The organism is Hymenobacter algoricola (genome assembly GCF_039539525.1).
Taxonomy (GTDB): Bacteria; Bacteroidota; Bacteroidia; order Cytophagales; family Hymenobacteraceae; genus Hymenobacter; species Hymenobacter algoricola.
In genome coordinates this window covers 57672-104305 of sequence record NZ_BAABDH010000110.1, presented here as the reverse complement: position 1 = coordinate 104305, position 46634 = coordinate 57672, and the positions used below count along the sequence as shown (strand labels likewise).

Annotated in this window: 43 protein-coding genes; 19 read left to right on the top strand and 24 right to left on the bottom strand. The window is 59.9% G+C overall.

The window, feature by feature from the left end; translation table 11 throughout:
* Positions 1-420 precede the first annotated feature (420 nt).
* The 14 genes from ABD842_RS18975 to ABD842_RS18910 form a co-directional block, all read right to left on the bottom strand.
* A complete protein-coding gene (locus tag ABD842_RS18975) occupies positions 421-894 on the bottom strand; it encodes a hypothetical protein (protein WP_345117361.1) in 474 nt (157 codons plus the stop codon).
* Positions 887-1099: a hypothetical protein gene (locus ABD842_RS18970; RefSeq protein ID WP_345117359.1), complete on the bottom strand. Its 213-nt coding sequence runs from the start codon at positions 1097-1099 to the stop codon at positions 887-889. The genes ABD842_RS18975 and ABD842_RS18970 overlap by 8 nt, the downstream gene beginning before the upstream one ends.
* A 106-nt stretch (positions 1100-1205) precedes the next feature.
* Complete coding sequence (locus tag ABD842_RS18965; RefSeq protein WP_345117357.1) at positions 1206-1724, bottom strand: NADH-quinone oxidoreductase subunit J family protein; 519 nt, start codon at positions 1722-1724, stop codon at positions 1206-1208.
* A gap of 132 nt (positions 1725-1856) precedes the next feature.
* Positions 1857-2399, bottom strand: coding sequence for a NuoI/complex I 23 kDa subunit family protein (locus ABD842_RS18960; protein ID WP_210114422.1), 543 nt, complete (start codon positions 2397-2399; stop codon positions 1857-1859).
* Positions 2400-2452: 53 nt separating this feature from the next.
* Positions 2453-3535 carry an NADH-quinone oxidoreductase subunit NuoH gene (gene nuoH / locus ABD842_RS18955; RefSeq protein ID WP_135497248.1) on the bottom strand — a complete coding sequence of 361 codons (1083 nt, stop codon included), beginning with the start codon at positions 3533-3535 and terminating at the stop codon, positions 2453-2455.
* A gap of 91 nt (positions 3536-3626) precedes the next feature.
* A complete protein-coding gene (locus tag ABD842_RS18950) occupies positions 3627-4634 on the bottom strand; it encodes an NADH-quinone oxidoreductase subunit G (protein ID WP_135497247.1) in 1008 nt (335 codons plus the stop codon).
* A 128-nt stretch (positions 4635-4762) separates the two neighbouring features.
* Positions 4763-6103, bottom strand: coding sequence for an NADH-quinone oxidoreductase subunit NuoF (gene nuoF / locus ABD842_RS18945; RefSeq protein ID WP_345117354.1), 1341 nt, complete (start codon positions 6101-6103; stop codon positions 4763-4765).
* A gap of 27 nt (positions 6104-6130) precedes the next feature.
* Complete coding sequence (locus ABD842_RS18940; RefSeq protein ID WP_345117352.1) at positions 6131-6709, bottom strand: NADH-quinone oxidoreductase subunit NuoE family protein; 579 nt, start codon at positions 6707-6709, stop codon at positions 6131-6133.
* Entirely contained in the window at positions 6709-7062 is a 354-nt protein-coding gene (locus tag ABD842_RS18935) for a HepT-like ribonuclease domain-containing protein (protein ID WP_345117350.1), read from the bottom strand. Before ABD842_RS18935 ends, ABD842_RS18940 begins: the two co-directional genes overlap by 1 nt.
* The gene (locus ABD842_RS18930; protein ID WP_345117348.1) at positions 7043-7342 is read right to left on the bottom strand and encodes a nucleotidyltransferase family protein; all 300 of its coding nucleotides are present in this window, start codon (positions 7340-7342) and stop codon (positions 7043-7045) included. Before ABD842_RS18930 ends, ABD842_RS18935 begins: the two co-directional genes overlap by 20 nt.
* Positions 7343-7355: 13 nt before the next feature.
* Positions 7356-8621: an NADH dehydrogenase (quinone) subunit D gene (gene nuoD, locus ABD842_RS18925; RefSeq protein ID WP_345117346.1), complete on the bottom strand. Its 1266-nt coding sequence runs from the start codon at positions 8619-8621 to the stop codon at positions 7356-7358.
* Between the two features lie 102 nt (positions 8622-8723).
* Complete coding sequence (locus ABD842_RS18920; RefSeq protein ID WP_345117344.1) at positions 8724-9290, bottom strand: NADH-quinone oxidoreductase subunit C; 567 nt, start codon at positions 9288-9290, stop codon at positions 8724-8726.
* 79 nt (positions 9291-9369) lie between these two features.
* On the bottom strand, positions 9370-9927 hold the full coding sequence (locus tag ABD842_RS18915; protein ID WP_135497240.1) for an NADH-quinone oxidoreductase subunit B: 558 nt from the start codon (positions 9925-9927) through the stop codon (positions 9370-9372).
* 78 nt (positions 9928-10005) lie between these two features.
* A complete protein-coding gene (locus ABD842_RS18910; protein WP_135497239.1) occupies positions 10006-10401 on the bottom strand; it encodes an NADH-quinone oxidoreductase subunit A in 396 nt (131 codons plus the stop codon).
* A gap of 244 nt (positions 10402-10645) precedes the next feature.
* Here ABD842_RS18910 and ABD842_RS18905 point away from each other — a divergent pair, with 244 nt between their 5' ends.
* Positions 10646-13051, top strand: a complete 2406-nt coding sequence (locus ABD842_RS18905) for a glycoside hydrolase family 3 N-terminal domain-containing protein (protein WP_345117340.1) — start codon at positions 10646-10648, stop codon at positions 13049-13051.
* 274 nt (positions 13052-13325) lie between these two features.
* On the opposite strand, the gene pruA is transcribed toward ABD842_RS18905, so the two are convergent.
* Positions 13326-14990, bottom strand: a complete 1665-nt coding sequence (gene pruA / locus ABD842_RS18900; protein WP_345117338.1) for an L-glutamate gamma-semialdehyde dehydrogenase — start codon at positions 14988-14990, stop codon at positions 13326-13328.
* A gap of 349 nt (positions 14991-15339) precedes the next feature.
* On the opposite strand from pruA, the gene ABD842_RS18895 reads away from it, so the two are divergent.
* Positions 15340-17424, top strand: coding sequence for a T9SS type A sorting domain-containing protein (locus tag ABD842_RS18895; protein ID WP_345117336.1), 2085 nt, complete (start codon positions 15340-15342; stop codon positions 17422-17424).
* A gap of 73 nt (positions 17425-17497) precedes the next feature.
* On the opposite strand, the gene ABD842_RS18890 is transcribed toward ABD842_RS18895, so the two are convergent.
* Complete coding sequence (locus ABD842_RS18890) at positions 17498-18052, bottom strand: nucleoside/nucleotide kinase family protein (protein WP_345117334.1); 555 nt, start codon at positions 18050-18052, stop codon at positions 17498-17500.
* 576 nt (positions 18053-18628) lie between these two features.
* Between ABD842_RS18890 and ABD842_RS18885 the strand changes: the two genes are divergently transcribed.
* The 14 genes from ABD842_RS18885 (at position 18629) to ABD842_RS18820 (ending at position 35999) form a co-directional block, all read left to right on the top strand.
* Positions 18629-21052, top strand: coding sequence for a TonB-dependent receptor (locus ABD842_RS18885; RefSeq protein WP_345117332.1), 2424 nt, complete (start codon positions 18629-18631; stop codon positions 21050-21052).
* A gap of 538 nt (positions 21053-21590) precedes the next feature.
* The gene (locus tag ABD842_RS18880) at positions 21591-21782 is read left to right on the top strand and encodes a class I lanthipeptide (protein WP_345117330.1); all 192 of its coding nucleotides are present in this window, start codon (positions 21591-21593) and stop codon (positions 21780-21782) included.
* A 73-nt stretch (positions 21783-21855) separates the two neighbouring features.
* Complete coding sequence (locus ABD842_RS18875) at positions 21856-22041, top strand: class I lanthipeptide (RefSeq protein ID WP_345117328.1); 186 nt, start codon at positions 21856-21858, stop codon at positions 22039-22041.
* A gap of 81 nt (positions 22042-22122) precedes the next feature.
* Complete coding sequence (locus ABD842_RS18870; RefSeq protein WP_345117326.1) at positions 22123-22320, top strand: class I lanthipeptide; 198 nt, start codon at positions 22123-22125, stop codon at positions 22318-22320.
* 295 nt (positions 22321-22615) lie between these two features.
* A complete protein-coding gene (locus ABD842_RS18865) occupies positions 22616-22801 on the top strand; it encodes a class I lanthipeptide (RefSeq protein ID WP_345117324.1) in 186 nt (61 codons plus the stop codon).
* Between the two features lie 73 nt (positions 22802-22874).
* The gene (locus ABD842_RS18860; protein WP_345117320.1) at positions 22875-23069 is read left to right on the top strand and encodes a class I lanthipeptide; all 195 of its coding nucleotides are present in this window, start codon (positions 22875-22877) and stop codon (positions 23067-23069) included.
* Positions 23070-23095: 26 nt separating this feature from the next.
* Entirely contained in the window at positions 23096-23284 is a 189-nt protein-coding gene (locus tag ABD842_RS18855) for a class I lanthipeptide (protein ID WP_345117322.1), read from the top strand.
* A 66-nt stretch (positions 23285-23350) separates the two neighbouring features.
* Entirely contained in the window at positions 23351-23545 is a 195-nt protein-coding gene (locus tag ABD842_RS18850) for a class I lanthipeptide (RefSeq protein WP_345117320.1), read from the top strand.
* Between the two features lie 234 nt (positions 23546-23779).
* A complete protein-coding gene (locus ABD842_RS18845) occupies positions 23780-23977 on the top strand; it encodes a class I lanthipeptide (RefSeq protein WP_345117318.1) in 198 nt (65 codons plus the stop codon).
* Positions 23978-24216: 239 nt separating this feature from the next.
* On the top strand, positions 24217-25404 hold the full coding sequence (locus tag ABD842_RS18840) for a lanthionine synthetase C family protein (protein ID WP_345117316.1): 1188 nt from the start codon (positions 24217-24219) through the stop codon (positions 25402-25404).
* 185 nt (positions 25405-25589) lie between these two features.
* On the top strand, positions 25590-28742 hold the full coding sequence (locus ABD842_RS18835) for a lantibiotic dehydratase (RefSeq protein WP_345117314.1): 3153 nt from the start codon (positions 25590-25592) through the stop codon (positions 28740-28742).
* Between the two features lie 39 nt (positions 28743-28781).
* Positions 28782-30965 carry a peptidase domain-containing ABC transporter gene (locus tag ABD842_RS18830; protein ID WP_345117312.1) on the top strand — a complete coding sequence of 728 codons (2184 nt, stop codon included), beginning with the start codon at positions 28782-28784 and terminating at the stop codon, positions 30963-30965.
* Between the two features lie 78 nt (positions 30966-31043).
* Positions 31044-31751, top strand: coding sequence for a biotin/lipoyl-containing protein (locus ABD842_RS18825; RefSeq protein WP_345117310.1), 708 nt, complete (start codon positions 31044-31046; stop codon positions 31749-31751).
* A 1158-nt stretch (positions 31752-32909) separates the two neighbouring features.
* A complete protein-coding gene (locus ABD842_RS18820; RefSeq protein WP_345117308.1) occupies positions 32910-35999 on the top strand; it encodes a lantibiotic dehydratase in 3090 nt (1029 codons plus the stop codon).
* Between the two features lies 1 nt (position 36000).
* Here ABD842_RS18820 and ABD842_RS18815 read toward each other — a convergent pair whose 3' ends face one another.
* Together ABD842_RS18815 and ABD842_RS18810 are read right to left on the bottom strand one after the other, a co-directional pair.
* Positions 36001-36732 carry a LytR/AlgR family response regulator transcription factor gene (locus tag ABD842_RS18815; protein ID WP_345117306.1) on the bottom strand — a complete coding sequence of 244 codons (732 nt, stop codon included), beginning with the start codon at positions 36730-36732 and terminating at the stop codon, positions 36001-36003.
* A 4-nt stretch (positions 36733-36736) separates the two neighbouring features.
* The gene (locus tag ABD842_RS18810; protein WP_345117304.1) at positions 36737-37417 is read right to left on the bottom strand and encodes a sensor histidine kinase; all 681 of its coding nucleotides are present in this window, start codon (positions 37415-37417) and stop codon (positions 36737-36739) included.
* Between the two features lie 1109 nt (positions 37418-38526).
* Here ABD842_RS18810 and ABD842_RS18805 point away from each other — a divergent pair.
* Positions 38527-39783 (top strand): lanthionine synthetase LanC family protein, encoded by a 1257-nt coding sequence (locus ABD842_RS18805; protein WP_345117302.1) that lies wholly within the window; start codon positions 38527-38529, stop codon positions 39781-39783.
* Between the two features lie 29 nt (positions 39784-39812).
* Here ABD842_RS18805 and ABD842_RS18800 read toward each other — a convergent pair whose 3' ends face one another.
* From ABD842_RS18800 to ABD842_RS18790, 3 genes are all read right to left on the bottom strand, one after another.
* Complete coding sequence (locus ABD842_RS18800; RefSeq protein WP_345117300.1) at positions 39813-40508, bottom strand: YjjG family noncanonical pyrimidine nucleotidase; 696 nt, start codon at positions 40506-40508, stop codon at positions 39813-39815.
* Between the two features lie 76 nt (positions 40509-40584).
* Entirely contained in the window at positions 40585-40905 is a 321-nt protein-coding gene (locus ABD842_RS18795; protein ID WP_345117298.1) for a (2Fe-2S) ferredoxin domain-containing protein, read from the bottom strand.
* Positions 40906-40981: 76 nt separating this feature from the next.
* On the bottom strand, positions 40982-41374 hold the full coding sequence (locus ABD842_RS18790) for an ArsR/SmtB family transcription factor (protein WP_345117296.1): 393 nt from the start codon (positions 41372-41374) through the stop codon (positions 40982-40984).
* A 112-nt stretch (positions 41375-41486) separates the two neighbouring features.
* On the opposite strand from ABD842_RS18790, the gene ABD842_RS18785 reads away from it, so the two are divergent.
* Together ABD842_RS18785 and ABD842_RS18780 are read left to right on the top strand one after the other, a co-directional pair.
* Positions 41487-42179, top strand: coding sequence for a carboxypeptidase-like regulatory domain-containing protein (locus tag ABD842_RS18785; RefSeq protein WP_345117294.1), 693 nt, complete (start codon positions 41487-41489; stop codon positions 42177-42179).
* 166 nt (positions 42180-42345) lie between these two features.
* Positions 42346-43725 (top strand): NAD(P)/FAD-dependent oxidoreductase, encoded by a 1380-nt coding sequence (locus tag ABD842_RS18780; RefSeq protein ID WP_345117292.1) that lies wholly within the window; start codon positions 42346-42348, stop codon positions 43723-43725.
* 272 nt (positions 43726-43997) lie between these two features.
* Here the strand turns inward: ABD842_RS18780 and ABD842_RS18775 are convergent, their stop codons facing one another.
* From ABD842_RS18775 to ABD842_RS18765, 3 genes are all read right to left on the bottom strand, one after another.
* The gene (locus ABD842_RS18775) at positions 43998-44372 is read right to left on the bottom strand and encodes a PH domain-containing protein (RefSeq protein WP_345117290.1); all 375 of its coding nucleotides are present in this window, start codon (positions 44370-44372) and stop codon (positions 43998-44000) included.
* Positions 44373-44608: 236 nt separating this feature from the next.
* A complete protein-coding gene (locus tag ABD842_RS18770) occupies positions 44609-45850 on the bottom strand; it encodes a serine hydrolase domain-containing protein (protein WP_345117288.1) in 1242 nt (413 codons plus the stop codon).
* 227 nt (positions 45851-46077) lie between these two features.
* Entirely contained in the window at positions 46078-46509 is a 432-nt protein-coding gene (locus ABD842_RS18765; protein WP_345117286.1) for a hypothetical protein, read from the bottom strand.
* Positions 46510-46634 lie beyond the last annotated feature (125 nt).

Sequence of the window (46634 nt, the reverse complement as noted above, 5' to 3'; positions counted from 1 at the left end):
TGCTGGAAGCCATTCACGCGGCCGTGCAATGGATTACCAGCACCGATGCCAAAGCTTGGTTCAACCACTGTGGCTATCATGTACAGCGGTCATGAATCTGCTCTAGCATAGATAGCTCAGCGTACTAACTACAAAAAAAATAGCCCAACTGATCCATATAATAGCCGTTTCTTGCTTGAATGGGCGCTTTATGAAATAGCCTATCAGGCGTATAATCCCAAGCGTGATAATCGGAAGAAGTAAAAAGGCAATAGCTCGGCCAACAAGTGCGCTTATGAGCGATACTGCATCATCGCCTCCAACAATGGAAGGATGAAAAACAATTTGAATCACAATATTAATGACCACAGATAGCCAGAACATAATGAAAATTGTTTTTTTGGTAGGGCTTATTTTGGTAGGGTTTATCATCATGATGCTTCAGCCGCCGCTTTCGTTTGCCTGCGTGAGTTGGTCGAGGTCGTTCTGGTCGCGGGGGCGGCCGGCGGCGCGCTTAGCCCGGAGCAGATCCTGGTAATGGATCAGGCGCACGGTGAGGCCGTCTACTTCCGTGTCGAGGGCGTGCGGGTAGGCCGTGGCGAAGTCCAGACCTTTTAGGCGGGTAATGATGTCGATGGCGACGGGCGGGCGGCCGAAGGTGAAAACGTCCAGGGCCGGATTGTGCAGAAAGTTGTGTGCCGTCATATCGAACATGGGCATTCCAAAAACCTGGAACGCCTGCGCCAGCCGCGCGTAATTGTCGGCCGACTGCTCTACCCACAGATCCAGGTCGCCGGTGGTGCGGCTGTAGCCGTGCAGAATGACCGAGTAGCCGCCCACCAGCACGTAGCGCACATGCTGCTGGTGCAGGGCCAGGAGAAAGTCACGGAAATCGGCGTTGAACAGATTACTCATGGCTAGCCGGATGCGGGCGGCAGGCAAAGGCCGTGCGGTCAAGGCGGGGCGGTTGGTCGGGGTCGTAGCCGAAAGCTACGCTGTTCAGGTAAGCTGCCGCCCGCAGCCGCTCACTGGCTGTGGTGGGCTGGTGCGTAGCGTGGTACTGGGCGTTCTGCTCGTGAGAGCCGGCATGGAAGGCGGTGCGGTCGAGGCGGAAAGGCATAGAGTAAAGATATGGTAAGCAAAAATGGGAGTCTGCTTTCAAGCAACAAAAAGCGGCGCCTGATGCTTCAGGCGCCGCTTTTTGTTGCTTAAGAAGCTGCCGAATCCTAGAAATTCCGCTCCCCGGTTTCGCGCTTGCCCAGCATCACGGCCCCGACCATGGCGGCCAGGAACAGCACCGAGGCCAGCTCGAAGGGCAGCAGGTACTTCGTGTAGAGAACCAGGCCCAGCTGGCTGACCATGCCGATCTGCGAGTCGAAGGTGGCGGCGTTGTAGGTCGTGCCGGGCTGCACATCGCGCAGGGCGGCTACCAGCACCAGCAGCAACGAGCCCCCGGCCACGGCCGCGGCTACCTTGGCCAGCAGGGGCTTGTGGGGCTCGGTGTCGGCGTTCAGGTTTAGGAACATAATCACAAACAGGAACAGCACCATGATAGCCCCGGCGTACACGATGATGTTGACAGCGGCCAGAAACTGCGCGTTCAGAATCAGGTAGTGCCCCGAGAGTGAGAAGAACGTCAGGATCAGGAACAGCACGCTGTGCACCGGATTTTTGGCCAGCACCACGCCCAGTGCCGCAAACAGCGCCACGAACGACAGGAAGAAAAACAGGGAGGAAGAGGCCATTGGCGGAAAGTAGCGCGAACGTGAGAGGTAAAAATCGTCTGTCATCCTGAGCCTGCGAAGGATCTTATGCCAGTTGAACAACTCGTTCTAACGTGATAAGGTCCTTCGCAGGCTCAGGATGACAGGTGTGGTTTAGGCTGACTGGGCCATGCGCTGAGCCAGGGCGGCGGCCTGCTCGGGGGTGAGCTGGATGCCGCGGGCAGAGCGGGCGTCGGGGGCGGTGGGCTCCACGAGGCGGTCCTTGCCGTAGATGAACTCGTCGCGCTCGAAGCGGGGCGGGGCCATCTTGTCGGCCTGCAGGTAGACGGCGGCTTTCGGGCAGGCTTCCTCGCAGAGGCCGCAGAAGATGCAGCGCAGCATGTTGATTTCGTAGCTGACGGCGTACTTCTCCTCGCGGTAGAGGCCTTCCTCGCCCTTTTTCCGCTCGCCGGCGACCATCGTAATGGCTTCGGCGGGGCAGGCCACGGCGCAGAGGCCGCAGGCCGTGCACCGCTCCCGGCCGGCTTCGTCGCGCTTGAGCACGTGCAGGCCGCGGAAGATGGGGGAGAAGGGCCGCTGCTCCTCGGGGTAGCGGATGGTAATCTGCTTTTTGGTAGCTGCCCGGAAAAAGTGGCGCATCGTGATGCTCAGGCCCTGGAAGATAGCCGGCAGGTAGGCCCGCTCGGCCAGGGTCATCGGTTTCACCTCCAGCTTTTTCGCTCTATTGCTTAAGGACTGCATAGGTTCGATTACTTAATGATACCGCCCAGAATCAGGCCGCCGGTGAGCAGGATGTTGAAGATGGCCAGCGGAATCAGGATGGTCCAGCCCAGGCGCATCAGCTGGTCGTAGCGGAAGCGGGGCAGGGTCCAGCGGATCCACATGAAGAAGAAGATGAAGGCGAAGATCTTCCCGAACAGGCCCAGCAGGCCCACCACGGAAATCAGGTTCTGCGCCGACGTCAGGGCCCAACCCTGGCTGTTCACGAACCAGTCGCGCAGCTCGTACTGGAAGGGGAAGTTGAAGCCGCCGAAGTACAGCACGCTCATCACGGCTGAGGCCACGAACACGTTTACGTACTCCGAAAACAGGTACAGACCCATTTTCATGGAGCTGTACTCGGTGTGGTAGCCGCCCACCAGCTCGGTTTCGCACTCGGGCAAATCGAACGGCGTACGGTTGGTTTCAGCGAAGGCGCAGACCAGGAAGATGATAAAGCCTAAAGGCTGTTTCACGATGTTCCAGAAGTGCCACTCGCCGGCTACCGACTGCTGCAGCGTGATGTCGCGCAGGCTCAGGGTGCCCGAAATCATCAGCACGGCGATGAGCGACATGCCCATAGCCAGCTCGTAGCTGATGTTCTGGGAGCCGGCGCGGATGGCACCGAGCAGGGAGAACTTGTTGTTGGAAGCCCAGCCGCCAATCATCACGCCATACACGCCCAACGACACGATGCCGAAAATCCACAGCATGCCGATGTTGACTTCGATGCCCTGCAGGTTGAAGACGTTGTTGCCGAACTGAATTACGTTGCCGAACGGAATAACCGCCGACGACATCAGCGCCGTAATCATGGCCAGGCAGGGGCCCATAATGAACAGCGCCCGGTTGGCTCCGGCGGGGAAGAATTCTTCCTTGGTAAACAGCTTCACGGCATCAGCCAGCGGCTGCAGCAGGCCAAGCGGACCCGCGCGGTCCGGGCCCACGCGGTCCTGCAGGAAAGCGGCAATGACACGCTCCGCGTAAGTGCAATAGGTCGCAATCAGCAGCGAAACGGCGAAGACGACGAAGATAACAATGGATTGCCAGCCGAGGGTTGGTAGTTCGATCATGGTTGGTTTTTGGTTTCTGGTTTTTGGTTTTTGGCCTCTGGACTGGCGGATGTCGGAACAAAGCCAAAAACCAAAAACCAACAACTAAAAACTAATTCCCGAGGCGCATGGGAGGATTCTGTTCCAGGTCGCGGACGGAGCTTTCGGGCAGGTCGGCAATAACCTGGGCATTGAGCACGGGCAGCTCGTAGTGGTTGGCCGAGATGACCGAGGAACGGTCAATGCGGGCGGGGCCTTCGATGGTCCAGTCGGCAGTTTCCTTCTTGTCGAAGCGGCAGGTGTTGCAGATCCACTCCTTCACCTCGCCGTACTGGTCCTTGCGGGCCGTCACGCGCATCACGTCCTTGCCCTTGTACCAGAGCACCACCTTGCCGCAGCACTTCGGGTTTTCGCACCCGCGGTGGGCGTTTACGGGCTTCGTAAACCACACGCGCTGCTTGAAGCGGAAGGTTTTATCGGTCAGCGCGCCCACCGGACACACGTCGATGACGTTGCCGCTGAACTCGTTGTCGAGGATGTTCTCGATGTAGGTGCCGATTTCGGCGGCGTCGCCGCGGCCCAGCACGCCGTGTATGCGGCCCTCGGTGAGCTGGTCGGCGGTGTACACGCAGCGGTAGCACAGGATGCAGCGCGTCATGTGCAGCTGAATCAGCGGCCCGATGTCGATTTTCTCGAAGGTACGGCGCTCCTCCTCGTAGCGGGTGGTGCTCACGCCGTGCTCGAAGGCGAAGTTCTGTAAGTCACACTCCCCGGCCTGGTCGCACACGGGGCAGTCGAGCGGGTGGTTGATGAGCAGCATCTCCACGATGCCCTTGCGCACGTCGAGCACCTGCTCGGAAGTCGTATTCTCGACCACCATACCATCCTGCACCGGCGTCACGCAGGAGGCGACGAGCTTGGGCATGGGGCGCGGGTCTTTGGCCGAGCCGGCCGCCACGCGCACGAGGCAGGCGCGGCACTTGCCGCCCGAGCCTTTCAGCGGCGTGTAGTAGCACATGGCCGGGGGCACAATGCCCCCGCCGATGGTGCGGGCCGCGTTGAGGATGGTGGTTCCGTCCGGAACTTCCACCTCGATGCCGTCGAAGGTTATTTTAGCCATTGGTTCAGAGTCCAGAAATCGGCCCTTTTGAAGTTGTTCAACGTCGGTTCCCGCAGAGGTGCGCAGAGGAAACGCTGAGGTTCGCAGAGGTCGATTCTTAATTTTTAATTCTCAATTCTTAATTGCCGCTAGGCCAGCACTGCTTTGCCGGGAAACACGGCGCCGGGGCGGGTGGCTTCCTGGGGGTGGCGGATGTGCCACTCGAACTCGTCGCGGAAGTGGCGGATGGCGGCTGACACCGGCCAGGCCGCTGCTTCGCCCAAGGGGCAAATCGTGTTGCCTTCGATCTGCTTGGCCACGCTGGCCAGCACGTCGATGTCGCGCTCAGTGCCGTGGCCGTGCTCGATGCGGTGCAGGATTTTCTCCAGCCAGCCCGTACCCTCGCGGCAGGGCGAGCACTGCCCGCACGACTCGTGGTGGTAGAAGCGGCTGAAGTTCCAGGTATTGCGCACGATACAGGTGGTTTCGTCCATGGCAATGAAGCCGCCGGAACCCAGCATGGTGCCCGTCACGAATCCACCATCCGACAACGACTCGTAGGTCATCAGGCGGGGCTCGCCGGCGGCGGTTTTCAGAATCAGCTCTTTGGGCAGAATCGGCACCGACGAGCCACCTGCTACTACGGCCTTCAGCTCCCGGCCTTTCCAGATGCCGCCGCAGTACTCATCGGAGTAGATGAATTCCTCGACCGGCACGCCCATCTCGATTTCGTAGATGCCGGGCTTATTCAGGTGGCCGCAGGCCGAAATCAGCTTGGTGCCGGTGCTTTTGCCAATGCCGATTTTGGCGTACTCGTCGCCGCCCTCGTTCACGATAACCGGCACGGCGGCAATCGACTCGACGTTGTTGACCACCGTGGGGCGGGCGTAAAGGCCCGACACGGCGGGAAACGGCGGTTTGTTGCGCGGGTTGCCGCGCTTGCCTTCCAGGCTTTCCAGCAAAGCCGTTTCCTCGCCGCAGATGTAGGCGCCGCCGCCGGGGTGCACATACAGATCCAGGTCGTAGCCCGAGCCCAGGATGTTCTTGCCCAGAAAACCGGCCGCGTAGGCTTCGGCAATGGCCTTTTCCAGAATGCGCAGCACGTAGAGCAGCTCGCCGCGGATGTAGATGTATGAGGTATTGGCGCCCAGGGCGTAGGAGCTCGTAATCATGCCCTCGATGAGCAGGTGGGGCAGTTTCGACATCAGCTGCCGGTCCTTGAAGGTGCCCGGCTCCGACTCGTCGGCGTTGCAGACCAGGTAGCGCGGCACGCCCTCGGGCTTGGCCAGGAAGCTCCACTTCAGGCCCGTGGGGAAGCCGGCGCCGCCGCGGCCCCGCAGGCCCGACTTCTTCACCTCTTCCACCACCTCGTCGGGGGTCATGGTTTTGATGGCCTTCTCCACCGAGCGGTAGCCGCCGTGCTTGCGGTATACCTCAATGGTGTCGATGCCTTCAACGTTGATATGTTCGGTCAGCAGTTTGCGTCCCATAGTGTCTGAGCGGTTAGCTGGTGGCGGTTAATTGTTGGTTACGGCGTTGGGCAGGCCGGTTTCCTCCCAGGGCAGGGCGGGGCGGTGCACCATCGTGCGCAGCTCGCTCAGCATGGCGTCTACCGACTCCTCGGTGTCGAGCTGCTCGTAGTATTTCTCGCGCACCTGCACCACGGGGGCAAAGCCGCAGGCGGCCAGGCATTCCACCTCTTTCAGGGTAAACAGCCCGTCGGCCGAAGGCCCTTCACCGACTTTGGCGCCGGTGATGCGCTCCAGCTCCAGGGTCAGCTCGTCGGAGCCGCGCAGCTGGCAGGGGCCCGTGCGGCAGATTTCCAGCACGTGCTTGCCCACCGGCTTGAGGTTGAACATGGTGTAGAAGGTCGAAACCTCGTACACCTCGATGGGCTTCACGCCCAGCACCTCGGCCACCAGATCCTGCACCTCGGGCGCTACCCAGCCGCCGAATTCGGACTGGGCAATGTGCAGCACCGGCAGCATGGCCGACTTGCGCCGGTCGGCGGGGTACTGCTGGCAGATACGGTCTATTTCAGCCTGGGCCGCCGCGGAGAACCGGGGCTTAACGGGCGCGTTTGTTGTTGATTCCATTAGACAGAAAGTGCTTGTAACACTCGTTCAAGTTGAGGCTTTAACACCGGCATGTGGTCGTGGATAACGAGCCACAAGGCCTCATTATCAATGGCGAAGTATTGATGAACTACAAAGTTGCGCAAGTCCACAATGCCACGCCAATTGATTTCCGGATACTGCGCTTTAATTTCATCGGCTACGTGTCGGGCGGCTTCGCCCAAAATTTCAACTCCCCGCACGCAGGCAAAAAGCGTCCGGTGGTCAAGGTCAAATTCGGCCCGGCTTACGCCCGCTACAAACCCCTGAACCTCCGCTATAGCTTCCAGCATGTGCAAGAGACGCTGCCGACTATCAATTCGGCCCTCTTTCATACACCAATCGTTTATCGGCTTCAATGAAAGGGCGGTACAGGTGATGCAGGCCCCGGGAGGAAACGATGTCTACTTTCTTATTCAGAATCCGGGCTAAATCGGCATACATGCTAAAAAAGCTCAGACTGAATTTGCTGTAATCGATGTCCACCAGCAGGTCCACGTCGCTTTCGGCATTCGCCTCCCCGCGGGCGTAGGAACCAAACAGATACGCCTTCAGCACGGGCTGCGTGCGGAAAAACGTCCGGATGGTTTCTAGCTGCTGTTCGGTGAGGTGCATGATTAAAGACGGATTACGCGTCCAGCTCGCCGGCAATGACGTTCATCGACGACAGGGTCACGATGGCGTCGGAGAGGCTGCTGCCCACCACCATTTCGGGGTAAGCCTGGTAATAGATGAAGCAGGGGCGGCGGAAGTGCAGGCGGTAGGGCGTGCGGCCGCCGTCCGAGACGAGGTAGAAGCCCAGCTCGCCGTTGCCGCCTTCCACGGAGTGATACACCTCACCCACCGGCGCTTCAATCTCCCCCATGATGATTTTGAAGTGGTAGATCAGGGCCTCCATGTTCTGGTACACGGCCTGCTTGGGGGGCAGGTAGTAGTGCGGAGCATCGGCGTGGAAGGGGCCTTCGGGCAGGTTTTCCAGGGCCTGGGTGATGATGCGCAGGCTCTGCCAGATTTCCTCGTTGCGCACCATGAACCGGTCGTAGGTATCGCCCTTGGTGCCGATAGGAATTTCGAAGTCGAAGTCCTCGTAGCTGGAGTAAGGGTTCATGGCCCGCACGTCGTAGTCGACGCCGGCGGCCCGCAGGTTGGGGCCGGTGAAGCCGTAGTTCAGGGCTTTTTCCGCCGTAATCGGGCCCACGTTCACCACGCGGTCCATGAAGATGCGGTTGCGGTTGAACATGGTTTCAAACTCCTTCATCACCGCCGGGAAGGTCTTCAGCCAGTCGCGCAGCTTCTGGATGGCCACATCGGAGAAGTCGCGCTCCATGCCGCCCACCCGGCCCATGTTGGTGGTGAGGCGGGCGCCGCAGATTTCCTCGTAAATCTCGTACACCTTCTCCCGCTCCTGAAACACGTACAGGAAGCCGGTGAAAGCGCCGGTGTCCACGCCCAGAATCGAGTTGCAGATCAGATGGTCGGTGATGCGGGCCAGCTCCATGGCAATGACGCGCATGTACTGGGCGCGCTTGGGCACCGTCACGCCGAGCAGCTTCTCCACCGTCATGTGCCAGCCCATGTTGTTGATGGGCGACGAACAGTAGTTCATCCGGTCGGTGAGGGGCGTAATCTGGTAGAAGGGCCGGCGCTCGGCAATCTTCTCAAAGGCCCGGTGGATGTAGCCGATGGTGGGCACGCCCGAAATAATCCTTTCCCCATCCATTTGCAGGATGTTCTGGAAAATGCCGTGCGTGGCCGGGTGCGTCGGGCCCAGGTTTAGAGTCGTCAGCTCCTGGCTGAAGTCGTTGAGCGTCGGAATCAGGCCGCTGTTGTGCTGCTGCTCCTGCGCCGATTCGACTATTTTGCGGGTGCCTTCCAGCGTGTCGTTTACTGCCATTCTAGTAGTGAGTAGGAAGTATTGAGTAGTGAGTAAGGACGAAAAGTTGAAAATCAGTTCGGAGTACTAAGTACTCAATACTCGCTACTCTGTACTAAAAGGTTAGCGTCCGAAGAAAAGGTCGGTTTTGTCTTCGCGGGTGCCATCCTCCAGCGCGTATTCGCGGCGCATGGGGTAGTAGTCCATATCCTCCACATTCAGGATGCGGATCAGGTTGGGGTGGCCCGTGAAGATGATGCCGTAGAAGTCGTAGGCTTCGCGCTCCATCCAGTTGGCCGCAGCGTAAAGGTCGGTGAGCGTGGGCACCGTCGGGTCGGCAATGGGGAAGTAGATCTTAAGGCGCAGGCGCAGGTTGTTCACCAGGCTGTGCACGTGGTAGACCATGCCCAGCTCCTTGCCCTCGTTCTCGGGGTAATGGATGCCGCACATCGTGGTCAGGAAGTGGAGCTGCAACTCCTGGTCCTGCTGCAGGCCGGCTATGATTTCATGAATCCGCTCCCGGGTCGTGGTAGCCGTCAGCATGCCGTAGGGTTCCTCCACGTCGGTAAACGCGTCGGCGCCAAACAGGCGGTGCAGCAGCGCGAGCAGCTGGGCGTTCTTAGCCGCCTGCGGGTCCTGGATGGCGGCCGTTTCCTGCGCGGCAGCCGATTCTTCGGTGTTTTCAGCCATGTCTAGTATTGAGTATTTGGTACTGAGTATTGAGATACTGACTGTTTAGTCTGACTACTCAATACCCAATACTCATTACTTACTTAATGTTGTAAGAAGCCAGCAGCGCCTGGTACTCGGGGGCGTTGCGGCGGCGGATGGATTCGGTGCGGGCCAGATCCTGGACGCGCATCAGGCCGTCGATGACCTGCTCGGGGCGGGGCGGACAGCCGGGCACGTACACGTCGACGGGGATGATCCGGTCGATGCCCTGGAGCACGGAGTAGGAATCGAAGATGCCACCCGAGCAGGCGCAGGCGCCCATGGCCAGCACCCAGCGGGGCTCGGCCATCTGCTCGTACACCTGCTTCACGATGGGCGCCATCTTCTTGGCAATGGTGCCCATCACCATCAGCAGGTCGGCCTGCCGGGGCGAGAAGGAGGGACGCTCCGAGCCGAAGCGCGAAATGTCGTAGTGGGAGCCCATGGTGGCCATGAACTCGATGCCGCAGCAGGAAGTGGCAAACGGCAGCGGCCACAGCGAGTTGGCCCGGGCCATGCCCACCACCGACTCCAGCGACGTGGCGAAGAAGCCTGCGCCCTCCACCCCGTCGGGAGCCTCAGCTATTTTTATCTCAGGAACACGAATATCACTCATCGGACTTGTCGTTTTGGAAGGGAGTATTTCCCTGTTTCCGAACACCGGCGGGCCGGTAAAGGTTTGGTCAAATTGGACTTAGGCGTGGGTGCCGGTCCACTTCAGAACGCCCTTTTTGATGACGTAGGCGAAGCCCGCCATCAGCAGCGTCAGGAACACAATCATCTGCACGAAGCCGTCCCAGCCCAGGGTGCGGAAGTTCACGGCCCAGGGATACATGAAGATAACCTCCACGTCGAAGAGCACGAACAGGATGGCGGTGAGGAAGTATTTGATCGAAATCGGGGTGCGGGCGTTGCCCACCGACTCGATGCCGCACTCGAAAGACGAGTCCTTTACCGTGCTCTGGCGCTTGGGACCCACGAGGTGGGACACAATCATGGCGAAGGCGACGAAGGCAATGGCGAGGCCGAATTGCACCACAATGGGCAGAAAATCAACCGGCTGGTAATTAGTGGTTACGGCGAGCAGCATACGATTCGGCGGTTAAAGGCCCGGATAAACGGGCATTGGAGGGCAAAGGTAGCGCCTGTGGGGTTGGGAACAAAGGTTATGCCCGCAAGGGCCCGCAAACGCCTTCCCGGCCAAACTTCCCGGAGAAGTTCTAAACAAACCGGTGTAAACGTTTGCGCAAATAAAGGCGCCGGGCCGGGGGGTATTGCCCGGCAAAAGGCGACACTTTCACGGCTCGTTCCGCCATTTCCCGCCCGCTTTGCCGATGACCCGAAACATAATCCTGCTGGCGCTGCTCTGCCTGAGTGCCACTCCGCTGCACGCCCAGAAAAGCCTCTACCACAAGGGCTGGGTGGACTTCAACAAGAACGGCCGCCGCGACACTTACGAAGACCCCGCCCGCCCGCTCGACCAGCGCCTGGATGATTTGCTGGGCCAGATGACGCTGGAGGAGAAGTCGTGCCAGCTGGCTACGCTCTACGGCTACGGGCGGGTGCTGAAGGACGAGCTGCCGACGGCGGGCTGGAAAACCGAAATCTGGAAGGACGGCATTGCCAACATCGATGAGGAGCTCAACAGCCTGCGCAATACGCCCAAGGCCCAGAGTCAGTTCTCCTACCCGTTCAGCAAACACGCCAAGGCCATTAACACCATCCAGCACTGGTTTGTGGAGGAAACCCGGCTGGGCATTCCCGTCGACTTCACCAACGAAGGTATCCACGGCCTCTGCCACGACCGGGCCACGCCGCTGCCCGCGCCCATCGGCATCGGCAGCACTTGGAACAAAGGCCTCGTGCGCCAGGCCGGCGAAACCGTGGGCCGCGAAGCCAAAGCCCTGGGCTATACCAACGTGTACGTGCCCATCCTCGACCCGGCCCGGGACCCGCGCTGGGGCCGGGTGGTGGAGTGCTACGGTGAGGACCCGTTCCTGATTGCCGAGCTGGGCAAGCAGATGACCCTGGGCGTGCAGAGCCAGGGTGTGGCGTCCACGCTCAAGCACTTCGCCGTGTACAGCGTGCCCAAGGGCGGCCGCGACGGCAACGCCCGCACCGACCCGCATGTGGCGCCCCGCGAAATGCACCAAGTATACCTCTACCCGTTTCGGCGCGTGATTCAGGAAGCCCACCCGCTGGGCGTAATGAGCAGCTACAACGACTGGGACGGCCAGCCCATCAGTGGCAGCCGCTACTTCCTGACCGAGCTACTGCGCCAGCAGTTCGGCTTCGACGGCTACGTGGTGTCCGACAGCCGGGCCGTGGAGTTCCTGTTCGAGAAGCACCACGTGGCCACCGACTTCCCCGACGCCACCCGGATGGCCATGGAAGCCGGCCTGAACGTGTGGACCAACTTCTACAGCCCCGCCGCCTACATTACCAACGTGCGGGAGCTGGTACGCGGCGGCCGGGTTTCGCCGGCCACGCTCGACGCGCGGGTGCGGGAAGTGCTGAGCGTGAAGTTCCGCCTCGGCCTGTTTGACCAGCCCTACGTGGCCGACCCCGGGCAGGCCGACAAGCTGGTGCACACCGCCGCCGCCGAAGCCCTGGCCCTGCAGCTCAACCGGGAGTCGCTGGTGCTGCTCAAAAACGAGAAGCAGATGCTGCCGCTGCAGAAGGAGAAGCTGAAAAATATCCTGGTAGTGGGGCCGCTGGCCGATGCTACCAGCCATGCCATCAGCCGCTACGGCCCCCCCAACAACCCGGTCACGTCGGTGCTGGCGGGGCTGCGGGCCTACGCCGGGCCGGGCCTGCAAGTGCAGTATGAGAAAGGCTGCGACGTGGTGCACGCCGGCTGGCCCGATACCGAGCTGGTGCCTTCGCCGCTGACGGCCGCCGAGCAGGCCGGCATTGCCCGGGCCGTAGCCCAGGCCCAGCAAGCCGACGTCATTGTGGCGGTGCTGGGCGAGGACGACAAGACGGTAGGGGAGAGCCTCTCGCGCACGTCATTGGAGCTGCCGGGGCGGCAGCAGCAGCTGCTGGAAGCGTTGCAGGCCACGGGCAAGCCTCTGGTGCTGGTGCTCATCAACGGACAGCCGCTCACCATCAACTTCGCCGACCGCAGCGTGCCGGCCATTCTGGAAGCCTGGTTTCCGGGGCCCACCGGCGGCCGGGCGGTGGCCGAAGCGCTGTTTGGCGACTACAACCCCGGCGGCAAGCTCCCTATGACCTTCCCCAAAACCACCGGCCAGCTGGAGCTCAACTTCCCCTTCAAGCCCGGCTCCCACGCCGGCCAGCCCACCTCCGGCCCCAACGGCGCCGGCAATACCAGCGTGAATGGCGCTTTGTACTCCTTCGGCCACGGCCTGAGCTACACTACCTTCGCCTACTCCAATCTGCAGATAACGCCCAGGGAAGCCGCGCCCCAGGGCCTGATCGAGGTGGCCGTGGACGTGGCCAACACTGGCCCGGTAGCCGGCGACGAAGTAGTGCAGCTCTACCTGCGCGACAAGCTCAGCAGCGTGGTCACCTACGACAGCCAGCTGCGCGGCTTCGAGCGGGTGCCCTTGCGGCCCGGTGAGAAAAAAACCGTGCGCTTCACCCTGCGCCCCGACGACCTGGCCCTGCTCGACAGCAACATGAACTTCGTGGTGGAGCCGGGCCAGTTCGAGGTCCTCATGGGCAGCTCGTCCACGGATATCCGGGTCAAGGATACGTTTGAGAGCAAGGGGAAGTGAGAAAGTCATTCCGGGCCTGCCGAGGAATCTCGCGTGGCGTCGTTGTTGGGAAAAGCACGAAACGAAAGCAGAACGTCATGCTTGATCTGGCGTCCGCTTGCCAAAGCATCTTTGCCGCTTCGTTGGGTTGATTGAAGTACCGCTGCGGTAGAGATGCTTCGGCTCCGCTTTGCTGCACTCAGCATGACGTTCTTTATATGAGGTTTTAAGCACTAAAAAGGCCGCTCCGGAATTCCGGAGCGGCCTTTTTAGTGCTTAAAACCTCAACTATGGCTTACAGCCCCTTGTCCCGGTTCAGATCTTCGGCCGGAGCCGCGCCCAGGAACGGGTAGCGGTAGTCGGTAACCGGCACGAAGGTTTCCTTGATGGCGCGCGGCGACACCCAGCGCAGCAGGTTCAGCATCGAGCCGGCCTTGTCGTTGGTGCCGGAGGCGCGGGCGCCGCCGAAGGGCTGCTGGCCGACTACCGCGCCGGTGGGCTTGTCGTTGATGTAGAAGTTGCCGGCCGCGTGGATCAGCTTCTTCGAGGCCAGGTCGATGGCGTAGCGGTCCTGGGCGAAGATGGCGCCGGTCAGGGCATAGGGCGAAGTGGAGTCGACCAGTTCCAGGGTTTCCTCAAACTTATCGGCGTCGTAGATGTGCACCGTGAGCACGGGGCCGAACAGCTCCTCGCACATGGTCACGTACTTCGGGTCCTTGGTCACGATAACCGTGGGCTCGATGAAGTAGCCCTTGGACTTGTCGTAGCCGCCGCCGGCCACAATCTCGGCGTTCGGGTCAGCCTTGGCGCCGTCGATGTACTTGGCCAGCTTATCGAAGGACGCTTCGCTAATCACGGCGTTGATGAAGTTCGAGAAGTCCTCCACGTCGCCCATCTTGAACGAGGCCAGGTCTTCCTTCACGTAGCCCAGGATTTCGTCGGCCAGGTTCGAGGGCAGGTACACCCGCGAAGCCGCCGAGCACTTCTGGCCCTGGTACTCAAACGCGCCCCGGCTCATGCCTACGGCCACGGCCTTGGCGTGGGCCGAGGGGTGAGCCAGGATAAAGTCCTTGCCGCCGGTTTCGCCCACGATGCGCGGGTAGCTCTTGTAGGAGGCAATGTTCTGGCCGATGGTCTTCCAGATGTTCTGGAACACGCCCGTGGAGCCGGTGAAGTGGATGCCGGCAAAGTCGCGGTGCTTGAAAATAACGTCGCCGGCGGTGGGGCCGTCGACATACACCAGGTTGATAACGCCGTCGGGCACGCCGGCTTCCTTGAAGAGCTCCATCAGCACCTGGGCCGAGTAGATCTGGGTGTTGGCGGGCTTCCACACCACCACGTTGCCCATCATGGCCACCGAGGCGGGCAGGTTGGCGGCAATGGAGGTGAAGTTGAAGGGCGTGAGGGCAAACACGAAGCCTTCGAGGGGGCGGTGCTCCATGCGGTTCCACATCCCGGGCAGGCTCTCGGGCTGCTGCTGGTAGATCTGCTGCATGAAGTGCACGTTGAACCGGAAAAAGTCGATCAGCTCGCAGGCCGCGTCGATTTCGGCCTGGAAGCAGTTCTTGCTCTGGGCCAGCATGGTGGCTGCGTTGATGCGGGCGCGGTAGGGGCCGGCCAGCAGGTCGGCGGCTTTCAGGAAAATGGCGGCGCGGTGCTCCCAGGGCATTTCGGCCCAGAGCGGGCGGGCGGCCAGGGCGGCATCAATAGCTTGGCTGACGTGGGTTTTGTCGCCTTCGTGGAACTGGCCCAGCACGAACTTATGGTCGTGGGGCGGGGTGATGTTCTTGGTTTTGCCGGTGCGCACTTCCTGGCCGCCGATGTGCATTGGGATGTCGCGCTCCTGCTGCTTGAACTCCTTCAGGGTCTTGAGCAGCTCCACCCGCTCGGGCGAGTTGGGCGCGTAGCCCTTCACGGGCTCGTTGATCGGGGTCGGAACGTTGAAAAAGCCGTTAGCCATGGGGTGGTTTTTCGTTTTTGGTTTTTGGTTTTTGGGGAGGGAGCGAGGCAAAGGTAAGCGCCGGCGGCTTTAAAAGCCGCCGGCTTGCGGGGACCTGGCAAACGGTAGTGCGCCGGCTCTTGATTCAGCCGGCCCCTGCCGTGTTGGTCAGAACAACCCGCAAGTGGGCGTTGGTCCTCCCCAACCCGGAGTTGGTGTAACGAAAGCGGGAAGGCGAAGCGGATCAGGCACTTTCGACAATCGGAAGCTGGGGTAGCGCCTTGCTGACTGGCGCGGGCAACGCAGTACCGGCGCCCTTCCGCCAACTCCGGACTTTCTACTCTTTTCCACCTTCCATTTGCTGCATCCCATGAAAAAACTGTTATCTGTCGGCTTGTTTATGAGCCTATGGCTGGCGCAATTGCCAGCTTCCGCCCACAAGGAATGGGTGCATCAGCACATGGTCAAGGAAGCCTACCTGTATCTGGAGCAGCAGATTGGCGCCATCCCAACCTTGCGCAATGCCATTGGGTTCGGCTTTCACGGCAGGGGCAACGATGCTCAGCCGTTCAATACCAGCTACCCAATCGGTGTTGGGGCCTGGCGGGAGGACGTCGAAGACCCGGTGTATGGCTATACGCTGGGCCTCAATACGCTGACTCCGTCCATCACGCACTTCTGGGACGCTGACCGGGCCGATGAAAACTACGAGTCGGTACCGCTGAATGCCAATGGCTCCTCAATGGCTCCTAATGCCTGGGAAAAAGCCCGGGTTTACTTGTTTTGCCAGGACCGCAACGGGATGCATGATGTTACCATTCCTTACATAATGCCCGGGGTGGGCTACCTGCGCAACTACATTATCACCTACACGTCGTTGCCCGAACTCTACAAGGGGAACTACTTCCTGGAAGGCATCAGCAACCCGGATGGCAGCGGGCGCAGCAACTACTACCACCAGCCCCAGTTTAATCCGGGCTTTGGGCAGCCCGTGGCACTCCAACTGCTGGGCCGCGTAGCCCACCTGCTCGGCGACATGAGTGTGCCGGCCCATTCCCATTCCCATTTGCATCCCTGCCCGCTGAACCTGCCCGACCATTACGAAAACGACATGGGCAACACGTATTACTACAACAATGACTTAAATGAGTGCGAGAATGATCCGGGAGGATACTACAACGCCAACGCCTGGTCGGCGGCTACGGCTGCCCAGCAAGGGGGACTGTTATCCGATATCTACTGCCTGAGCAGTAGCAGAGACCGGGCGAAGTATCTGTTCTATACCGTCAATCAGCTGGCTGACTTCTTTCCGAGCGGGGTCAATCCGAGCGATATGGGAGCTTATAGCGCCGGGGGGCTACAGTATTTTAAAAACGGAGATACCAATTTGTCGCAGGGGTCGAATTCCTACATTACCAGCATCTATAACTCCTTCGGCTGGACCTCACCCAACAGCATTAATACGGCTCAGATTGCCAACGTCAACTTCAACTTCAGCATCCGGGCCGTGGCCACGCTGTTCCAATGGTTTGCCTTCGAGGCCGGGATCACCGAAGACATAAAGAACCAGAAGGTCAGCAGCGCGAATACCCAGCTGTGCGAAAACTCGACGATGGCCTTTGCGGTCCAGACGAATGCCTCGGTGAACTGGTCGATAGTGCCCGAGTGGGCCGCTACGGGCGCTGCCGTCAACTCTGCCACGTATAATGTGACGTCCGGGGCCGGCTACAGTGGAGTCGCCACCGTTAAGGCCAGCTACTACAATGCGGATGGCTGCTTCTCCGGTCCTCGTACCCTGACCCGGCAGATCTGGGTGGGCGGACCGCGGGCGGACTTTAAAAAGCAGCCCGCAACGGACTTGGTCTGCTCAGGAATCACGATGTACTTTGAAGCCGGCGTGGACCGGCCCGACCTGCAACCCTCCGTATCCTACCGGTGGTCCAGTTCGGCGCCCGGCTTCCGTAGTCCCGGAGATTCCCCCCGGTGCTCAATTATTGCCCCGAACGGGTACGACCTACCCGTGACCGTGACGTGCATAGTCACGGACAATACCTGTGGCTTGTCGACGACTATCTACCGCGAGTACACCACGGCCAACCCCAATGCCATGTTGCGCATACCCTGCGATAATGATAACCCGAATGGCCCGTACGGCGGCACTGGTCCCACGGGAGTGTACCGGAGCGGCGACCAGCTGGAAATATTCCCTAATCCCAGCAATACGGGCTTCGAGCTGATCGTGGCCCCCAGAGCGCTGCTGAAAAAAGAGCTCCCCGGCCAGCCCCTGCCGATTGTCTATACCCTGCGCGACAACCTGGGGCGCATCGTAGCCCAGGGCAACAGTGCGGCAACCCGCATGCACATCGATACGGAGAAGTTGCCGGCGGGCGTGTATACGCTGTCCTGCACGGCCAATGGCCAGAGCTTCCACAAACGGCTGGAAGTGCTCCACTAGGCAACCCTCCACAGGCATAAGAAGGGCTCCCTGTCACAACAGGGAGCTTTTTTTATGCCTCGGGGAGACTCCTTCACGAATCAAGCCCCGCCAGCAGCTGCTTCACCTGCTGCTCCAGCTCGGCGCGGGAGCCGGTATTGTGCAGCACGGCCGCGAACTGGTCGTAGGTGTCCATCACCGTTTCGCTGGGGTGCGCGTCGTCGCGGGTACCGTCGCCCTGCTGGGTTAGCGGGTCGCCTTCCACGCGCAGCATCAGTCCGCCGCGGTCCAGGATGGGCTGGGCCTCGTTGGGAAAGCGCACGTCGGGCACAATCACGAAGGTGTTGGCGGGCAGCCGGGCGAAAAAGGCCTGCACCCAGATTTCGTAGTTCCAGGCCCGCAGCGCGCCGCCCACCTGCTGCAGCATCTCGCCCCGGGTGCGGCCGAAGGCGGGCAGCAGCTCGGTTTTGCCCGTCTGGGTGTAGTAGGGCGCCACATCTTCGCCGGCCAGCGTGGCGCATACGGCCTTGATGGCGTCGCCGAAGGACAGGATCTGCCAGTGGCGCTCGGGCTGCAGCTGCTGAATGAGGCGGGCCACGGTGTCTTTGCCGCTGCCGCGCTTGCCGGAAATGCCCAGGAGGTGAATCATATAAGGAAGATGACCGGCTTGGACAGCGGATTAGCCGCAAAGGGAAGCAGCCGACCTGCGAAAGGAAGATGAGGGCCGCAAGTTCGCCAATAAAGTTAGTTGGATCCGCACCGCTGAGCGGCCGCTGCAGTACCGGGAATAGTGGGGCGCGCTCCAGCTGTGACCAACGCCCCATGGGGCCATCTAACCTCATCCCTACCTGTCGTTGCCATTGGAGGCAAGTTCCTGCGGTCTGCTTGCAGATCCAAACCCGCTTCTTCCCCCTTCTTCGCCGTCTTAACGGGCGGCGTATCCGCTGCGCCAGCCGGCCCCGGAACCAGGGGCACATCCCCCTTTTTACTCCCTTTGGTCCTTAGATACCTGAGGTTGGTGTAACAGTTTTGGGACGCCCAAACACCCTCGCTAGGTTTGTGTCATCAGGTCGGAAGAAGAGCGTCGTAAATCGCTTAATATACTGTCTTGCTGAAGGTTAGAGCAGGATTATGGTTCGTCCCGACAAAAGGGGAATTGGTGTAAAAAAATATTTTTCGCCTATCTGCTCTGACATATTTACGTCACCAACTAACCGCTGCCATCATGAAATATCCACTTACCCTAACGCTCCTGGTAGCTGCCGTTCAGTTGAGCGGACATACCGCCACCGCGCAGGTTGCCAGCAGCCTCTCGGGCACCATTACCGACAGTCTGACGCACCAGGCTCTGCCCTACGTAACTGTGCTGGTCCGGCCTTACGGTAGCTCCAACGTGTTGTTCAACACGCTGACCAACGACAAGGGGGCCTTTACCTTTGAGGGCCTGCCCGCTGGCCAGTACTCGCTGGCAGGAAAGTATCTGGGCTACAAAGACTTCTTAACCGAGCCCGTGGTAGCGGGGCCTGGTGCTCCGGCCGGTCCGGCCTTGGTAGTGGCACTGGCCCCCGAGCGCAAGCTGCTGAAGGGAGTGACGGTGGTCGGTACCAAGCCCTTCATCGAGCAGCAGGCCGGCAAAATCGTGCTCAATGTAGCGAGCAGTCCCATTGCAGCCGGCAGCACTGCCGATGAGGTGCTCAGCCGGGCCCCCGGGGTGCTCGAATCGGGCGGCGGCTACACGGTGCGGGGCCGGCAGGCCACAGTACTGCTCGATGGCAAGTACACAAACCTAAGCGGCGCCGACCTCAAAGCCATGCTGGCCGCCATGCCCAGCAACACGGTCGACAAGGTGGAAGTATTCACCAACCCCTCCGCCAAGTATGATGCTCAGGGAGGATCCATCATCAATATTACCACCACCAAAAACCGCGGGTTCGGCACCAACGGCAGCCTTAGCGAGGGCATCGGCGCGGGCCGCTACGCCCGCTACAACACCGGCCTGTCCTTGAACTACCGCCAGAACAAGCTCAACCTCTACGGCGGCTACGACTACCTGCGCAACAAGCAGTTCATCCGCTCCCAGAGCCAGCGCTCCATCAGCAGCGAGGCCCAGCTAAACGAGCAAAGCAACACGGTAAACGAACGCCGGAGCCACTCTGCCAAGTTAGGCTTTGACTACGACCTCAATAAAACAAGCTCAGTGGGCGTGCTGGTCAAGACCCTGGTCAACCTGCGCGACGGAGTGGGCGGCACTACCTCCATCCTGGCTAGCCCGGCCGGGGGCCTGCCGCGACTCTCCACCGTGCAGTCAACGGCACAGACGCGCTTTCTGATGCCCAGCGTGAATGCCTACTACCGCTCCACGGCCGGTAAACCCGGCACCGAGCTGCGGCTGAGCGCCGACTACTTCGGCTACAACCGGGCCGTGCACGGCGACATTGGCACCAACTTCCTGGATGACAGCGGCACGCCCTATGCTCCACCCAGCTACCTGCGCAACAACTCGCCGGCCGACAACTCAGTCAAGTCGGTGGCCGTGGACTATACCCGGCCCCTGGAAAGCTCCACCCTGGAGCTGGGAGCCAAAACGACTTTCACCCGCACCGACAACGATATTCGCTGGGAGCAGCTGGCCGCCGGCAGCAGCTGGCAAACGGACCCGGGCAAGACCAACCACTTTGTGTACCGCGAAAATATCAACGCGCTGTATGCCAATCTGAGCAAGAAGGTGGAACAGGTGAGCATCGTGGCCGGGCTGCGGGCCGAGCAAACCAATACCACCGGCACGTCGCTGACCACGGGCCAGGTTACGGAGCGCAACTACCTGAACCTGTTTCCGAGCCTGTCGCTGGATTACGCCCTATCCGAAAAGCAGCAGCTCAACCTGGCCTACCAACGCCGCATCGACCGGTTCAAGCTTGACGTGGTAAACCCTTTCGTAACCTACGTGAGTCAGTACTACTACTTCCAGGGCAACCCCACGATCCGGCCTTCAATCTCCGACAACTTCTCCTTCACCCACGTCTACCACGGCGAGCTTTCGACCTCCATCAACTACAGCCGGCACCAAAATGTGCTTACCGAAGTGTACCGTCCCAAGGATGCCACTGCCGTACTGAGCACTTTCGAAAATGCAAGCCGCGGCGAATCGGTCGACCTGATGGTGTCGCACTCCAAGCAGCTGTTGAGCAACAAGTGGAGCACCAACAACACGGCTGCCCTCAGCTACGCCCGGATCTACTCGACGGCCGAAGCCGGCCTGAACGCCGCCACGCCGACCGCCTACTTCGTCACCAACAACAGCATCACGCTGGCCAAAGGCCTCAAGCTGGAGCTCTACGCCAACTACTTCCTGCCGTGGCGCTTCGGGGCCTACGCCTTCAAGTCGCACTACACCACCAGCCTGGGCGTGTCGAAGAGCGTGCTGCAAGGGGCCGGCAACCTGACGCTCAACGTGAGTGATGCCTTCAACACGCTGAACAGCCGCTACGACGTCAGCTCTTACGGGGTGAACTCGACCAACATAACCAAAGCCGAAAGCCAGTTCGTGCGCCTCAACTTCACCTACAAGTTTGGCAACAAGAACGTGAAGTCCAGCAAGTCCCGCCGCCAGGGCACCGAAGCCGAGCAGCGCCGCCTGGAGCTCAACTAAGCCTTGCCCTCTCGCCTCCTTCCTCTGCCTTTTTCTTGTGAAAAAGCACCTGACTCAGCCCAGCAACAAGCTGCTATTCAGCTAGGGTGACCTGCCTCTCGCCCGACGACCTGGACCATACCTCGTCGGGGGCTTCCAAGTCGGCCCCAACTCCTGTAACACCGCCGGCACGACGTGCTGCCCCTGGCTCCTGGCTTATCCTAGCTTACTCATTACGACCCGGCCCGTCAGGCCCCGCTTCTTACTTCCATGCTATTCTAATCTTATTGCATTTTTTAACCGGTTCCGTTTTTTATGAAAAAGTAAGAGGCATTCGCCATCAAGCTCTCCTTCAACAAGCAGAAAGTGGCCAGCCGCAATTCCGGCGACCTGTACCAGGTACACGGCGGCGATAGTATCGGCCCGACAAACACCTCAGACCACCGCTCTGCGGGCGCTTTCACCCACGGCTTCTGCCCCAGTATTCTGGCAGAAGAAGCCGCCTGCGCCGCCTTCAGATCCTACTGATTCCTTTTTCCAACCCTTCCCCCTCTTTTTTATGAAAAAGCAAGACGCATTTGCCTCTAAGCTCTCCTTCAACAAGGAGAAAGTAGCCAGCCTGACCCCCGACGATCTGGACCAGGTGTACGGTGGTAACACCGAACCCTCATCGCGTAACAGCTCCAACCACAACTTCACCTGCTGCCTGTGTTCCTTCCACACGAGCATCGATATCCCGGTGAGCGAATAGCGTAGCCAAGCAGCTACCTAGCCCTACCGATTCTACTTCTGATTCCTTTTTCTAACCCTTTCCCCCATTTTTTATGAAAAAGCAAGACGTATTCGCTACCAAGCTCCCCTTCAACAAGGAGAAAGTGGCCGGCCTGACCCCCGACGATCTGGACCAGGTGTACGGTGGTCACACCGAAGCCTCATCGGATAACAGCTCCAACCACAGATTCACCTGCTGCCTGTGCTCCTTCCACACGGGCGTCGATATCCCGGTGTAATAGCGTAGCCAAGCAGCTACCTAGCCCTGCCGATTCTACTTCTACTTCTGGTTCTTTTTCAACCCTTTTTTCTCATTTTTTATGAAAAAGCAAGACGCATTTGCCTCTAAGCTCTCCTTCAACAAGGAGAAAGTAGCCAGCCTGACCCCCGACGACCTCGACCAGGTGCACGGCGGCGACGGCCAGGGCGGCTCCTACAACAGTTCCTACCACAACTTCACCTGCTGCATCTGCACCATGATGACCCAGCCTAAAGAAGAAATAACAGTAATGGTATAATTATATACAATATATTTTTAGTTATAAAATTTTTTATAAAAAAGCATGGCTCATCTGCCCCAAACTCTCCTGCAACAAGGAGAAAGTAGCCAGCCTCACCCCCGACGACCTCGACCAGGTACACGGCACCGGCAATGCCCTCTCTTCGGATAACAGCTCCAACTACAATTTCACCTGCTGCGTGTGCTCCACCAGGGGGTTTATCAACACGCTGGCAGAGGTATTATAGAATTTCAGCTCAGCCTCTGCTTGGCCCTGTCCAGTTCTTTTTTTCACTCCTTTTCTTCCATTTTTTATGAAAAAGCAAGACGCATTTGCCTCTAAGCTCTCCTTCAACAAGGAGAAAGTAGCCAACCTGACCCCCGATGATCTGGACCAGGTGCACGGTGGCGACGGTCACGGTGGTTCTTCGCACAGCTCTCAGCAAAACTTTACCTGCTGCCTGTGCACCTCGATCCGCGTCGAGATAGTGGTAGAGTAGGTCAACTAAGCCGTGGCTTAGTTCTATTGATTCTTTTTTTCTTTTCTTTTTTCAACCTTTTTTCTCATTTTTTATGAAAAAGCAAGACGCATTTGCCTCTAAGCTCTCCTTCAACAAGGAGAAAGTAGCCAGCCTCACCCCCGATGACCTGGGCCAGGTACACGGCGGCGGTGGCGCCACCGGGGAGAGCTCCTACAACAACTTCACCTGCTGCGCCTGCACCACGCTCAACAGCGGCAGCCACCCGCATGTAGAAGAGGCCAACTAAGCGGCGGCTTAGCACTCCTCGTTTTTATGAAAAAGCAAGATGCATTTGCCACCAAGCTCTCCTTCGACAAGGAGAAAGTGGCTAGTCTGACCCCCGATGATCTGGGCCAGGTGCACGGCGGCAACGGTCAGGGCGAAACTTTCCACAGCTCCTACCACAACTTCACCTGCTGCGCCTGCACTACGGTGTCCATTCATGGAGAAGAGGTCAACTAAGCCGCTTTTCCCCTCCGTCACTTCTTTATTTTCCTTCATTTTTTCCAACCCATTTTTCCTTTTTTTATGAAAAAGCAAGACGCATTTGCCTCTAAGCTCTCCTTCAACAAAGAGAAAGTAGCCAGCCTCACGCCCGATGACCTGGGCCAGGTACACGGCGGCGGCGGTGCCACCGGGGAGAGCTCCTACAACAACTTCACCTGCTGCGCCTGCACCACGCTCAACAGCGGCAGCCACCCGCATGTAGAAGAGGCCAACTAAGCTGTATAAAACATAGCGGTTTCGTGAACGGTGTACCCGGTCTGACGGCTTTTCGCCGTCGGACCGGTCGTCGCTGGCTGCCGATAAATACATCGGGCCTACAACGACCGGTCCGACGGCGGAAAAAGCCGTCCGACCGGAGCGAATGCAACCGCTACACTGTTCGCGAAACTGCTATAGCCTGCTCACAGTCATTTTTTCTTTTCTTTTTTTCAACCTTTTTTCTCATTTTTTATGAAAAAGCAAGACGTTTTCGCCACCAAGCTCTCCTTCAACAAAGAGAAAGTAGCCAGCCTGACCCCGGACGATCTGGACCAGGTGCACGGCGGTGATGGCCAGACCGGCTCTTCGCAGAGCTCCTACAACAACTTCACCTGCTGCGCCTGCACCACGCTCAACAGCGGCAGCCACCAGGTAGAAGAAGCCAACTAATTCAGCCTCCAAGCGCCCCTTGCTGGGTCCGGGCCGGCAGCCCGACAGCGCCGCGGATAGTTGGTCTATCCTCACCAGAAATGCTCCTTGTAAGCGAGCCTGCTTAGCGACCAACCCCGCCCTGTCAGCTGCCGTCTCCTCCAGCTACCCCTATCCCGCTAGCTTGTTCGACCACTCCTGGTCGGGCAAGCTAGCGCGGTGTAGTATCCCCGCCACCCATCGTCTTTCTCAGTTATTTTATGGACACCAAGACCCTAGTTGCCAACAAGCTGACTCAACTCGAGCAGGACATTTTCGCCACGTACGCCGACCACTCAACCAGCTCCTTTCTGTGTGGCAAAGGAGGCTTGCCGCTGCTCTACTACAAGCTCTATACAATCTACGACCAGGAGAGCTACCGGCAGAAGGCCGCCACCATCCTCGATTCGCTCCTGGATGAGATTAGCGCGGGCCTGGGCTCGTCTTCCTACTGCGACGGCCTGGCCGGGCTGGCCTCCATGCTGAGCTACCTGGTGGAGCATAACATCCTCGACGAAGGGGCCGAAGAGTTTCTGACGCAGTGCGACACGGCACTCTACCAGTCCTTTCTCAAAACGGCATCACAGGCCAACCTCGATTACCTGCACGGAGCCCTCGGAGTGGCCTTTTACTTTTTGCACCGGCAGCTGGCCACTCCGGCCGTCACCGACACGCTGGTGCTGGTAGGCGAGGAAATGCTGCGCCAGCTGGCGCCCACGCTGGTCCCCGCTCCCGGCCAGTACGTCAACTGCGGCATGGCCCACGGGCAGCTCGCGGCCCTGATGTTTTTGGTGAAGTACCTGCCCGTAGCCCCCCAGCCTGAGCGGGTGGAGGCCACCATCCGGGCCATTGTGCAGCAGGTGCAGCGCTACAAATCCACTGATCCGACATCCCGGTCGCAGTTTCCGTCTATCGTACAGCTGCGCGACAACACGGATCTGTTTGATACCACCTACGACATTCCCAACGGCTGGTGCTACGGCGACACTATGCTTTCGTTGGTTCTGCTGGCGGCCAGTGAGGCCCTGCACGACGACGAGCTGCGGGCCACGGCCACGGCCATTGCCCTGCGCAGCACGGAGCGAAACACCCCGCAGAAAGCCCTTATCGTCGATGGGGCTATGTGCCACGGCGCCGCTGGCCTGGCTCACCTCTACAAGAAGTGGCACCAGGCTACGGGGCACCCCCAGTTTCGGGCCAGCTACGAGTACTGGATTGGCCAGACCCTACTCATGGGCAACCGGCCCGACGGCCCGGGTGGCTACCAGAAAAACATGGGCGACGGAATCTACGCCACCACCTACGGCCTGCTCGACGGCGCCTGCGGCATCGGGCTGGTGCTGGCCGACTTCGTGGCCGACTCGCCCGACGAGCCCTCGGACTGGGACCGGTTCTTTGCCCTGTCCTGACGCCAAGGCGGGCGGGAAAACAGCCCCGCCCGGCCGGCTTTTAAGAGCCCGGGGCGGGGGTTGATACAGGCAATAATAGGGTTCGTGTAATTTTTTTTCATCGCCCTGGGGTGCCGGATACTTTTGAGATAAGAAACCGGCTACTCCGGTCCTTCCTTTTTCTCTGTCCCTCTTACCCGCCTAGTATGAACACGCCCTACGTATTCGATAAACGCCTGGTAGTTAGAACGCCCCGCTTCGCTTTTTCTGACCAGCTCGGGACCGTAGCCCTTGCGGCCCTCTTGCAGGATGAAGCGTTTCTGGAAGCTATTTACCTGGCCTCGCCAGTACTGTACAAGGAGTGTATCAAGTGCCGCGACGGGCAGCTCACCACGCCCAAGGAAGTGGAAAAGCTTGGCCGCTCGGTGAGCAAGTACTTTCGCCGAATGAGCAGCCGCTGTACGCCCTTCGGGCTGTTTTCGGGCTGTGGCCTCACCCAGTGGCACGCCGCCGCCGGCGACGAGGGCTCCGCAGCGCCCGGCCCGCTCGTGCTCGACAGCCGCCGCACCAGCCGCCACACCCGCCTCGACATGCACTTCCTTTGTGCCCTGGCCCAGCAGCTGGCTACGCTGCCCGTCGTGCGCCAGGGCCTGCGCTATGTGCCCAACACCAGCCTCTACCGCATCGGGGAGGAGTTGCGCTACGTGGAGTACCTTTACCACAACGGCCGGCGCAAGCACCAAATCAGCTCGGTAGCCGCCTCGCCCTACCTCTCCGACCTGCTGACGACCGCTGCCGGCGGCGCTACCATCGACCAGCTTGCCCAGCAGCTTATCAGCGACGATATCACGGCCGCCGACGCGCACGAGTTTCTCGGCGCCGTAGTGGGCTCGCAGCTGCTCGTCAATGAGCTGGAGCCGGCCATCACGGGGCCCGAGTTCTTGTATCAGCTGCTGGCCGTGCTCGAAGAGCTTAACCAGGCAAACACCCCCGAGCTGAGCGCTATTATCGGCACGCTGCGCACGGCCGACCGCCTGCTGGCCCAGCTCGACGCCAACCCCCAGCCCGATGTGGCCCGCTATCAGGAGCTGCTGACCGTGCTCGACTCGCTGGGCGTGCCCTACGACGAAAGCAAGCTCTTCCAAACCGACCTGGTGAAGGCCGTGCAAGGGCCCGGTTTGGCCAGCACTTTCCAGGAGCAGCTGCAGGGCGCCCTCACGGCGCTCAACAAGCTGACCGTACCGAAGAGCAGCGAGAAGCTGCAGTCGTTCAAAACCCGCTTCACGGCCCGCTACGAGGACCGCGAGATGCCCCTGCTCGAGGTGATGGATACCGAAACCGGGCTGGGCTACCTCGAAAGCAGCGGCTCCACTCTCTCCCCGCTCGTGGGCAACCTCCACCCTACGGGCAAGGAGCGTGAGCAGAAGTTTGCCTGGGGCAAGCTCGAGGCGTTTCTCAACCGTAAGCTGCAAAAGGCCTACGCCGACAAGACCCTGAACGTGGAGCTAACGGCCGCGGAGCTCAGCGACTTCACCGAGGACTGGCAGGATCTGCCGCCCTCGCTCTCCATCCTGTTTCGGGTGGTTGATGCTTCCACCGTGTATATCGAGAGCGTGGGCGGCAGCAGCGCAGCCAACCTGCTCGGGCGCTTTGCCCACGCCGACGCCGGTATTCTGGACCTGGTAGGCGACATTGCCCGCACCGAGCAGGCCCAGGACCCCGACGTGGTGTATGCCGAGATTATTCACCTGCCCGAAAGCCGGGTTGGCAACATCCTGCTGCACCCCGTTTTCCGGGCCTACGAAATTCCGTACCTGGCCAAGTCAAGTCTGGCGCCCGAGTTTCAGCTCGACGTGCACGACCTCTTCCTCTCAGTGCAGGGAGGCCGGCTGGTGCTGCGCTCCAAGCGGCTCAACAAGGAGATTATTCCGCGCCTGAGCACGGCCCACAACTACTCAAACAACGCGCTGCCGGTCTACCAGTTTCTGTGCGACTTGCAGCTGCAGGACAAGCGGAGCGGGTTGTACTTCAACTGGGGCAACCTGCAGGCTCAGCACCAGTTTTTGCCCCGGGTCACGTTTCAAAACGCCATTCTGCACCTGGCCCGCTGGAGCTTTGCCCAGTCCGACGTGAAGCCCTTGCTGGGCCTGCGCGGCGAGGCGCGCGCAGCGGCTCTAACCCAGTTTCGGGCCCAGTGGCAGCTACCCCGCCACCTGGTGCTGGCCGACGGCGACAATGAGCTGCTCGTGGACCTGGACAGCGAGTCGATGGTCGACATCTGGCTTGAAGCCGTGAAGAACCGGCCTAGCTTCCTGCTGCGGGAGTTTATTACACCCCAGGCTCCGGTGGTGGACGAGCACGGCGCCCCTTTCGCCAACCAGCTTGTAGCCGTGCTGCTCAAACAGGGCCCCTCGTACCGGGCCCGGCCCATGGCACCGGTAGCCGCGGTAAGGCCTGCGGCCGCGCCTGTCACGGCCAGCTTTGCCCCGGGCTCCGAGTGGGTTTACTACAAAGTGTATTGCGGGCTCAAGGCAGCCGATAAGATTCTGCTCGAAGCTGTAAAGCCCCTGACGGAGGAGCTGCGCGCCCTGGGTCTGGTCGACAAATGGTTTTTTATCCGCTACAACGACCCGGACTTTCACCTGCGCCTGCGCCTGCACCTGCCCGACGTGGCCCGACTCGGCGACGTGCTGCGCCTTGTGCATAGCTACTTACAGCCCTTTCAGGCCGCCGGCTACCTCTGGCAGCAGCAGCTCGACACCTACCAGCGCGAGCTGGACCGCTACGGCCACGCCACCATCGAGCAGGCCGAGACGTTCTTCTACCACGACAGTGAGGCCCTGCTGGCGTTGCTCGACCATACCGGCGGCGATGAGCGCGAAACCGTGAAGTGGAGCTGGGGCCTGCGCGCCGTGGACGAGCTGCTCGATACCTTCCGCTACACCTTGCCCCAGAAGGCCGACCTGTTGCTGCAACTGCGCACGGCCTTCGGGGCCGAGTTTGGGCTCGACAAGCCCCTGAAGCTTCAGCTCGATTACAAATACCGCAGCAACAAGGCCCAGCTTGAGCTGGTGCTCGACCGAGACCGGGACCTGCTGCACGATATGGCGCCTCTGCTGGCCGTGCTACGCCATAAATCGGCCCAGCTTCAGCCCCTGGCCGATGATCTGCTGGCCCGCCACGTCCGCCAGGAACTGCGCCCCGGTCTCAACAGCCTGCTCAGCAGCTACATTCATATGCTGCTCAACCGCATCACCACCGTGAGTCCGCGCCTGCACGAGCTGGTCCTCTACGACTTCCTCTCGCGCTACTACCAGTCGGCGCTGGCCCGGGCCAAACCCCGGGCGGTGCTCGCCTAAGCCCGCCTGTTGTTTTTACGCTATCTAATTCCAAGTGCGATGTTTGCGACCTTTCCCCACTACCATCAATACGACGAGATGGACTGCGGGCCCACCTGCCTGCGCATCATCAGCAAGTACTACGGCAAGCTGCTCTCGCTCGACTACCTGCGCAAGATTTCCAATACCACCCGCGCCGGCTCCAGCCTGCGAGGCATCAGCGACGCGGCTACCCAGGTGGGCTTCGACACCCAGGGCGCCCGCCTCAGCTTCGAGGCCCTCGCTGAGGAGGTGCCTCTGCCCTGTATTGCCCACTGGAACCAGCACCACTTTGTCATCGTCTACAAAATCCGGCGCGGCAAAATCTTTGTTTCCGACCCGGCCCACGGTCTGCTCACCTACACCAAGGAAGAGTTTGTCAAGGGCTGGGCAGTAGCCGAGGGAGAGGGTATCGTTCTCACGCTGAGCACTACTCCCGCCTTTGAGGAGCTGGAATCAGAAGCCAGCTCGGTGACTGAGGGACTGCACTTCATCTCCAAATACCTGCTCAAGTACAAGCTGCTGCTCGTGCAGCTCGTGACGGGGCTCGTCGTCAGCAGCCTGCTGCAGCTGCTCGTGCCCTTCCTCACCCAGAGCCTGGTCGATATCGGTATTCAGCAGCACAACCTGGGCTTCATCAACCTGCTGCTGATGGGCCAGCTGCTGTTATTTCTGGGCAAAACCAGCGCCGAGCTGCTGCGCGGCCACATTCTGATGCACCTGAGCAGCCGTATCAACATCAACCTGCTTTCCGACTTCTTCATCAAGCTAATGAAGCTGCCGCTGGGCTACTTCGACGTGAAGATGACCGGCGACATCCTGCAGCGCATCAATGACCACCAGCGAGTCGAGCTGTTCCTGACTTCGGGGACGCTCAACGCGGTGTTTTCCTTCGTGAGTCTGCTCGTGTTCGGGGTGGTGCTGGCCGTGTACAGCCCGCTCATCTTCCTGGTGTTTCTGGTATTCAGCGTGGCCTACTTCGTCTGGATCATGGTTTTTATGGCCAAGCGCGCCAAGCTCGACTACAAGCGCTTCAGCCAGCTGGCCCAGCAGCAGGAGAAAAACCTGGAGCTCATCCACGGCATGCAGGAAATCAAGCTCCACAACGCCGAGCAGAAAAAGCGCTGGCAGTGGGAGCTGCTACAGGTGGGCCTGTTTCAAACCAACCTCAGCGGTCTGAAGATAAGCCACATGCAGAGTGGCGGCGCCTCGCTCATCAACGAGCTGAAGAACATTCTCATCTCGTTTCTGGCCGCTCGGCTCGTGCTCAGCGGGGAGATTACGCTGGGGGTGATGCTCTCCATTGCCTACATCATCGGGCAGCTTAATTCGCCGATTTTGCAGATTGTCGACTTCATCAAGTCCTGGCAGGATGCACGCCTGAGCATCAGCCGCATCAATGAAATCCACGCCAAGACCGACGAGGAAACCCAGGCCGTGCTGGCCGAGCCCGTGCCGGCAGTGCCGACCGGCGACATTGCCATCCGCAACCTCACGTTCCGCTACGACAGCAGCACCACGCCGGCACTCACCAACGTTAGCCTCACCATTCCGCACCAGAAGGTAACGGCCATCGTGGGAGCCAGCGGCAGCGGCAAAACGACCCTGCTCAAGCTGCTGCTCCGCTTCTACGACCCCAGCCAGGGTGACATCTCGGTGGCCAGTCAATCCCTCTCCACGCTAAGCCACCGAGGCTGGCGCGACAAGTGCGGCGCCGTGATGCAGGAAGGCTACATCTTCAACGACACCATTACCCACAACATCGCCGTGGGCGAAGGCGACATAGACCCTGCACGGATTCGTCACGCGGTGCAAGTAGCTAATATCGAGGAGTATATTGATGCGCTGCCGCTACGCTACAACACCAAGATAGGTCAGAACGGGCGCGGCTTGAGCACGGGCCAGAAGCAGCGCATCCTCATTGCGCGGGCCGTGTACAAGAACCCTGAGTTCCTGTTTTTCGACGAGGCCACCAGCGCCCTCGACGCCCGCAATGAGCGCCTGATCAGCGAAAATCTGACCCGCTTCTTCGACAGAAAGACGGTCGTCATCATCGCCCACCGGCTGAGTACCGTCCGCAACGCCGATCAGATCATTGTGCTCGAAAAAGGTCAGGTGGTTGAAGTGGGTGACCATGCCCAACTCATTGACCAGCGCGGCACTTACTTTCACCTCGTCAAAAACCAGCTCGAGCTCGGCGACTAAGCTGCCCGTGGCATTTTACGCCGCCTGCCCGCTTCCGGGGTACTTTCCTTTCCTTCTACTTCCCTTTTCTGAGAAGCCATGCCTGCTACCTTACCGCCGCCGCCGGTGCGGCCGGTGCTCACGCTGAGTACCGAAGTCAAGAACATTCTGGATGCGCCCCCTATCTGGCTGGTACGCTGGGGCAGCCTGTTGCTGCTGGGCGGCATTCTGGTGCTGCTGGGAGCTGCGGGGTTTGTGCGCTACCCCCGCGTCATTACGGGTCAGGTGGCGCTGTACGCGGGCTCACAGCTCACCGCCATTGCGCTGCCTGCCGGCGCCACCGACTACACACTGCGCGTGCAGCCAGGGCAAACTGTGGAAGCAGGGCAACTGCTGGCCATCGTACGCCAGGGCAAAGCGGAACGGGCCCTCTCAGCGCCCACAGCGGGGATTGTGGAGGCACCCGCCGCACCTGGTGGGCGAGTGGTCTTGCGGCTGCGGCCCACGGCGCATGCCCGGCGCTCTACCATTACGCTGGCAGCCCCGCTGGGCCGGCGGGTGCGCGTGGGGCAGCGGGTACTCATCAGCCTAAACGCCTTTCCAAGCAATAAATTTGGGCAACTGACGGGGCATGTGGTGCGACCGGCCCAACCCGCCGGGGCTAACCAAGCCACGGTGACCGTGGTCCTCGACCAGGGCTATCGGAGCACGCACGGTACGCTGCTGCCCGTAGCCGGGTTGAGTCAGGGTACAGCCCAGATTATCACCACTGATAAACACGTGCTCGAGCACCTGTTGCATCTGTAAGAAGTTATTTAAGTTAGCTTGGTCAGTCGTCAGATGTTGGTCAGATAGAGCGAAGCGTTGGCATGTTAGGTTTTGCGTTTGTAATGCTTGGTCAGCCGACGATTGTTACCTGCCCAGACGGTGCTGCGCTTCACCACCCAGCGCTTGGCGTGGACGAAAAATCGCCCTTTATCGGCGACGACTCCCGTAGGCACTCGTGCCCGCAGGCTGCGCTTGGTCACATGCTGATGACAGCGGCGGCCAAAGCTCCCATCCACGAACACGACCTATAAGCAGTCCAGTAGTTCGTTGCCGACCGCCAGCGCGTCCCACACACGGGCGGCCGTAGCTTCGTCGTGGCAATGAGCTGCCACGACGAAGCCGGCCAGGATGTTATTGTGGGTGTCCGCCAGAAAAAAACGCTTGCGTCCTTTAAGCCGTTTGCCCGCGTCGTGGCCCACGTGGCGGGTGCTAGTAGCCGTGTTTTTCACGCTTTGGCCGTCGGGAACAGTGGCGGTGGGCTGAGCGTTTTTTTGCTTATTCCCGCCCCGCCACGGGCAAACAGCCACTCACCCGCTGCTGAACAGTAGTCGTTCTGCTGCCCGTAGGCACCGACGATGCTACCCGGATCAGCGCCAGCACCCGCGTCATTGCCCTGGATACGCCCAATGATAACGGCCTGAGCACGAGTTGGGCGACGTACCCGACCAGTGCCGACGCCACTAAGACGACGGCGACGGGGCTGGACCTTTCCCCGCCGTGCCGAGTACGATTCAATATGTGGTGGAAGCGCGCGTGGATACCCGGCCGAAAAACGAAGCTCGGTCATAGGTAAAGCGGAAGTGCCCAGGGCATTCTGAGCACTGTGTTCGGGAGCACAACCCGTTCTGGTGGGTGAACAACGCGTTCCAGAACGCAACCCCAAACAGGCGTCTCCACGGTCTTTCGACCGAGGCGGAAGCGGCCATGAAAGCCTACGGCACGGATAAGATGATGGCCGGCAAGATTCAAGCGCTGTTTAAAGAGTGCCTGTGTCTGCGCAGACCCGTGGCATTAGAATCCGGACCGGACACCTTTGGGTTGTCCAGATTATGCGCAAATTTGGCCTGCTCTGTCCCGACCGTTTTTCAGTAGCGGCCGTGCCCAGGGCAGAGCTTTTTCCGCCGGTAATCTGCGCTTATGAACCTCCTCTACGAATTCCATCCCCAGTTAATCCTGCGCACGCCCACGCAGCCCTTTCGGATTGATTTCGACGAGGCCGTCATCCGGGCCAGCCTGGACCAGGTCGGATTCATGGAAGCCGTGTATCTGGCTTCTCCGGCCCTGCACGAGGAATGCCGCAAGTGGCAGCGGGGTGAGCTGACCGATGCGCGCAAAATTGAGAAGCTGCAGGCTACCCTTACCCGCTACCACGTGCGCTCCACCAGCCGCTGCACCCCGTTCGGACTGTTTGCGGGCTGCGCCGTGGTAGACTGGGGCCCGGAAAGCAACATCGAAGTGAACCCCGCCCGGGCTGCCCGCCATACCCGCCTCGACATGCACTATCTGTGTGCCCTGGCTAAGCACCTGGCCGCCCACGAGAGCATCCGGCCCCGGCTGCGCTACTGGCCCAATACCAGTCTCTACCATACCGGGGAAGAAGTTCGCTACGTAGAGTACCACTACGCCGGGGGCAGCCGCGTGCACCAGATCAGCGCGGTGGAGGCCTCGCCCTACCTGCTGCAGGTGCTGGCGGCGGCGCAGGGTGGGCAAGACTATACCAGCCTGGTAGCCCTGCTCGGCGCCGAGGAAGCCGACGCGGCCGAAGCAGCCGAGTTTATTGACGCGCTTATCCAAAACCAGCTTCTGGTGCATGAGCTGGAGCCGACCGTAACGGGAGAGGAATTCTTTTACCGTATTCAGGCCGTGCTGGACCGGGTAGCCACAGCCGGCGCCGACCCCGCCGTGGCCTCGCTGGCTCAGGTGCTCCGACGGGCCGGGCAACAGCTACAGGCCCTGGATCAGACCCGGGCCAACCGGGCGGCAGACTATGAGCAAATCGTTGCCACTCTGGCGCCGCTGGGAGTAGCGCCGGAAGCGGGCAAGCTGTTTCAAACAGATGCAATTCAGGGGCTGACGGCCGGCCGCTCGACGCTGGCATCTGGCCTCCAGGATGAGCTGATCGAGGCGCTGGAGGTGCTTATGCAGCTTACGCCAGCTCACCAGAATCCCCGCCTCGAAGACTTTCGCCGCCGCTTCCAGGACCGCTACGAAGACCAGGAAGTGCCGTTGCTGGCCGCCCTCGACAATGAAAGCGGCCTTTCCTACACCGACTATGGCAAGAGCAGCTATTCGCCTTTGGTACACGACCTGGCCGTGGCGGGTGGAGGTACAAAGTCGCGGGAGCTGCGGCAGACGGAAGTGCAGCAGTACCTGTACCAGAAGCTGCGGCAGGCTGAGCGTGGTCGGCTCTACAGCCTCGACATCACCAAGGAGGAGCTGAGCCGGTTCCGGCCCGGGCATCAGCCCCTGCCGCCTTCCTTGTCGGTGATGTTCCGCATCATCGATGCTGAGCGGGTGCTGCTGGAAAGCGTGGGCGGCTCCAGCGCCGTCAACCTGCTGGGGCGCTTCGCCCACGCCGACCCCGCCATTGCCCGCCTGATAGAGCAGGTAGCCCGGCAGGAGCAGGAGCAGAACCCGGCCGTGGGCTTTGCCGAAATCTGCCACCTGCCCGCCAGCCGCATCGGCAATATCCTGTTGCGCCCGGCTTTTCGGAACCTGGAAATACCGTACCTGGCGCAGGCGGGACAGCCGGAGGAAGGACAGGTGCAGGTGCAGGACCTGGTGCTGGCCGTGCGGGGCGGGCAGCTGGTGCTCCGCTCGCGCAAAACCGGCCAGCGCATCATTCCCCGCCTGAGCACGGCTCACAACTTTTCCCGCGAGGCCCTGCCCGTCTACCAGTTTTTGTGCGATTTGCAAACCCAGGGCTTGCAGCCCCACCTGGGCTTTAGCTGGCAGTCGATATCCCTGTACGCCAAGTTTCTGCCCCGGCTCACCTACGGCAAGGTGGTGCTGGAACCGGCGTCCTGGCAGTTTGGGCCCGAAGATCTGCAGGCCCTGCTGGCGGCCCCGGCGGCCGAGGTAGAGCAGGTGCTGCAGCAGTTTCGCCAGCAGTGGCAGCTGCCGCGCTTGTTTACGCTTGCCGACGGCGACAATCACCTGCTCGTCGATGCGGAGAATACGCTGCTCGTGCGCGTCTGGCTGGACACTATTCGTAACCGCTCCAGCGTCAGCCTCCGGGAGTTTTTGGTCGAGCCTGCCCAGAGCCCCGTGCGCGACGCCGCCGGCCGGCCGTATGCCCAGCAGTTTATTGCCTTATTGCAGCGGCAGGGCCCCTGCTATGCCTCCCCCGGCCAGCCCGTGCCCATGAAAAAGAAGCCGGCAGAAGCCCCACAGCGGGATTTCTCCCTCGGCTCCGAGTGGCTGTACTATAAGCTGTACTGCGGGCAGAAGGTGGCCGACCGGATTCTGGCTGAGGCCATTCGGCCCCTGCTGGCGGAGCTGCACGAGCAGCAGCTGATTGACGGCTGGTTTTTCATCCGCTACGCCGACCCCGACAACCACCTGCGGGTCCGGTTCCATTTGCCCCGGCCGGGCTGCCTGGGGCAGGTGGTGGAGCTGGTCAGCGCCTACTTGCAGCCGCTAATTGCCAGCGGGGCCATCTGGAAAATGCAGACCGACACCTACCGCCGGGAGCTGGAACGCTACGGCTGCACCACCATCGGGGTGGCCGAAGCCTTGTTTTGCCAGCAGAGCACCGCCGTGCTCGACATGCTGGCCGAGCAGGAGGAAGGGGCGGAGAGCTGGCTGTGGGGCCTGGGCGCAATGGACGAGCTGCTCAGGGCTTTTGCTTATTCGGTGGAGGAAAAGGAAGCGCTGCTGCGCCGGCTCAAGGACTCGTTTGGCCGCGAATTCGGGCTGGACGCCAACAAAGGCCTGAAGCTGCAGCTGGACGCCAAGTACCGGGCTCTGCGGCCCGCGGTCCGGCAGGCGCTGGACCAGGCGGAAAAGACGTCGGTTGCCCCGCCGCTTAGAGCCCTGGCCCGGCAAATTGAACAGGCTGAACAAGCCGGGCAGCTGGACGTAGAGAAAGATCAGCTGCTGGGCTCCTACCTGCACATGCTGCTCAACCGCGTGCTGCCAGCCGAGGCCCGCCTGCACGAGCTGGTACTCTATGATTTCCTCGCCCGGCACTACCAGTCGCAGCTGGCCATGCTGAAGAAGGCGTAGCTTATTTTTTGACGCCCATCATTTTTTCGTTCAGGGCCTCAAAAAATGCGCTGCGGTACGTCTCGCCCAGCGGTACGTAGGCCTTCATGTCCTTGAACAGAATCTGGTTGCCATCCAGGGCCTTGATTTTATTTAGCGCCACAATGTAGGACTTGTGCACCCGCATAAACTGCTTGGATGGCAGCCGGTCTTCCAGGTCCTTCATGTTGAGCAGCGTGACAATCCGGTCTTCGCTGGTATTGATGGACAGGTAGTTTTTCATGCCTTCGACAAAGACGATTTCGGCGAAGTTGATCTTGGTCATCTTGCCCTTGGTTTCGGTCTTGACAAAGATATAGTCGTCTTCCTTTTCGGCCGGCTGCCAGCGCGCGGAGGGCTCGATGGTGGAGTTGAGAGCCTTTTGGGCGGCTTTCAGAAACCGTTCGAAGGCAATGGGCTTCAGCAGGTAGTCGAGAGCCTCCAGCTCGAAGCCCTCGACGGCAAACTCGTTGTAGGCCGTGGTCAGAATTACCTTGGTTTTGCCCTTGAGCAGACGCATGAAGTCGAGACCCGACAGCTGGGGCATGTGAATATCCAGAAACAGCAGGTCCACCGGCTGATTCTGCAGCATACTCAAAGCTTCAATGGGGTTGGTGGTGCTGCCCTGCAGGCTCAGAAAGGGCGTTTTTTCGATAAACGTCCGCAGGATGTCAATGGCACCCTGCTCATCATCTACTATCAGGCAAGAAATCATGATTTTACAGCTCTATAATGAGAGTGCAAGTATAGTAATCCTGCTCATCATTTACCGTTAAAACATAGCGTTCCGGATATACCATATCGAGCCGGCGCTGGGTATTGTCCAGCCCAATGCCCGTTGATTTCTCCTTGGGGCCATCCCGCTTCTTGTTGCGGGTGCGAAACGTGAGCTGGTTATTCACCGTGGTTATCTGAATCAGCAGCGGGTTCTGCGGATCCGACAGCTCCCCGTGCTTAAAGCAGTTTTCGACGAATGTAATCAGCACCAGGGGCAGAATCATCATGAACTGCAGGCTGCCGCTAATCTCAAACTGAATCTGGAGCCGTTGATTAAACCGCAGTTGGTTGATGGCAATGTAGTTGTGCAGGTGCTGGACTTCCTTCTCCAGCATCACCTTGCCGTTGTTGTCATCTTCCTTCAGGGCGTAGCGCATGATATCGGACAGCAGCAGAATGCCCTTGGCGGTTTCCTCGGAATACGGGTATACCTGGGCGTAGAGGAAGTTGAGCGAGTTGAAGAGGAAGTGCGGATTGATCTGGTTCTTCAGAAACGCCAAGTTGGCTTCCATCAGGTTTCTTTCGGCTACCCGCAGGTCGTGCTCCTGCTCACGTTTCTGCTTTTCCAGGCGGATGGCATTCCGGGCGAACCAGTAGCCGATGCTGGGCAGTAGAAAGTACATGCCCCGGTAGATGGTTTGACCCCAGAAAATTTTATAGGATCGGATAGGTGTCATCGGTACGTCAAGCAAGGGGGGAAGAATATACATGCTCAACACGTACCGTATCAGGGTGAAACCGACCATTAAGGCCAGGACGACAGTGAAGTAAGTCAGGTAATACCGGCGGGCATAGAGCTTGGGCATGAAGTAGAGGGCATTAACATAAAATAGCCCCGCATTCGCTAAAAAGCTCAAGCCGGTTTCAACAAGGGACAGAGGCAGCCCCATTGCCTGAAGCAATGCTAGTTCATAAGTAATAAATGCAAGCCAAGCTATAAAGTGAACCAGAAAGGGACGCATGTTTTCCAGATATAATCGCATGCGGCGAAAGTAGAAAGAATACTAACGAGTAACCGGCCACTACAGGCAAAGGCTGTAGCTCTAGCATGGGAAACAGATGAGTCAACCGGGTTGATCCAGCGAATCCGGGTGTTGGTACTTTATTGTTCTAGCCTTGCGGAAAGCTTGCTATGTTTACTCAAGTCGAAGGAAGTACCGTACCATCCGCTTCCCCGTCGCTCTTCTTTTCTTCATTCTGCCACCGCTTACTACCTGCACTCATGAAAGACTTTAACTCTACCGCCAAGTTTAAGATGAACAAAACGGTTATCACCCGTTTCACCAAGACGTCGGCTGCGGGCAAGCATACGACCCAGGATACACACGACTCTACCATCTGGTGCAGTGGCCAGTCATCGCACCCAATACTCACGATTGTACAGAGTTTCTAGCTGTTAGCTTTTGTGCTATAGCGGTTTCGCCAACGATGTGCCCGGTGCCCGGTGCTCCGGTCCGACGGCTTTTTCTGCCGTCAGACTGGTTGTCGGTAGGGTTGAGGTTCGTTGAACGTATCGTGGTTGAGGCGACCGGTCGGACGGCGGAAAAAACCGTCCGACCGGTGGGTATACCGTTCACGAAACCGCTATAGGTAAAAAATGATTAGCAGCCTGACGCTTAGAAGCTCCCAGAAGTGCGGCCTGCCGCACAATTGCTGCGAAGGGCCGTCATGCTGAGCGCAGCCGAAGCATATCTACCGCTTCGTTGCAGTAGTAATTACCATTGCGGTAGAGATGCTTCGACAAGCTCAGCATCACGTTCTTTTTTTCATTTCTCTTTATTCGGGAACAAGTCTCTTATCTATCACTGGATTCAAACAGCTGCACATTTTGTGTAGTGTTAATAGAATGGCTGTTTTCAATACCCCTCGGCAATCTGAGCCAGGCTATCCTTCCAAGCCAGTTCCACTACCTGCCTGGCAAGATAATGCTAGGCACGCGTGGCAGCAAGTTGATACGCTGCTGGCAAGCACCGAATTGGAAGTGTACCCGCCCGCCAGCTTACTGGGCTATGGCGTATATTTTTATAGCGCTTATACCGCTTTGGGACAGGAGCAGTACTTAGCTGCTGCTCAAAGAGTTTATAGAAGCCTTGTTGAGTACAGCCCTGCTCCAACAGCAATTAAAGCGGATCAGCTTTCAGTTGTAGCATGGCTGCAGTCGAAACTAAGTTCTACCCAAACGGTGAGTAGTCAATGGACTCAGCAGTTTGATGGATCTGCGCTGTTTCCCGAAAACGTGTCCAGTCATTCCCGGTTTTGGGAGGCTGTCCGTTACCTGAGCCAGCGTCTGCCTAACTACCAGGCCGAAGTATATCTGCATTGGCTGCTAAATCAGCCCAGGTTTCTGGAGTACACAACTGCTGGTCTCCGGCCCTTGGGCCTAGCCGGCGGGCGGGCCAGTGAGTTACTTCTGTTGCTGAGGCTGTGTCGGCAGGGGATTGAGGTACCTGGTCTTCGCCAATATATCCGGGCCGGTATTCAGCGCATTTTGGCCGTGCGGCGTACGGTCGATTTTTTGGCTGGTGAGTATTCCATTTTCCCGGACCAGCTGGATGAAGCTACCGGCGAAACCACCTTTAGTACTGAGCTAAGCTGGCGTTATGGCGACCTTACCCAGGTATGGCTGTTGTACGAAGCCCATGAGCTCCTGCAGGATGCCGAACTGGCTAAAATTGCTGAACTGGTCGGGCTTAACACCTTGTTGCGCACAACCAGCCAAGCGACGAACATTACCAGTTCCCAGTTTGACCGGGGGGCAGCGGGATTGGCAACGCTATATCGCAAGATGTACCAACTCAGTGGCCACCCGGCCTACCAGCAGGGCTACCACTTCTGGCTGAACCAAACCCAGCAGCTGATGCAGCCGCAGCTGCTGACCGGCAGTGGGTTGCCGGCCGGTGACCTGCGGCATGGCGCGGTGGGAGTGGGATTGGTTTTGCTGTCAGCTCTCACAGAGCAGGAGTTGGGCTGGGAAGAGCTTATGCTATAACCCCCGGCCCGCTTGCTGCTGCCCAAGGCCTACAAAAACGCCTTTAGCTCGCTCAGGCAGCCGATTTCGTAGGTGATGTCGGCGAAGTGGCGGCGCCGGTCGGGGTTGAAGTACACCTGGTCGATACCGGCGTTGTAGGCCCCCAGCACGTCGCACTCCAGGTTGTCGCCAATCATCAGGCTTTCGTCCGCGTTGGCGCCGGTGCGGTGCAGGGCATGCTCGAACATGCGGCGGTCGGGCTTCAGAAAGCCGCTGTGCTCGGAGGTAATGACTTCCTGGAAGTAGGCGGTGAGGTTGGAGGAGCTGAGCTTGATGTGCTGGATATCCTGAAAGCCGTTGGTAATCAGGTGGAGCGTGTACTTATCCCGCAGGTAATCCAGCACTTCGTGGGTGAAGGGAAACACGGCCGACTTCTGGGGCAGAATGTGGGTGAACTGCTCCGAAATGCCGGCCGGCACTTCGGCTTCGGGCACGCCGAGCTTGGCCAGGGTGCGCACAAACCGCACCTCACGCAGCTGCTGCTGGCTGATCCGGTTGCTCTGGTAGAGCCGCCACAAGGCGTGGTTGATGCGGCTGTAGACGCCGACAAACTCCTCGACCGTGAACGTGCCGTAGCGCCCCAGGGCATGGTGCTCGAAGAGGTGACGCAGGGTTTCGTCGGCGTTTTTCTCGAAGTCCCACAGCGTATGGTCGAGGTCGAAGAACAGGTGGCGGTAAGTTTTCAACGGGGTGAGGTTGGGCGTGGACAATTAGGAGAAACTGACTTCGGGGCAAAAGCGGACCCGGAGACTACCCGAAGCACTATTCCGGCAGCAGCAGCCGCGCTACCGCGCGCCCGTGCCCAATGTGTTCCTGCACCAGCTCGGCCGCGTCGGCGGGCTTCACGGCGCCGTAGAACGTGCCTTCGGGGTAGATGACCAGGGCCGCCCCCGGGCCTTTTTTGCAGCGCTTGCATGCGTCCAGGCAGTTGCAGGTCTGCACCCGGCTTTTGCGCTTTTCACCGCCCAGCCCCAGGTTTTTGAGCCCCTGCTTTTTGAGGGCATTTTTCAGGGCCTTGGCCACGTCGTCGCCGACGCCGCTTTTCTGGTTGTTGCACACGAAGATATGGTAGGCAGTCGGCATAAGGGCGAGGGGGCACCGGTGTGAGGCCCGGACCAGGAAACAAAATCAGGCCGGGAAAATCCCGGTCCGGCCACTTTTAGAGCGGCTTGCCGGTCCAGCGCCGGTTTTGCAGCTTGTACGCTGCCAGCTCCCGGTTCGACCACAGCGTCTGATAAATCTGCTGGTCGCGCACGAGCTGGAAGTCTTTTTCCATGAAGCTGAGCAGCTGCTGAACCAAGTCGGCGGCTTCCTCCTTTAAAAAGTAGAACGCCCAGTTGTCGAGGCGGCGGAAGCTGACCAGGCCCGCATTTTTCAGGTACAGCAGCTGCCGCGACGTTTTGGTTTGGGTGAAGTCGAGCACCTGCTCCAGGTCGGAAATGCACATTTCCTGATTGCGCCACAGCAGGTGCAGAATCCGCACCCGCGACTCGTCGCCGAAAGCTTTGAATAGTTGCTGACCAAATGCAACGTTGAAGTGTTTTAGGCGCATCTGTTGTCTGGAAGGCGGGAAGGGGCCGGAAACCGGGGAACCGGAACAAATTTACACCAACCGGGGCTTCAGCCCCCAAAGTGCCGTATTATTGTAGTCTGTAATGCTCAGTATGCCTGATCCTATTCGTTTTCGTACGCTCTGGCTGACGCTCACGCTGGCCGTTCTGGCGCTGCTGAGCGCGGCACCCGCCCAGCAGGTGCACGCCCAGGGCCAGCGCCGCGTGGTGCAGTTCACCGGCATCATCGCCACCGGCGACAGTCTGCTGGGCGTACCCGGGGCCACCATCTTCGTGCCCAAAGCCGGCCGCGGCACCGCCACCAACGCCTACGGCTACTTCTCGCTGCCCGTGCTCACCGGCGACAGTATCGTAATTCGCTCCCTGGGCTACCGCAATCAGACCGTAGTGATTCCCGAGGCCTACCCGCGGCAGAGCTACTCGGTTATCGTGCAGCTCAAGGAAGACGCCACGGTGCTGCCCGAGGTTCGCATCTTCCCTTACGCCACCGAAAAGGCCTTCAAGGAAGCCTTCCTGGCCTTGCGCCTGCCCACCGAGCGGGGCTCGGCCGCAGCCGAAAACCTGAATGCCAACGTGATGCGCCGCATGTTCAACAACCTGCCGGTGACCAGCATGGGCAACTACCGCCAGACCATGCAGAACCAGCAGTACAACCAGGACCGGCGCATGGGTACCGCGCCCACGCCCTACACCAACAACCCGCTGCTGAACCCCTTCAGCTGGCTGCAGCTCATCAACCAGGTGAAAAGCGGGGAATTCAAGAAAAAAGAGGGCGTCGACTATTAGTCGGGCGCTCCTGCGATGCCGAAAAGCCCGCCTGGCGCGGGCTTTTTGCTTTTCCTGCCTTGGCTGACGCCGGCAGCAACCAGCTCGGGGCTTTAGGGGTAAATACCGGAGTGGGGCCGGGTCGGCGGAAAAGCCGGTACCTTGCCCGGACTTACTCCGAACTCCTATGGATACGAATCTTCCGGTTTCCGCGCACCCGCGCGTCGTCATCATCGGCTGCGGCTTCGGCGGGCTGCGCCTGGCCAAGGCCCTGCGCGACGCCCCGGTGCAGGTCGTGGTCATCGACCGCAACAACTACCACAACTTCCAGCCCCTGCTCTACCAGGTAGCTACCGGGGCCCTGGAGGCCGACAGCATTGCCTACCCGATCCGCAAGATCTTCGCGGGCCAGAAGAACTTCTTCTACCGCATGGCCGATGTGCAGCGGGTGGAAACGGCGCGCAACATGGTGCACACCAGCGTGGGCGAAATCCGCTACGACCACCTGGTGCTGGCCACCGGCTCGCTCACCAACTTTTTCGGCATCGAAAGTCTGGAGAAGAATGCCATGCAGATCAAGAGCATCCCCAACTCGCTGAACCTGCGCAGCTTTATCTTCCAGAACTTCGAAAAGGCCCTGCTCACCGAAAACCCCGCCGAGAAGCAGGCCTTGATGAACATTGTGGTGGTGGGCGGCGGCCCGACGGGCGTCGAAATCAGCGGCTCGCTGGCCGAGATGCGCCGGCACGTGCTGCCCAAGGACTATCCCGAGCTGGATTTGGGCAAGATGCAGATCATTCTGGTCGAAGCCGGCAAGGAGCTGCTGGGGCCTATGTCGGTGAAGTCGCAGCAGGACGCGCTGCGCTACATGCAGGAGCTGGGCGTGGAAGTGCGGCTCAACACGGCCATCACGCGGTTTGAGAACTGCCGGGCCTACTACTCCGAAACCGACTTTATCCCGACCGAAAACCTGATCTGGGCCGCCGGCGTGAACGGGGCCGAGGTACCGGGGCTGCCCGCCGAGGTGGTAGCCCGCAACAAGCGCATCAGCGTGAACCCGTGGAACCAGGTGCCGGGCTTTCCCAACGTGTTTGCCATCGGCGACGTGGCCAACATGGTAACCGACGAGATGCCCCGGGGCCTGCCCATGCTGGCGCCCGTGGCCCAGCAGCAGGCCGACCACCTGGCCAAAAACCTGCAGCGCCTGCTGCTGGGGCAGCAGCCCGAGCCCTTCAAGTACAACAACAAGGGCTCCATGGCCATCGTGAGCCGCAACAAGGCCGTGGTCGATTTGCCCGGCGACGTGCACTTCAACGGCTTCTTCGGCTGGCTCACCTGGCTGTTTGTGCACCTGATGACGCTGGTGGGCTTCCGCAACAAAGTCGTGGCCTTCATCGACTGGGCCTTCAGCTACTTCAGCTCCGACCAGGCCCTGCGCCTCATCATCCGTCCCTTCAGCCGCCGCGACGTGAAGGACGACCAGGGCAAAAAAGCCGCCGAGCACCAAACGGCCACCCCGGAGTACAACCCCACGCCGCCCGCCATCCAGACGCCGGCGGCGGGGTAGCTGTCATTGCGAGGACGAAGGACGAAGCAATCCGTCCGCTGAAGTGTAACTGCGCTTTGCATGCAAAAGCCCTGATGCTGATATGCGTCAGGGTTTTTTGAATGCAAAGCGCAGTTACCCTTAGCTAGGCATTGAACGATGATTGGTGAATCGGTGCAGACGCCTCGCGAAGCACAACTTCACGTTGCATCTAACGCTGGGGCTTTCTGGTCAGACAGTGCCCAATACACTTCAGAGGACGAATGGCTGCACTCTGTTCGTAAGGACCGGAATCACAAAGCAAACTCGGCCAGGGCCCGGCCGATGTCGAGGATGCTCTGGTTGTCGCGGAAGGTTTTGCTGATGGGCTCAGTCTGGCCGCGCACCCAGATCTTGAGCTCCGCGTCGAGGTCGAAGTGGCCGGTGGTTTCGACGCTGAACCGCTCGATGCTGCGGTAGGGCACGCTCAGGATTTCCTTCTTGGTGCCCGTCACGCCCTGCCGGTCGACCAGCACGAGGCGCTTGGTGGTGAAGATGATCTGGTCGCGGAAAATGGCGTAGGCCTTGGCCACCTGTTCGCCGGGGGCGAGCAGGCGGGCCAGGTCGTTTTGCGTTTCCTGAATGTCGTTGGCGGAAGCGTTGCCGAGCAGTGCGTCGAGGAGGCCCATGGGGAAGAAAGGAAGTAGGTGAGGGGCGAAGCTAGGAAATAGTGCTGGCTTGGAAAGAGTAGTTAAAGCCGCCGTTTTCCGGGGATGCTGTTATGTGTTGTGACGTTTTGGTTTGTGACGTTTTAATTCGTCACAAACCAAAACGTCACAACGTACTGCAGGCGGGTTCTCGTTACAGGGGGCGCAAAATTACGGTATGCTCTAGCTTAGTGTTCAGCAGCATGGCTGCTTGGCCGTCAGCGACCTACCCGGTGCTGGTACTTTTCCAGCGTGTTCCAGATTTTGTACATCGCCACCTCGCCGGCCTTGGTGGACAGGTTGGTGTTCAACAGCAAGAGCCGACCAATGCCGGATTTGGGGTCAAAAAACAGCAGCGCCACCACGCCGGGGTCGCCACCGGTGTGGCCGATGAAGCCGGTGTAGCCGAACCCCATGAAAACGCCCACGTTGTAGGATTCGCTGTAGGGGTTGCGCTCGTTGCGCTCTTCAAAGTTGCCGGCCGCCAGCTGGGGCCGGAACAATTCGCGGTAGCTCGCCGGCCGCAGCACGGTGCCCTGGCCCTGGTAGCCCCGAATCAGCTCGCGCAGGTACTGGCTCATGTCGGCCACGGAGGAAAGGAAGCCACCGTCAGGGTACGTGGTCAGCGAATAGTAGGGCAGCGGCACGGCGGGGGACTTGTAGGGCCGTGCGTAGCGGGAGAAGGCGACGTCGGCAAAGTGCCAGCCCGAATCCCGCATGCGCAGCGGCCGGGTAAGGTACCGGGCCGTGAAGTCCGGAAAGGGCTGCTTGCTGACCCGTTCCACTACGTACGCCGCCAGGGCCGCGCCCACGTTGGAATACTCGTAGAGCTCGCCGGGCCGGCGGGCGAGAAACCCCTTCGACTGGTACCACTTGCCCGCCGGGGTCAGCACATTTTTCAGAAACACGGGCAGGGTCACCGCCGAATCCGCGGGAATAAGCGTCTGCTCGTCCTCAAACGCCAGCGGCAGGCCCGTGAGGTTTTGGTCGGGCTTGAGGGAATAGTTTTTGCTCAGGTAGAAGTCGTTGTCGCGGATGCTGGACGTGTGGGTCGCCAGGTGCCGGAGCGTAATCGGCACGTCGGGGAACGCCGGGTTGACGACCGGGAAGGGCAAGTACTTGTTAATGGGGTCGTCCAGGGTAAGCAGGCCCAGTTCCTGCGCCTTGAGCAGGGCCAGGCCTACCAGCGTCTTGGACACCGACGCGATGCTTTGTACGGTGTGGATTCCGTATACTTTTTGGGCCTGTGCGTCAGCAAAGCCAAAGCCCTGCTGGTAGAGCACGCTTTGCCGGTTCACGAGGGCGACCCCAAACCCGTTGAAATGGCCTTGGCTGCGCAAGGATTCCAACTCCGCCGTCAACGAGTCCTGCGCGGCTTGGCGCCGGCCCGGTTGGGCCACTCCCCGCGTGGCGATGCCAAAAGAAAGGAAGAGTAGCGAGGCAATAAGGATTCTACGCATGAAGGAGATAACCAGGGACTCGGAGCATCGCTACGGGTTGGCACCGCCAGCAAATAAAGGACTCTTTCCCAACACTAGCTGCTGCCTGGCAGGTTGGCGCGGGTTGGCGTCTTCGTTCAAGCTCCTCTACTCCTCTTTTGTGCAGCCCAATAAATGGTCACCTGATGGGGTGATGCTTACCGTGATTTTTCGCCCGTTGTAACGAGAACTCCAAGCTGAAGCCGCGGTTATTCGGGCAACAGCGAAGAACAGGAAACGTCGGAAGTGGCCACTAGGTCAAACTGGGGCGCCTCGTAATACACCACGTTAGCTGTGCAGGGCCTCGACGTTGCCGGCACGGATTTATACTGGAAATAGAACGTCTGGCCGCGCCGCATGGCAGGGGGTAGGGGCGTAGCCGTGCTGATTACGTTGTTGTACACCCGCAGCTGGGCCGCGGGGCCGGGCAAGGAAATGCCCGCGTCACCCTGAAAATTCAGCACCAGCCCAATCTGGTGCTGGGAAGCGGTGTCGACCTGAATCAGGTACCGCCCGTCGCAGGTGGTGCCCAGCAGCTTGCCGTTGACGCACGGGTATTCCGGAATGGTCGGCTTATCCTTGCAGCTTTGGCTGCCGAAGGCCAGCGCGGCGGAAATCAGAATCAGGAACGGCTTTTTCATGGGGTTGGCTGAGTAAAAATAGGGTAGATAGGGAAAGGAGCGGCGGCCGGCGGTTTGGGTTGCAAACCAAGCAAAAAAGCGCCCGGCCGGGGCCAGACGCTTTTTTCTGCGGCGCGGTTTACGGC

What these genes read in the sequence shown, in the direction of transcription:
- ABD842_RS18940 (WP_345117352.1), bottom strand. Translation starts at nt 6,709, where the DNA reads ATGGAATCAACAACAAACGCGCCCGTTAAGCCCCGGTTCTCCGCGGCG.
- ABD842_RS18885 (WP_345117332.1), top strand. Translation starts at nt 18,629, where the DNA reads ATGAAATATCCACTTACCCTAACGCTCCTGGTAGCTGCCGTTCAGTTG.
- ABD842_RS18775 (WP_345117290.1), bottom strand. Translation starts at nt 44,372, where the DNA reads ATGGGCCTCCTCGACGCACTGCTCGGCAACGCTTCCGCCAACGACATT.
- ABD842_RS18805 (WP_345117302.1), top strand. Translation starts at nt 38,527, where the DNA reads ATGCTTCGACAAGCTCAGCATCACGTTCTTTTTTTCATTTCTCTTTAT.
- ABD842_RS18880 (WP_345117330.1), top strand. Translation starts at nt 21,591, where the DNA reads ATGAAAAAGCAAGACGCATTTGCCTCTAAGCTCTCCTTCAACAAGGAG.
- nuoH (WP_135497248.1), bottom strand. Translation starts at nt 3,535, where the DNA reads ATGATCGAACTACCAACCCTCGGCTGGCAATCCATTGTTATCTTCGTC.
- ABD842_RS18810 (WP_345117304.1), bottom strand. Translation starts at nt 37,417, where the DNA reads ATGTACTTTCTACTGCCCAGCATCGGCTACTGGTTCGCCCGGAATGCC.
- ABD842_RS18765 (WP_345117286.1), bottom strand. Translation starts at nt 46,509, where the DNA reads ATGAAAAAGCCGTTCCTGATTCTGATTTCCGCCGCGCTGGCCTTCGGC.
- ABD842_RS18845 (WP_345117318.1), top strand. Translation starts at nt 23,780, where the DNA reads ATGAAAAAGCAAGACGTTTTCGCCACCAAGCTCTCCTTCAACAAAGAG.
- ABD842_RS18960 (WP_210114422.1), bottom strand. Translation starts at nt 2,399, where the DNA reads ATGACCCTGGCCGAGCGGGCCTACCTGCCGGCTATCTTCCAGGGCCTG.
- nuoD (WP_345117346.1), bottom strand. Translation starts at nt 8,621, where the DNA reads ATGGCAGTAAACGACACGCTGGAAGGCACCCGCAAAATAGTCGAATCG.
- ABD842_RS18895 (WP_345117336.1), top strand. Translation starts at nt 15,340, where the DNA reads ATGAAAAAACTGTTATCTGTCGGCTTGTTTATGAGCCTATGGCTGGCG.
- ABD842_RS18910 (WP_135497239.1), bottom strand. Translation starts at nt 10,401, where the DNA reads ATGCTGCTCGCCGTAACCACTAATTACCAGCCGGTTGATTTTCTGCCC.
- ABD842_RS18785 (WP_345117294.1), top strand. Translation starts at nt 41,487, where the DNA reads ATGCCTGATCCTATTCGTTTTCGTACGCTCTGGCTGACGCTCACGCTG.
- ABD842_RS18830 (WP_345117312.1), top strand. Translation starts at nt 28,782, where the DNA reads ATGTTTGCGACCTTTCCCCACTACCATCAATACGACGAGATGGACTGC.
- ABD842_RS18890 (WP_345117334.1), bottom strand. Translation starts at nt 18,052, where the DNA reads ATGATTCACCTCCTGGGCATTTCCGGCAAGCGCGGCAGCGGCAAAGAC.
- ABD842_RS18860 (WP_345117320.1), top strand. Translation starts at nt 22,875, where the DNA reads ATGAAAAAGCAAGACGCATTTGCCTCTAAGCTCTCCTTCAACAAGGAG.
- ABD842_RS18855 (WP_345117322.1), top strand. Translation starts at nt 23,096, where the DNA reads ATGAAAAAGCAAGATGCATTTGCCACCAAGCTCTCCTTCGACAAGGAG.
- ABD842_RS18820 (WP_345117308.1), top strand. Translation starts at nt 32,910, where the DNA reads ATGAACCTCCTCTACGAATTCCATCCCCAGTTAATCCTGCGCACGCCC.
- ABD842_RS18870 (WP_345117326.1), top strand. Translation starts at nt 22,123, where the DNA reads ATGAAAAAGCAAGACGCATTTGCCTCTAAGCTCTCCTTCAACAAGGAG.
- ABD842_RS18790 (WP_345117296.1), bottom strand. Translation starts at nt 41,374, where the DNA reads ATGCGCCTAAAACACTTCAACGTTGCATTTGGTCAGCAACTATTCAAA.
- ABD842_RS18920 (WP_345117344.1), bottom strand. Translation starts at nt 9,290, where the DNA reads ATGGCTGAAAACACCGAAGAATCGGCTGCCGCGCAGGAAACGGCCGCC.
- ABD842_RS18850 (WP_345117320.1), top strand. Translation starts at nt 23,351, where the DNA reads ATGAAAAAGCAAGACGCATTTGCCTCTAAGCTCTCCTTCAACAAAGAG.
- ABD842_RS18950 (WP_135497247.1), bottom strand. Translation starts at nt 4,634, where the DNA reads ATGGCTAAAATAACCTTCGACGGCATCGAGGTGGAAGTTCCGGACGGA.
- ABD842_RS18825 (WP_345117310.1), top strand. Translation starts at nt 31,044, where the DNA reads ATGCCTGCTACCTTACCGCCGCCGCCGGTGCGGCCGGTGCTCACGCTG.
- ABD842_RS18930 (WP_345117348.1), bottom strand. Translation starts at nt 7,342, where the DNA reads ATGCACCTCACCGAACAGCAGCTAGAAACCATCCGGACGTTTTTCCGC.
- ABD842_RS18780 (WP_345117292.1), top strand. Translation starts at nt 42,346, where the DNA reads ATGGATACGAATCTTCCGGTTTCCGCGCACCCGCGCGTCGTCATCATC.
- ABD842_RS18935 (WP_345117350.1), bottom strand. Translation starts at nt 7,062, where the DNA reads ATGAAAGAGGGCCGAATTGATAGTCGGCAGCGTCTCTTGCACATGCTG.
- nuoF (WP_345117354.1), bottom strand. Translation starts at nt 6,103, where the DNA reads ATGGGACGCAAACTGCTGACCGAACATATCAACGTTGAAGGCATCGAC.
- ABD842_RS18975 (WP_345117361.1), bottom strand. Translation starts at nt 894, where the DNA reads ATGAGTAATCTGTTCAACGCCGATTTCCGTGACTTTCTCCTGGCCCTG.
- ABD842_RS18915 (WP_135497240.1), bottom strand. Translation starts at nt 9,927, where the DNA reads ATGAGTGATATTCGTGTTCCTGAGATAAAAATAGCTGAGGCTCCCGAC.
- pruA (WP_345117338.1), bottom strand. Translation starts at nt 14,990, where the DNA reads ATGGCTAACGGCTTTTTCAACGTTCCGACCCCGATCAACGAGCCCGTG.
- ABD842_RS18965 (WP_345117357.1), bottom strand. Translation starts at nt 1,724, where the DNA reads ATGGCCTCTTCCTCCCTGTTTTTCTTCCTGTCGTTCGTGGCGCTGTTT.
- ABD842_RS18770 (WP_345117288.1), bottom strand. Translation starts at nt 45,850, where the DNA reads ATGCGTAGAATCCTTATTGCCTCGCTACTCTTCCTTTCTTTTGGCATC.
- ABD842_RS18875 (WP_345117328.1), top strand. Translation starts at nt 21,856, where the DNA reads ATGAAAAAGCAAGACGTATTCGCTACCAAGCTCCCCTTCAACAAGGAG.
- ABD842_RS18865 (WP_345117324.1), top strand. Translation starts at nt 22,616, where the DNA reads ATGAAAAAGCAAGACGCATTTGCCTCTAAGCTCTCCTTCAACAAGGAG.
- ABD842_RS18815 (WP_345117306.1), bottom strand. Translation starts at nt 36,732, where the DNA reads ATGATTTCTTGCCTGATAGTAGATGATGAGCAGGGTGCCATTGACATC.
- ABD842_RS18795 (WP_345117298.1), bottom strand. Translation starts at nt 40,905, where the DNA reads ATGCCGACTGCCTACCATATCTTCGTGTGCAACAACCAGAAAAGCGGC.
- ABD842_RS18835 (WP_345117314.1), top strand. Translation starts at nt 25,590, where the DNA reads ATGAACACGCCCTACGTATTCGATAAACGCCTGGTAGTTAGAACGCCC.
- ABD842_RS18840 (WP_345117316.1), top strand. Translation starts at nt 24,217, where the DNA reads ATGGACACCAAGACCCTAGTTGCCAACAAGCTGACTCAACTCGAGCAG.
- ABD842_RS18970 (WP_345117359.1), bottom strand. Translation starts at nt 1,099, where the DNA reads ATGCCTTTCCGCCTCGACCGCACCGCCTTCCATGCCGGCTCTCACGAG.
- ABD842_RS18905 (WP_345117340.1), top strand. Translation starts at nt 10,646, where the DNA reads ATGACCCGAAACATAATCCTGCTGGCGCTGCTCTGCCTGAGTGCCACT.